Origin of the sequence: Actinomycetospora sp. NBRC 106375, from assembly GCF_030269665.1 — a bacterium.
Lineage (GTDB): Bacteria > Actinomycetota > Actinomycetes > Mycobacteriales > Pseudonocardiaceae > Actinomycetospora.
In genome coordinates, this window is the sequence record NZ_BSTS01000021.1 from 55,594 (window position 1) to 101,616 (window position 46,023).

Genomic DNA, 46,023 nt, shown 5'->3' on the forward strand with positions numbered 1-46,023 from the left:
GGCCGACGGGCCGTCGCGTGGTCCGGCCGGGGCGCCGCGACTCAGGGTGGCCCGACCGCTCGCCGCGCCGTTCACGGCACACCTCCCGAGCCAGCGGGATCCCGTCGCGACGGATCCGTCGGCGCCGAGGTTGCCGGCGCCGAGGTTGCCGGCCCCGGGTCCGTCGGCGCCGAGGTCGCCGTGCCGGAGGCCGACGCCGGGTCGGTCCCGGCCTCGGCCTCCGGCGGCGCGCCGGGGAGCGGATCGGGGCCCTCGGCCGGGGCGATCGGCGAGGGCTCGCGGGCGGCCAGCACCTCGGCACCGACCCGGAGACCGGGGAGCGCCGAGCCCAGCGGTGCCGTGCGGACGCGGGCGACCACGTCCTCGCCGCGCACGTCGACGACGACCTCGGCGCCGTCCGGCACCAGCCGCGCCGCCGCGCGGCGCGCCTCGTCGGGGTCGCCCCGGGCGGCGAAGCGGGCGGCCTCGACCGCGGCGTCGGTGCACCGCAGCTGCAGCACCACGGCGCCCATCGCGGCGAGGACCACCGCCAGGACGGCAACCAGCGTGCCGACGGCGAAGGCGGCCTCGACGGTGACCGCGCCCTCGTCACCGCCTCGGCTCAGAAGGTGCTGGTCAGCGCCCGCTGCACGATCGCGGTGAGCGCCCCGACGATCGAGTCGCCCGTGATCACCGTGTAGAGCAGCGCCCCGAAGGCGGCCGCGGCGATCGTCCCGATGGCGTACTCCGCCGTCGACATGCCCGTGTCGTCGTCGCGCAGGTGCGCCAGCCGGTCGCGCAGACCTCGGGTCTCGGGAGTCGGCGTGGTCATGGGGTTCTCCTCTCGTCCCACGCCCCGGCGGGGCGTGCGGGCTCATCGCTGCTCCAGCAGCGGACCGGCGAGCCCGACGACCACCGGCACGATGCCGAGGGCCAGGAAGGCCGGCAGGAAGCAGAGACCGAGTGGTCCGGTGACGAGCACGCCCGCCCGCTCGGCGCGGGCCTCGACGGCGTCCGCCGCCTCGGCCCGCAGGTCGACCGCGACGGCCTCGACCACGTCGGCCACCGCGGCACCGCTGCGGGCCGAGCGGCGGGCGGCACGGGCGAGCCGGGCGGTGGTGGGTTCGGCGAGGGCGGGCTCCCACGCGGTCGCGGGGTCCGCGCCCAGGGCCACGAGGTCGGCGACCCGGGCGAGGGCGGTGCCTGCCGCGTCCGGGAGCACGGGCACCACGGCCCGGGCGGCACGGTCCAGCGACAGCCCCGACCGCAGGCACGCCCCGAGCTGGTCCCACGCCCCGGCGAGCGCGAGCGGGTCGGGCACCGGGCGGGCGCGGCGGGCCCGCCAGCGCGGGAGCCCGAGTGCCACGGCGAGGCCTGCCACGACCAGCAGGCCGGCCACCGCGCCCGCACCGGCGACGACAGCGGCCGCGCCGGCCACCGCGAGCGCCACCCCCGGGACCAGGCCTTCGCTCGCCGATCGCCGGACGGGAGGCCGCGGCACCGCACGGTGGTGCGCGGTCATCGGCCCGGGTGCCGTCACGAGCGCGGCGGCGAGGCAGCAGAGCGCGGCGGGCAGCGTGGCAGGCAGCGTGGCAGGCAGCGTGGGGGGCAACGCCGCCGACAACGCCGCGGGCGCGGCGCTCACCGGGCGACCCCGGCGACGATCCGCTCGGTCCACGCCAGACCGGCGCAGACGAGCCCGACCCCGATCACCAGCATCGCCTGGCCCAGGACACCGCCGGTGAGCACGGACCACGGCCGCGCGCCGATGCCCTCTCCGAGGAGCACACCGAGCACCGGCAGACCCGCGAGGACGGCCGCGGTGGCGCGTGGTCCGGCCAGGCGCGCCCGCAGGCCGCCGGCGAGGCGGGCGCGTGCCCGGAGGTCCGCGGCGACGGCGCCGGCCGGCCCCGCGAGCGCGATGCCGTGGCGCTCGGCCAGCCCCCACGCCCCCGCGAGACGGTCGAGGTGCTCCGCCACCGCCGGCTCCCGCCCCCGCGCCGCCCGCAGGGCCGCCGGCACGTCGCCCCCGAGGTGGGCCGTGGCGCCGACGAGGGCCATCACCCGCGCGGCGACCGGGTGGGCGTCGGTGCCGGCTGAGACGGTGGCCGCGGACGGCGGGGTGCCGGCGCGGACCTCGGCAGCGAAGGACGCCAGGGCCTCGGCGAGACCGGCGGTCGCGGCCGTGCGGTCCCGGTCTGCCGCCGCGGCGCGACGGTGCCGGAGCACGGTGGCGGCCAGGACGAGGCCGGCCACGACGCCGCCCGGCCCGGCGACGACGAGCCCGAGCGCGGCGGCCACCGGCAGGAGCACCCGTCGTCGCCCGAGCGCCGAGAGCCGGAGGAACGGCAGTCGCCTCGGCCGGCAGCGGGTCGGCGCGCCCACCCGGAGCGACGGCACCGACGGGGGCCAGCACACGAGCGCGGCGGCGAGGACCGTGAGCGCGATCGCGGCGGTCACGCCGGCTCCCGCTGGAGTGCGGCGACGCCGGCCGACAGCGCCACGGGCGGGAACGCGCGGACCGACGCGCCCAGCGGCGGGTCGGCGCGGGGAGGCGGTTCCGGCTGGTCCGGCGGCCCGGGCCCGTCGCCCCAGGGCGGCGTCACGCCCCGCTCGCGGAGCATCGCCCCGAGGTCCGCGCGCCCGACCGCCCATCCGTCGGCCCGCGTCCAGGCCGGCACCACGACGACCTCGCCCGCGCCGTCCTTCCGCCGCAGGATTCCGGCGGCGTCGAGACGCCGCGACCCGTCCCGGTCGCGACGCACCTGCAGGATCACCTGGACCGCGGCGGCGAGCTGGCTGTGCAGCGCGCCCGGGCCGAGTCCGCCGAGGGCGGCGAGCGCCTCCAGACGGGCCGGCACCTCGCGGGGCGCGTTCGCGTGGACGGTGCCCGCGCCGCCGTCGTGCCCGGTGTTCAGGGCGGCGAGCAGCTCGACCACCTCGCCGCCTCGGACCTCACCGACGACCAGCCGGTCGGGGCGCATCCGCAGGGCCTGGCGGACGAGGTCGCGCAGCAGGACCTGCCCGGCTCCCTCGACGTTCGCCGGGCGCGCGACCAGGCGCACGACGTGCGGGTGCGCAGGAGCCAGCTCCTCGGCGTCCTCGACGCAGAGGATCCGCTCGGCGGGCGCGACCTCGCCGAGCAGGGCGGCGAGCAGGGTCGTCTTCCCCGAGCCGGTGCCGCCGACGACGAGGAAGGCGAGGCGGGCCGCCACGACCGCCCGCAGTAGGGCCGCGCCCGCCGCGTCGACCGTGCCGGTGGCCGCCAGCGTCGCGAGGTCGTGGCGGGCGGGGCGCAGCACCCGCAGCGAGACACAGGTGCCGTCGGCCGCGACCGGCGCGAGCACCGCGTGCAGGCGCACCCTCGAGCCCGGCAGGCGGGCGTCGACGTAGGGGCTCGCGTCGTCGAGCCGGCGACCGGCCGCGCTCGCGAGCCGCTGCGCGAGGCGACGCACGGCGTCCTCGTCCGGGAAGCTCACGGCGGCGCGTTCGAGCCCCGCGCCGCGATCGACCCACACGGCGTCCGGCGCGGTGACCAGCACGTCGGAGGTGCCGGGCTCGCGCAGCAGCGGCTCCAGCGGGCCCGCACCGACGAGCTCGCGCTGCAGACCCCGCACGGCGGTCAGCACGTCGGCGTCACCGACGACCCCGCGCGCCTCGGCGCGCACCGCGGCCGCCAGCTCCCCGACCCCGGCGTGCCCTCCCGAGCTCACGAGCCGGGTGCGCACCCGCTCGACCAGCTCGGTGGGAGCCGCGCCCGGCGCGGTGGTCATGCCGCCCGTCCCCGGTCGGCGGCGGTGTCGAGCGCGTCGAGCACGGCCGCGGCGGCGTCCTGGAGCGGTCCGCGGCGCAGGCCGGGGATCTGCCCGCGGTCGAGCAGCACCGCCAGCCCCGGCTCGGCGGCCACCGAGACCACGGTGTCGAGCCCGAGCGCGTGCTCGACGTCCTCGGCGTCGAGGCCGCCCGGCGCGGGCCCGCGGACGACGACGCGCAGCGAGGCCCCGCGCTCGACCAGCGGTTCGGCCACCCGCCCGGCGGCGGCCACCGCGCGGACCTCGGCGGGCACCACCATGACCACCAGGTCGGCGACGTCGGCCACGGCGAGCGCGGTGTCGGTGGGGTGGCGGGGCAGGTCGCAGACCACGATCTCGCCGGCCCGCCGCCCGGCCTCGACGACGGCGACCGCGGCGTCGGGTTCCGGTCCGGCACCGGCGCGGTCGCAGCTCAGGACCGTGAGCATCCCGTCGGGCGAGGGCAGCGCCTCGTGCAGCGACTCGGCGGCCACACGCCCACCGCCGCCGCCACCGAGGACGAGGCCGCCCCAGCGGAAGCCCTCCAGGTCCTCCGCGCCGGCGACGAGGTCGAGGCCGCCGCCGAGCGGGTCGCAGTCGACGAGGAGCACGCGGGTCCCGCGGGTGCGGGCCTGGCACGCGATCGCGACGGCGAGCACCGAGGCGCCCGCTCCGCCCCGGCCGCCGACCACCGCGACGACCCGCCCGTGGCCGCCGTCTCCCGCCGGCCGGGCGTCGGCGAGGGCGCGGACGAGCCAGGCCTCGCCGTCGGGCAGCGACACGACGTGCTCCGCGCCGACCGCGACCGCGCGTTCCCACAGCGAGCCCGGCGGCTCGCCGCGGCAGACCACCACGACCCCGTCGCGCCGACCCAGCCGCAGCGGGCCGATCGCGCGGGCCGCGTCCTCGTCGAGGAGCACCAGCGCCGCCGTGTGCCATCGCCGCCGGACGCCCGCGGCGTCGGGCACCCGTTCGAGCTCGGCGTCCGCCGCCGCGGCGAGCCGCACGGTCTCGTCGAGCAGCTCCTCGTCGTCGGTCATCACCACGACCCGCCGGGCGTCTGCGCCGCCCACCGCCGTCCTCGCCGCCATCGACTACAGCCCCTCCTCGTCCCGGCGCGTGTCGCCGGTGAGGAGCACGCTGCCGCGGTCGGGGGTCGCGACGTCAGCGCTCGTCGCGGGCCTGGGGACAACCGCACGGGGTGTGGACGCCGGGCGGCGACGGCGGGGCGGGAGCTGCGCCGGACGCCGCACCCGTGGCGTCCGGGCGACAGCCCGGCGAGCGAGGGCGCCTCAGCCTCCGGCGGCCTCCGCGATGCCGAGCCCCTCGCGCGCGCCGACCTGCCACGCCTGTGCCGAGTGCGCGAACCAGCGGGCGAGGCCGTCGGGCTCGCCGGTGCCGAACGCCGCCGCGGCCCCGCGGTACTCATCGGCGGCGCGGTAGTGGCCGACCTCGGGGACGGCGAGGCCGCGGGGATCCAGGCCGGTGCCGACCGCGGTCAGCCGTGCCGCGGCGCGGGCGACCACGCCGGTCGCCGTCGGGAACGGCGCGAGCGCCAGCAGCTCGCCGTGGACGACCGCGACGAGCACGGGCGCGGGTACGGAGGTGCCGCCGGTGACAAGCCCGGCGAGGGCGTCGAGGCGCTCTCCGACACCGGGGTCGCGGCGGGGGCGTCCGAGATCGTCGTCGGTCACGCCCGGCAGGTCCGCGGCGGCGAGCACGTGCAGCCGGGCGAGGGCCTGGCCGGGCGCGGAGCGCCAGGCGGACAGGAGCCCGCCGAGGGCCTCGGCGACGCGGAGGGAACCGGCCAGGACGGGGTCGGTGACGCGGCCCGAGGCCGGCAGCTCGGCGTCCCCGCCGTCGAGGCTCGCCGAGGCCCGCGCCGCGCGCACGGAGGCCTCGGCGGACGTGGCGGGCCAGCCGCGCCGGTTCGCGCGATGGTTGTGCACCCGCGTGAGCGCGTCGCGGACGGCGTCGGCGTCGTCGGCGACGCCGGGCAGGCGGGTCAGGGGCTCCAACGGGTCGGCCACGAGAGGTCATCGTCCCAGCCCCCGGGCGGAAGGCCCGCCAACGCCTCCGAACGGTCGTACGCAACCGGGCCATAGCTGGACCGATCAGGTCAATCATCCGTGCATGAACCATAGTCCGTTCCGGGAAGTGTGACCGGCACGTGATCCGCATCACGACCGGGTCCGTGCACCTCGGTGCCCGGCCCGCACCCATGGAGAGGAGCGAGCATGTCGAGCAGCACCGAAGTGCGCCGGGAGTCCGAGGAGACACGGGCCGAGGCACGTCCCGCGGAGCGCTCCGGCCCGAGCATCGCGGACCCCGGCCCCCTCGGGCTCGCGGCGTTCGCGCTCCCGACGTTCGTCCTCAGCCTGTTCAACGCGAAGATCGCCCCGGAGGCGCTGGAGTCGCTCGTCCTGCCGCTGACCCTGTTCTACGGCGGGCTCGCGCAGTTCCTCGCCGGGATGTGGGAGTTCCGCAAGGGCAACACCTTCGGCGCCACCGCCTTCGGCTCCTACGGGGCCTTCTGGTTGGCGTTCAGCGCCTACGTGCAGTTCGTCGAGCCCTCGCTCGAGGCCGGCGGCGCGAGCGAGGCGGATGTGAAGACGGCGACCGGCATCTTCCTGCTCGGCTGGGCCGTGTTCACCCTCTACATGCTCATCGCCTCGCTGCGCACGACCGGTGCGCTCGTCGGCGTCTTCGCCACGTTGTTCCTCACCTTCGCGCTCCTGGCCGTCGGCGACCTCACCGGCGCATCCGCCATCGCGACCGTCGGCGGTTTCGTCGGCATCCTGAGCGCGCTGATCGCGTGGTACACCTCCGCCGCCGGGGTCACCAACGACACCTGGGGCCGCACCGTGCTGCCGGTGGGTCCGCGCAGCTGAAACGGGCATCCTGGTCGGCGTGCAGCCGACGGTGACGACGTCGCGGGCGACCTCCTGGTCGCCCGCGACGTCGTCGTGCCCGCCGTCGATCTGCACTGGCGCTTCTCCCGGGCCGGCGGCCCCGGCGGGCAGGGCGTCAACACCACCGACTCGCGCGTCGAGCTCTCGGTGGACCTGCGCCGGGCCGCGCTGCCCGAGCACGTCCGCGCGCGGCTCCTCGAGCGGCTCGACGGCCGCCTGCACGACGGCGTGATCACCGTCGTCGCCGCCGACGACCGCTCCCAACGACGCAACCGCCGCGCCGCGCGGGAGCGTCTGTCCGTGCTGCTCCGCGACGCGCTGGCTCCGGACCCGCCCGCGCGCCGCGCCACCGGGCCGTCCCGGGGCGCGCGCCGGCGCCGCCTGGAGGCCAAGCGCCGGCAGGGCGCCGTGAAGGCGCTGCGGCGTCGCCCCGCCGCCGAGTGACGCCGGCGACGCCCCCGGACGGGGGAACGCCCGGAGTACGTCGACGGGTGACGGGGAAAGCCGGTCGCGATCAGCAGGCGACGCGCCGTGCCGCGCGGCGTACCGCCGATGACGTGGCACGATGACCGACCTCACCACCGCTCGCCCAGCCCGACCGAGCGGCCGACCTCGCCAGGAGCGCCCGTGACCCGCCCCGAGCAGCCCGCCAGCGGCTCGTCCACCCCGCCGGTCGTGCCCTCGATCCCCCTCAACGCCGAGCCGGTGCGCCAGGAGGGCGACGCCTCCGTCGGCTCGCTCGTCAAGGAGGTCACCACCCACGTCTCGACCCTGGTCCGGGCCGAGGTGGAGCTCGCGAAGACCGAGATCACCGCGGAGGTGAAGAAGGGGGTGCAGGGCAGTGTCTTCTTCGTCGTCGCCGGCGTCGTGGCGCTGTTCAGCCTGTTCTTCTTCTTCATCGCCGTGTCCGAGGCCTTCAACCTCATCTGGCCGAGCCAGCAGTGGGCGGGCTACGCGGTGACGTTCGGACTCATGATCCTCTTCGCGGGACTCATGGGGCTGCTCGGTTACCTCAAGGTCCGCAAGATCAAGGCGCCGGAGCGGACCATCGAGTCCGCCAAGGAGTCGGTGGCGGTCTTCAGCCGCGGCCGCTCCGACGCCGCCTGAGCCCCCGGCCGAGCACCACCCCGGGCGCCATGACCTCCGGGTCGCCCGTCGACATCCCGGGGCCGTGGACCCATCGCACGGTCTCGGCCAACGGCATCCAGCTGCACGTGGCCGAGGCCGGCCCGGAGTCCGGACCCCTGGTGCTGCTGCTGCACGGCTTCCCCGGGTTCTGGTGGGCCTGGCGCCACCAGCTGCCGGCCCTCGCCGCGGCCGGCTACCGCGTGGCCGCCGCCGACCTGCGCGGCTACGGCGACTCGGACCGTCCTCCCCGCGGCTACGACCTCTGGACCCTGGCGGGCGACGCCGCGGGCCTCGTGCGCTCGCTGGGGGCCCGGGAGGCGGCCGTCGTCGGCGCGGGCTGGGGCGGCGCGGTCGCCTGGACGCTCGCCACGTTGCGTCCCGGCGTGGTGTCGCGCCTCGGCGTCCTCGCGGCTCCCCATCCGCGCACGGCGCGCGACGCCGTCCGTCGCCGGCCGTGGGGTGCGGCGGTGCGTCTCGCGGCCTCGGTGCAGCCACCCCGGCTCCCGGAGCGGCGCCTCCGGCGTGACGACGGTGCCTGGGTGGCCGAGCTGCTGCGCACCGGCTCGGGCGCCGGGTGGGTCGACGCGCCCGAGTTCGCCGAGGTCGCCGATCACCACCGCGCCGCGATGCTGCTGCCGCGCGTGCCGCACACCGCGGTCGAGGGCTTCCGCTGGTGCGTGCGCTCGCAGTTCCGGCCGGACGGGGCGCGCTACGCGGCCGCGATGGCCCGGCGCGTGACCGTCCCCGTGCTCCAGGTCCACGGCGAGGCCGACCCGTGGGTGTCCGACCGCATGGCCCGCGCGTCGGCGCGCTGGTGCGACGCCGGGCACGACCACCGCACGCTCGACGGAGTCGGGCACTTCCCGCACCAGGAAGCGCCGCAGCACGTCACCGACGCCTTGCTGGACTTCCTCGACGGCTCCTGACCGGCGTGTCGCCGCGGCGAGGATGTGGCGATCCTGGCGTCACGCGCCAGGAAAGCCGCATTGCTCGTACACCCCGGACGACGCCGCTAGGCCGCGCAGGAGCCGGTGCTGACGCGGCCGGTGGCGTTCGGGGCGGCGTCGAGGGCCGGTTTGACCTGGTCGGCGGTGAGGACGAAGCCCGTGTCGCCCTGGTCGACCGCGGCACCGAAGACGACGCCGATCACGCGGCCCTGGGGGTCGACGAGCGGGCCGCCCGAGTTCCCGGACCGCACCTGCCCGCGGATCGTGTAGACGTCGCGGGTGACGGTCTCGCTCTCGTAGATGTTCGGCCCGCGCAGCTGGATGCGCTGGCGCACCTTCGCCGGCGAGGACGAGAACGGGCCGTCGAGGGGGTAGCCCAGCGCGACCGCGTTGTCGCCGGTGTCGGCGCCGCTGAAGTCGAACGGCAGCGCGTCGGTGTCGAGCCCGGGCACCGCGAGCACGGCGACGTCGACCTCGTCGTCGTAGTACACGACGCGGGCCGAGCGGGTGCGGCTGTCGCCGTCGGAGGTCGGGACCTCCACCGACACCTCGTCGGTGCCGGCCACGACGTGCGCGTTGGTCATCACCCGGTCCTCGCCGATGACGAAGCCGGTGCCCTCGAGCGCGCGCTGGCACGACGGCGCGCGACCGCGGACCTTGAGCACGCTGGCCCGCGCCTGCTGGACGACCGGGTCCTCGACGAGCGCCTGCTCCGGCGGTGGGACCTCGGCGATCGGGGTGGACGAGAACGGGCTCAGCACGTCCGGGAAGCCCGAGGCGTCGAACAGCGCCCGCAGCTCCGAGGGCAGCTGGCGCACCGGGTCGGGCATCACCGAGTCGACGCCGGCGAGCACACGGGAGTCGCGCAGTGAGGACGCCAGTGCGGTCTGCGAGGAGCCGGCCAGCGGCAGCGCGATGAGCCAGGCGACGATCAGCGCCGTGATGGCCTGCAGGATCGAGCCGAAGAAGGAGTCCACGGTGCGCACCGCGGGCAGGCGCATCCGGTCGCGCAGCGACCGCCCGAGGTAGACCCCGAGCGTCTCGCCGAGCGCGACGAGCGCGACCACGAGCAGGACGCTGACCACGATCTTCGACGTCGTGCCCTCGAAGGTGTCGACCAGCGCCGGCGCGATCTTCAGACCGAGCAGCGCTCCGCCGAGGACGCCGAGGAAGCTCAGCGCCGCCACGGCGAGGCCGTGGCGCCAGCCCGAGATGCCCGCGGCGATCGCGAGCAGCACGACGACGATGTCCACCCAGCTCACCGGACCGGACCTCCTTCGGCGGCCGCATCGGGCCGGCTCGGCGCGGGCTGCGCAGTACTCAGGTCGTGCCGCTGCGCCCACACCTCGTCGAGGTCACGCACGTCGGAACCGTCCCAGGGTCTCGCCCACCCGCCCAGGGTGAGCATCCAGTCCACCAGACCCGCCGTGAAGCCCCAGACGAGCAGTCCCCCTGCGGCGAACGCGGGACCCACGTACCCGGAGGGCCCGGCGACGCGGAACCGCGCCGCGGGGTCGGCGAGCGCGGCCAGGGGCACGCGCAGCACCGCGGCGGTCTCGCCGGGGTCGACGACGCCGACCGGCGACGGCCGTGCCCAGTGGGCGAGCACCGGCGTCACGGCGAACCCGGTGACCGGGATCGTCAGCGGCGGCAGCGTGAGGAGGGGGACGACGCCCGCGGGCTCGAGGCCGGTCTCCTCGCGGGCCTCGCGCAGCGCGGCCGCGACCGGTCCCGCGTCCCCGGGGTCGATCGAGCCGCCGGGGAACGCCGCCTGGCCCGCGTGCGCGCGCATCTCCGCGGCCCGCTCGGTGAGCAGCAGCTCCGGCCCGGTGCCGTCGCCCCGCTCGTCGGCGAAGAGCATGAGCACCGCGGCGCGGCGGCCGTTCGACGTCGTCACCCGCCGGCGGAAGGGGACGTCGTCGGGCCCGAGGTGCCGGCAGGCCTCCACGAGGGGCCCGAGCCATGCCGGCGCGGCCCCGGGGCGCAGGTCGGCGGTGTCGTCGGCGGTCACCCGGTGCCCCCGCGGGCGGCGTCGACGGCGGCGCGGACCTGGTCGGGGGTGCGCAGCACCTGCGGCGGGATGTCGACGACGCTGCCGTCGGCGCGGACCAGCACGCTGACCGGCAGCACCGGCGGCGCGCCGAGCTTCGGCGCGACGACCTGCGCCGGGTCGCTCACCGACGGGTAGCGGGCGCCGAGGCTCTGCATCAGCCCGAGGGCGGCCGTCGCGCGGTCGCCGGCGTCGACGCCCAGCACCGCCGCGGCCCCCGGCTGCGCGGCGTACGCGGCGAGCGCGGGCACCTCGTCGCGGCACGGCGCGCACCAGGAGGCCCAGAAGTTGACGACGGTGTCGCGACCGGCGAGGGCGGTGGCCAGGTCGACCGGCCCGGGGGCGCCCAGGCACTCGAGCGTCACCCCGGCCAGCGGGGCGACCGGCGCGGCGCCGGGCACGGACGCCGGGCAGGACGCGAGCCCGGCCGATTCCCGCGCGGCGGCGAGGGCGGCCGGGTCGTCGGGACCCGGGACGGGGGCGGCCGGCTGGAGGACCGCCGAGGGATCCGTGGCGGGCGCGGACCCGGTGTCTCGCGGCCAGAGGGCGATCACCCCGACGACGGCCAGCACGAGGACCACGAGGGTGGCCCGGACCTCGGCGCGCGTCACCGCTCGAGGCCGACGAGGGCGAGCAGGTGCGCCGCGTCCGGCCCCTTGATCAGCTTGGCGGCCTTGACCGGGTCCTGCTGGCCGGTACCCGACGACGGGCAGTCGCGGCGCAGGGAGCACGCGCCGCACGCGGGCGTCTTGGCGTGGCAGACGCGGCGGCCGTGGAAGATCAGCCGGTGGGAGAGCATCGTCCAGTCCTTGCGCGGGATGAGCTCGCCCACCTCCTTCTCCACCTGCACCGGGTCCTCGGACTCCGTCCACGCGAAGCGGCGCGCCAGGCGCCCGAAGTGCGTGTCGACCGTGATCCCCGGGACGCCGAAGGCGTTGCCCAGGACGACGTTGGCGGTCTTGCGCCCGACCCCCGGCAACGTCACGAGGTCCTCGAGCCGTCCGGGGACGACGCCGCCGAACCGGTCGACGAGCGCCGCGCCGAGCTTCGTGACCGACTCGGCCTTCGCGCGGTAGAAGCCGGTCGGGCGCAGGATCTCCTCGAGCTCGACACGGTCGGACCCGGCGAACGCGGCGGGGTCGGGGTAGCGGGCGAACAGGCCCGGGGTCACGCGGTTGACCGTGACGTCGGTGGTCTGCGCGGAGAGCACCGTGGCGACCAGCAACTCGAACGGGGACGTGAAGTCCAGCTCGCAGTGCGCGTCCGGGTGGGCGACCGCGAGCTCGCGGTCCATCCGTCGCGCCCGCCGCACGAGCGCGAGACGACTCTCCTCGCCGGTGGCGCGCGCAGCCCTGCTCACCCACCCAGGGTAGGACCCGACCCCGCGGGCGCCCGGCGCCCCTCGACGGGCCACCCGGACACCGAGCGTCGGGAGGTGACGACACGCCGCAGACGACCCCGATGGCGCAGCGCCCGGGGCGGTGCGCGACGATGCGTGCACCATGACCGCCTGGCTCGCCATCCTGATCCCGCTGCTGGTGATGGTCTTCGCGCTCGGCATGGAGCGCCTGGAGACCCGCCTGCGGTCCGGCACGGTGCGCGAGGACGAGGTCGAGGACTTCCTCGAGCGGGCTCGTCCGGACGAGGTGAAGGCCTTGTTCCGGCAGGGGATCGGCGGCGCGCTCCAGTTGTTCCGGCTCCGGAATCTCGGCAAGCGGGGCGGCCTGTCCGCGCGGCGGACCAAGGAACGAGCCTGACGCTCACGCACGGCAGCGACGCCTGGGGATCTCGAGGTCTATGATGGTCCGATCGGGCGATGGCTTGCCTCGAACAGGCCGGAGGCGCCCCGATGCGGTGAGTTCCGTGGGCCTGGCGTGGCGTGATCATGGGTAGAGACGTGACTATGCTGCGGCGCACGTGACTGGTGACACAGCAAGTAGCACAAGGGTGCGGACGCGGGCCGGTGGCCCGACGCCCGTGCGCGGTTGAGTGAGAGTGGGCGAGGAGCGGACGGTGGACGAGGTACTGGCGCGGGCCGGCATCTTCCAGGGGGTGGACCCCGCCGCGATCGAGGTGCTCACCGAGTCCCTCGAGCGCGTGGAGTTCCCCCGCGGGACGGTGATCTTCAACGAGGGCGAGCCCGGCGACCGGCTCTACATCGTCTCGACCGGCAAGGTGAAGATCGGTCGGCGGTCCCCGGACGGTCGCGAGAACCTGCTCTCGATCTTCGGCCCGTCCGACATGTTCGGCGAGCTCTCGATCTTCGACCCGGGCCCGCGGACCTCGACCGCCACGACGGTCACCGACGTGCGCGCCTACACGATGGACCGCAACGCGCTCCGCGAGTGGATCGCTCAGCGTCCGGAGATCGCCGAGCAGCTGCTGCGCGTCGTCGCGCGTCGGCTGCGCCGCACGAACAACCTGCTCGCGGACCTCATCTTCACCGACGTCCCCGGCCGCGTCGCGAAGGCGCTGCTGCAGCTCGCGCAGCGCTTCGGGTCCCAGGAGGCGGGCCTCCTGCGCGTCACGCACGACCTGACGCAGGAGGAGATCGCCCAGCTCGTCGGCGCCTCCCGGGAGACGGTCAACAAGGCCCTCGCCGACTTCGCCGCCCGCGGCTGGCTGCGCCTCGAGGGCAAGAGCGTCCTGATCCTCGAGCCGGACCGCCTCGCGAGGAGGGCCCGCTAGCCGTCGACGCGGCGCAGGTGCTCCAGCTGGGCGGCCACCGACTGGTCGGCCGCCGGCCAGAGCTGCTCGTCGACGTCCGCGTAGACGATCTCCACGACCTGCCGCGGTGACGGGTCGGGCCCGAGCTCGCCCAGCGCGGCCCGGACCTGGTCGAGGCGCTGCTCGCGGTGGCGCAGGTAGTACTCGGCGGTCTCGCGCGCATCCGGCAGGTCCGGCCCGTGACCGGGCAGCAGCGTCGTCCCGGCAGGCAGCTCCGCGAGCCCGCGCAGGGAGTCCAGGTAGTCGGTCAACGCCCCCGGATAGTCCCCGAGGACCGTCGTCCCGTAGCCCAGCACGGTGTCGCCGGTGAGGACGCTGCCGTCGTCGTCGACGACGAGGCAGAGCGAGTCGTCGGTGTGGCCCGGGGTGACGAGGACCCGCAGGTCGAGTCCCGCCACCCCCAGGCGCTCCCCGGCGCCGAGGCCCTCCGCCCCGAGCGTCAGCGTGGGGTCCAGGGCCCGCACGGGTGCCCCGACGCGCTCGGCAAACGTCCGGGCCGCCTCGGTGTGGTCGAGGTGCCGGTGGGTCAGCAGCACGAGCTCGACGGGACCGCACGCCGCGAGGCGGTCGAGGTGCGTGGGGTCCTCCGGGCCCGGGTCGACGACGACGCAGCCGGTCTGGCCGGGCGCGCGCAGGATCCATGTGTTCGTGCCGTCGAGCGTCATCGGCGACGGGTTCTCGGCGAGCACCACGGACGCCGCGGCGGTGACCGGACGCAGCTGCTCGTAGGCGGGGTGCGCCGGGGTGCCGTGCGGCGACGCCGGGAACACGCGCCCGCTCACCGGGCGGCGCCCAGCGCGTGCGGGGGCACCGCGAGGCGCACCCGGTCGCCCTGCGGCCGGAAGGACGGCGTCACCGGCTCGGGGCGGCGCTGCGCCGCGGCCGCCAGGAGCGTCGCCGTGTCCCCCGCGCCGCTGAGCTCGGTGAGCACCGCCCACGTGGGCGGCATGAGCGCCCGCCGGCCGTCCTCCCACTCACGCAGCGCCCGCCGCGGCGAGCACCAGGCCGCCGCCACGGCCTCGCTGGTCGCGCCGTCGGGCTCCTGCCCCGCGGGCACGGCGGCGACGAAGAACGCCGTGTCGTAGCTGCGCGGCGCGGTCTCCGGGGCGATCCAGCGTGCCCACGGACGCAGCCGCTCGGCCTCGATCCGTGCGGCCACGTCCCGCAGCGCGATCTCCCGGGACGTGAGCCGCTCCCGCGCGCCCGCGAGCGGGCGCGTCGCCGCGAGCAGGACCCCGGTCTCCTCGAAGGTCTCCCTGACCGCACAGGCGAGCAGGGCGGCCGCGTCCGCGGGCGCCGTGCCCCAGCTGCGAGCCGCGTCCGCGGCGGTCGCCTCGTCCACCAGGCCCTCGGCGAGGGCCTCGCGGTCCGTCGCGTCGAGACCCCCGCCCGGGAACACCGTCATCCCACCGGCGAAGGCCATCGCGGTGGTCCGCTCCAGGACGAACACCTCGAGACCCTCGGCGCCGTCCCGGACGAGGATCACCGACGTCGCGAGCCGCGGCTCACCGGGCGGACCGCTGCCGAGCCGGTCGAACGCGGGCCGGTCCATCCCGAACCGCGGGGGCAGGTCGACGAGATCGGTGCTCACCCGCGAGACCCTAGGCGCGACGCAGGAGCGGTGCCGGGCCGTCTCCTCGCCGCCCGGACGCCTCACGCGGAGGGCGGTGGCCCGTCCTCGTCGTCGTGATCCCGCCGCCGCGGCAGGCCGTGCCCGTTGACGGGCCCGTGGTGGCCGTTGGCGCCGGTGCCGTTGGTGCCGGCGGGCCCGGGGGGCGGACCGGCTGGGTGGCCGGGGCCCGGCGGCGGTCCGGTCGGGCGCGGACGCGGTGCCGTGGTGTCCTCGGAACCGGGCGGGGGCTGGTTCGGGGGCTGGTTCGGGGCCTGCGGCGGCCGGCCCTGCTGACCCGGGTGGCCGAGCAGCGGGTCGGGCGCGTCGGCCTCGAGACGCTCCCGCGAGGCCAGCTCCTCGTGCAGCCGCGCCAGCAGCTCGCGCTCGCGCTCGGAGAGCTGGGAGTCGAAGGTGTCCGGGCCCGAGCTCGACGCCGCGGGTCGCGGCGGCGGACCCGGCTCCGGGGTGGCCCCGGGCCGCGGCATCGGCCCGGTGGCCGGCTCGCGCGATCCGCCCGGGTCCTCCGCACCGTGGTGGTGGCCGTTGGTCCGCGGCGGGATCGGCGGGGGCGTCGGTGCCGGCCCGGGGCCGGCCCCGGGGCCCGGCTCGACCGGCATCGCGAGCTCGCCCGTCTCGTTCCGGCTGTGCCGCGAGCGCCGGCCGCCGCCGGCCGCGGGCGGCTCCTCCGCCCGGACCGCGGGCATGTCGCCGGTCGCGGCATCCGGGTCGACCGGACCCGGGGCGTCCGCCGGGGACGCGAAGGGGGCGTCCGGGACGGCCGTCGTGGCCGGCTCGTCCGCACCCGGGCCGAAGGTCGGTGCGACCGGGCCCTCGCTCCACGCCGAGATCGGGTGCTGGTCGGAGAGGATCTCGTCCGGGGGCGGGGTGCGCCACAGCGCGGCGATGCGCTCGGCGGTCTGGCCGGGGTCGAGGTCGAGGGGCGCGGGTTCCTCGGGCGCGACGGTCTCGAGCTCGTCCGGCAGCGGGTCCGACGACGTCGGGGGCGTCGGCGGGGAGGCCGGCCCGGCGGGTGACCCGGCCGCGACGTCGGCGTCGGGGACGTCGGGTTCGTCCTCACGCCGCGCCCGACGCCCGGTGGTCTCCTCGGCCGGCCCCTCCGGACCGGGCGACCCGGAACGCGGTGAGGTCGACTCGCCGCGGCCGACGGGTGACGTCGGTCCGGCCGGCGCGGACGGCGACCAGAGGGACGACCCGCCCGCGTCGCGCGGCGCGCGGTCGACGCGCTCGATGCGGTCGGCGCGTGAGGCGCGGGCCGCCCGCGCCGCCGCCTCCCCGGGGGCGGGGCGCACCGGCGCCGTGAGCTCCTCGTCGTCCTCGGCGGTCTCGACCCGCCCGGTCCGCTCCAGCGGGTCCCGCCCGGCCTCGGCCACGGTGCGGTACTGGTCGTCGCCGGCGGCCGGGTCCCGCTCGGCGGGGGCGGGCTCGTCGGCAGGTGCGTCGGCGGTCCCGGCCGCGGCGTCGAGCCCGGCGGACGGGGTCGGCACGCCGAAGGGCGGCACCTCGTCCCCGCCACGGCGGGGCCACGACGGCGCGGGCTCCGGCGCTGCGCCGGCGCGGGTGCCGGGCGCCGACGGCCCGCCGATCAGCGGCGCCGTCTCCTCGGCCGGGCTGGGCGCGGTGCCCAGCGGCCGGGCCGCCCGGACCGCGGCACGGTGGTAGGCCGGGAGCTCCGCCCCGGCCGCGAACACCTCGACCGACACGGCGCCCAGCTCCCGGGCGGCGTGCGCCACGTGGTGGGCGACGTGCTCGCAGTCGTCGGCGGAGCGGGTCTCGACCAGCACGACCCGGTGCGGCACCGGGCCGGGCGCGGACCCGGCCGGCGTGGTCCGCCAGCTCTGGCGCACGCGGTGCACGCCCGGCAGCCGGGCGGCCGCGCGGGCGACGACCTCGCCCGCCCCGCCGGACGCCGCGCCCGCGGTCGGGGGGTCGGCGGTGAAGCGGTGGTCCTCGCGGCGGTCGGCCTCCGGGTCGCGGGGCAGCACGTCGATCAGTTCCGGGTCGACGCGTGAGGCGGCGAACCAGCGGCCCAGCACCGCGTGCTCCCGGGCGGTCACGCCGGCCCCGGCCGCCAGCAGGCAGCCGCCGAGCAGCTCCGCCGCGGCCGCGTCGTCCTCGACCGCGACCAGCTCGCGCACCGACGTCAGGGCGTCGTCGTCGATCCGCCCCGCCAGCGAGAGCAGCACTTCGTGCCGCCCGCCCGCGTCGGGGCGAGGGGGCGGCGGTGTGCCGGGACGCGAGTCGTCGCCGCCGCGCGCCGCGGGGGCACCGGACCGGCGCTCCGGCGGGCGGCCGTGCGCGTCCCGCGCCGCGGGCGTCGCCGGGCCGTCGACGACGTCGCCGGCCTCGTCGTCGGCCTCGTCGTCGGGCTCCCCGTCGTCGGAGCCCGGGTCGTCGGTCGCCTCGTCCCGCGAGGACCGGTCCCACGACAGCACCGGGCGTTCCTCGTCGTCGGCGCGGGGCACCGACAGGTCCGGGTCGTCGCTCGCCGCACCACCGGGACGCAGGAGATCCGCCGGGTCCGAGTCGAGGTCGAGGTGGAGGTCGAGCCGCTCCGCGGGCGCCGCCGCGGTGCCGTCGACGTCGACGGCCTCCGGCACGGCCGGCTCCAGGGCACGCTCCACCGGAGCCGGGTCCACGGACACCGGCTGCTCGGGGTCGTCGGACGGGCTCGCGGACACCGCCGCCATCGGCGCGGCGTCGCCGCCGGTCGGCACGTCGACCGACCCGCCCGCCGCGCGCAGGCGCCGGCGCTCGGCGACCCGGCGCCAGGCGGCGAGCGCGACGGGGTCGCGGTCGGGGCGCTCACCGGCGGTGGCGCGGTCGCCGCGGACCGACCACGGCGGGAGGTTCGCGATGTCGCCGGCGCCGCCGGCGAGCCCCGCGAGGTCGGCCTCCAGGTTCTCGAACCCGACGCGTCCGAGGCGGCGGGCGAGCCCGGGCGTGACGTCCTCGGTGAGGTCCGCCAGGGCGGGCAGCTCCGGCTCGCGCGGGAGCCCGAGCGGCCCCACGGCGCCGGGCCGCTCCTCGCCGGTCATGTCCCGCTCAGCCATGGCCCACCAGCTCCCCGGTCCGGTCGCCGACCGGCGGCGGCGTCGTGCGGCCGGCGTCGGCGCGCCAGAGCACCTCGGCGGACGCCAGGGCGGCGCGGTGGTAGGCCGTCGGGGCCGCCGACGGCCCGAGGACCTCCACGCACGGGTCGCTCTCGCCACGGGCCCGCAGGGCGCGCTGCACCGCACCGGCCAGCGCCGCCTCGCCGCCCCGCGTCGACCCGTCGGCCGCGACGAGCACGACGCGGGCGGGCGCGCCCGACGTCGTCCGCCAGGCGCGGCGCACCGCCGTCACACCCCCGGCGACGGGGGCGAGGGCGCGCAGCACGAGGTCGGTGTCGTCCCACCCGGGCCCGCCGGCGCCCGCGAACGTCACGCCGGTGTCGGGCGCGGCGTCGACGTGCAGCACCGCGTCGACCAGCCGGGCCGGTCCGGCCCAGGCGAGCACCACGGTCCGCAGGCGCGCCCGCTCGTCCTCGGTGATCCCCACGCGGTGCCGCAGGAGGGCGCGCGGCAGCGCGGTGCGCAGCGCGACGTGCGCACCGCTGGACAGCCAGTCGCGCAGCCGCCAGAGCAGGCGGTCCGGCAGCCGGCCCGGCATCGCCAGCAGGACGTCGTGGCACGCCCGCTCGGCCTCGCTCGACGACGCGGTCGGAGACCCGGCCCCGGTCTTCGTTTCCACCTGCTGCGCTCCGATCACCCGCGGCATTCCCGCCGGACCGCCCGACCTGCCGGGTGGGTCCGGTTCCAGCTCACGTGAGGTCGACGACGACCTCAACCTCGACCGGGGCGCCCAGCGGCAGCGCCGCGACTCCGATCGCCGAGCGGGCGTGCTCGCCCGCCGAGCCGAACACGTCGCCCAGGAGCTCCGACGCACCGTTGACCACGCCGGGCTGACCGCCGAACCCGGGCGCGGACGCCACGTAGCCGACGACCTTGACCACCGAGGCCACCGCGTCGAGGCCCACCAGCGCGTCGATCGCGGCGAGCGCGTTGAGGGTCGCGATCCGGGCGTACGCGGCGGCGTCGTCCGGCCCGACCTCGGCGCCGACGAGCCCGGTCGCCGGCAGCTCCCCGCCGACGAGCGGCAGCTGGCCGGACGTCCAGACCTGGTTCCCGGTGCGCCGCGCCGGCACGTAGATGCCCTTGGGCGCCGCCACCGGCGGGAGCTCGAGGCCCAGGTCGGCCAGGCGCTCGCGGGGAGTCATCCGCGCGGCCGCTTGAGGTAGGCGACGTGCTGCTCACCGGTCGGGCCCGGCAGCACGGTGACCAGCTCCCAGCCGTCCTCACCCCACTGGTCGAGGATCTGCTTGGTCGCGTGGGTCAGCAACGGCACCGTCGCGTACTCCCACGTCACGGGCTGCGCACTCATGTCCGCGAGGGTAGAGAAGGCCCCGGACGGCGCTGTGACCCGGACCCCGCGCGCACCGGCCGCGGGGTCCCGCGGCGCCGCCTAGGGTGGGTGCCGTGACCGATCAGCGTTGGCCCGCCGCCCTGGCCGAGGCGCGCCTGCACGTGGTGAGCGGCAAGGGCGGCACGGGCAAGACGACGCTCGCCGCCGCGCTGGCGCTCGCCCTCGCCGCCGGCGGCCGCCGCACCCTCCTCGTGGAGGTCGAGGGGCGCCAGGGCATCGCCCAGGTCTTCGACACCCCGCCGCTGCCGTACGCCGAGCAGCGCATCGCCGTGGCTCCCGACGGCGGCGAGGTGCGCGGGCTCTCGGTCGACGCCGAGGCCGCCCTGCTCGAGTACCTCGAGATGTTCTACAACCTCGGGCTCGCCGGGCGGACGCTGCGGCGCATGGGCGCGATCGAGTTCGCGACGACGCTCGCCCCGGGCCTGCGCGACGTGCTGCTGACCGGGAAGGTCAAGGAGTGCGTCGGGCGCACCGTCGGCGACGGGCGCGGCGGACGGGGCCGCGTACCGCTCTATGACGCCGTCGTCCTGGACGCGCCGCCCACCGGCCGCGTCGTCAAGTTCCTCGACGTCACCAAGGCCATGGGCACGCTCGCCCGCACCGGACCGATCCACTCCCAGAGCGAGGGCGTCGTCGAGCTGCTGCACTCCGGGCGCACCGCGGTGCACCTCGTGACCCAGCTCGAGGACCTCCCGGTGCAGGAGACGCTCGACACCGTCGACGAGATCCACGAGGCCGGCCTGCCGACCGGGGCGGTGCTGGTCAACCGCGTACGACCTTCGCGGCTGCCCGCGACCGCGCTGACGGGCGCGGCCACCGGGGCGGGACCCGGCACCGCCGGGCTGCGCTCGGGGCTGGAGGCCGCGGGCCTGTTCCTCAAGGACGAGGAGGTGGACGGGCTGATCGCCGAGACCGTGGAGCACGCGGAGCGGGTGCAGGTCGAGGCCGCCGTGCGGTCGCGGCTCGACGCCGCCGGGCTCCCGCAGCTCGAGCTGCCCGAGCTCGCCGAGGGTGTCGACCTCGGCGGGATCTACGAGCTCGCCGAGCTGCTGCGCGAGCAGGGGGTGCGCTGATGGCGAGCCGGACGACCCGCGCCGGGCGGCCCGAGCACCTCGACCTCGACGCGCTGCTCGCCGACCGCGCGACGAAGGTGCTCGTGTGCTGCGGGTCGGGCGGCGTCGGCAAGACGACGACGGCCGCGGCGCTCGCGCTGCGCGCCGCCGAGCAGGGCCGCCGCGTCGTGGTCCTGACCATCGATCCGGCGCGCCGCCTCGCGCAGTCGCTGGGCCTCGAGGAGCTCGACAACGAGCCGCGCACCGTGCCGGGGGCGCTCGCGCGGGGCGCCGGGAGCCGGTCGGGCGGCGAGCTGCAGGCGATGATGCTCGACATGCGCCGGACCTTCGACGAGATGGTCGCGGGGCACACCACGCCCGACCGCGCGCAGGCGATCTTCGACAACCCCTTCTACCAGACGATCTCCACGTCGTTCTCCGGGACGCAGGAGTACATGGCGATGGAGAAGCTGGGGCAGCTCTCGGCCACCGGCGCCTGGGACCTGATCGTCGTCGACACGCCGCCCTCGCGCTCGGCCCTGGACTTCCTCGACGCCCCGCAGCGCCTCTCGTCGTTCCTCGACGGCCGCATGATCCGGCTGCTCTCGGCGCCCGCCCGCGCCGGCGGCAACGCGTTCCGCAAGCTGGTCGGCTCGACGTTCAACCTGTTCGCCAAGGCCGTGTCGACGATCCTCGGCGGGCAGATGCTCGCCGACGCGTCCGCCTTCGTGCAGGCCTTCGACACGCTGTTCGGCGGCTTCCAGGAGCGCGCGAACGCGACCTACCAGCTGCTCCGGGCGCCGGGGACGTCGTTCGTCGTGGTCGCCGCCCCCGAGCCCGACGCGCTGCGCGAGGCCAGCTACTTCGTCGAGCGCCTCTCGGCCGAGAACATGCCGCTCGCCGGGCTGGTGCTCAACCGGACCCACCCGGTGCACGCGACGCTGTCCGGCGCCCGGGCCCGCGAGGGCGCCGAGACGCTCGAGGCCTCGCAGAGCGATCGGCTCGAGCTCCCCTATCGGCGTGCTCCCTCTGATGCTTCGTCTCCTGGCTCCGAGCTCGCGGCCGCCGTGCTGCGCCTGCACGCCGATCGCGTCGAGTCCGCCGAGCGCGAGCGGCGCGTGCTGGGCCGCTTCACGCGCGCGCACCCGGCGGTGCCGATCATCGACGTGCCCGCCATGTCGACCGACGTGCACGACCTCGACGGCCTGCGGGAGATCGGGCGGCGGCTGGCGGCCTGACCGCCCGGCGCGTCAGCCCGCGTGGCGCCGGTCGCCCTCGGCCCGTACCTCGGCGGCGGTCGCGGGGCGGGCGGTGTCGCGACGCGCGCGGGCGGCCGGCACGTGCGGGTTGGCGGCGGGGCTCGCGGCCGCGGCCCGGCGCGCCGACTCGAGCAGCGCGGCCCACGAGATGACCTCGGGCCGGCGCTTGAGCAGGGCACGCCGCTCGCGCTCGGTCATCCCGCCCCACACCCCGAACCGGATGCGGTTGTCGAGGGCGTGGGCGAGGCACTCGGTGCGCACCGGGCAGGCCTTGCACACCTCGCGGACATCGCGCTGCTGGGCGCCCTGGACGAACAGGGTGTCCGGGTCCTCGTCCCGGCAGCGTGCGGAGTGCCGCCAGTCCGTCGACGGTGCGTCGAGCGCCGGCATCGACTCGTTGGTCACGTCGTGTCCCCACCCTCTGTTCCCCGTGCGGGCCCCGCGTCCGTGGACACACCTCCGGAGCAGGTGCGTTCCCCGTGCGCGCGCCGGATCCTTCCCCGGGCGCGCCGAGCCCGTCGTTGGGGTCTGACGCACTGTATGAGCGCTCGGTTCCCCCCACAATCGAATCGGAGGGAATCGGAAGGATCCGTCACGATGCGTGCCGGGTTCGCCCCCGGCGCGCGGGTCCGCACCGACAGGGCCCGTACGTCCGACCGCGTACCCTCGTCGCCGTGGCGAAGGGAGAGCGGACCCTCGGGACGAAGGTGCGACCGATCACCAAGCTCCTGGCGATCTGCCTCGTGGCCGGGGTGATCGTCGCCGGGATGGCCTTCCCGTTCACCGGCGGGCTGGGGCTGCTCTCCAACGACGCGAGCGACACCGTGAACGCCACGTCGTCCGACCTCGCGGCGGGCCAGCTGCCCGGCGTCACCACCGTCACCGACAACCAGGGCGCGCCCGTCGCCTACCTCTACGAGCAGAACCGCACGCCGGTCTCGCTGCAGCAGATGTCGCCCGCCATGCGCGGCGCGATCGTCGCGATCGAGGACCGCCGGTTCTACGAGCACGACGGCGTCGACTGGACCGGCACGCTGCGTGCGCTCGTCACCAACCAGACCGCGGGCTCCACCCAGCAGGGCGCCTCGACGCTGACGCAGCAGTACATCAAGAACTACCAGCTCTACGTCACCGCGCAGACCGAGTCCGAGCGCCTCCAGGCCACCGAGCCGACCTACGCGCGCAAGCTGCGGGAGGTCCGGGTGGCCCTGCAGCTCGAGCGTCAGCTCGCGGCCGGGCGCACCAAGCGCGACGCCAAGGACGAGGTCCTCGAGCGCTACCTCAACATCGTCTTCCTGGGCAACAACTCCTACGGCGTGGCCGCCGCGGCGCGGACGTACTTCAACACCACGCCCGAGCGCCTGACGATCGCCCAGTCGGCGCTGCTGGCCGGCATGGTGCAGTCGACCACCCAGTTCGACCCCACCCGGCACCCGCAGGCCGCGACCGGGCGCCGCAACGAGGTCATCAGCCAGATGCTGGGTCAGGGCATGATCACCCAGCAGCAGGCGCAGCAGGCGGCGTCGGAGCCGCTGGGTGTCGTGCAGCCGCTCGCCACCCCGCCGAACGGCTGCATCGGTGCGGGCAACGCCGCGTTCTTCTGCAAGTACGTCGTCGACTACCTCGGCGAGGCCGGCATCTCGGCCGACCAGCTCAACCGCGGCAGCTACACGATCCGCACCACGCTCGACCGCAACGTCATGAACGCCATGCAGCAGGCGCTGAACGCCGAGGTGCCAGCCGGGCAGCGCAACGTCGCCGACGTCATGGCGAACGTGCAGCCCGGGCGTGACCGGCACCGCGTGGTCGCGATGGGCGCCAGCCGCGTCTTCGGCGTGAACGGTGGCGCGCTGCAGACGAGCTACGGGCTGCCGTGGGAACCGGTGAACCTGGGCGCCGGCTCGGTGTACAAGATCTTCACCGCCGCCTCGGCCCTGGAGAAGGGCCTCGGGATCAACTACCAGATGGAGATCCCGCCGGACGGCTACGCCTCGCCGATCTACCGCGACGGGGCCGGCAACCCGTTCCCGGTGCGCAACGCCGAGGAGGGGCTCGCCCCGCAGCTGAGCATGACCGACGCCCTCGCGCAGTCCCCGAACACCGGGTTCGTCAAGCTCATGGAGTACACCGGCGTCGCGCCCGTGGTCGACATGGCCGTCCGCCTCGGCATGCGCTCGCTCGCCGATCCCGGCACCAACGGCGTGTCGATCGCCGACACCGTCCGCGAGCAGAACCAGGGCTCCTTCACCCTCGGCGTCACGCCGACCAGCCCGCTCGAGCTCGCCAACGTGGGCGCCACGCTGGGGTCCAGCGGCATGTGGTGCCCGCCGTCGCCGATCGAGTCGATCACCGACCAGTCCGGCGCCCCGGTGCCGGTGGCGGAGCAGCCCTGCGAGCAGGTCGTCGACCCCGCGCTGGCCGACACTCTCATGAACGGGCTGGGCAAGGACGACCAGCCCGGCGGCACGTCGGCCACGGCCGCCGCCGCGAACGGCTGGAACCGTCCCATGTCGGGCAAGACCGGGACCACCCAGCAGAACAAGTCGGCCGCGTTCGTCGGCTTCACCCAGCAGTACTCGGGTGCGGTCGTCACGTTCGACGACTCCTCGTCGCCGCGGACGCTGTGCGACTCCGGCGGCGACAGCCCCCCGTTCCCCTGCGGCGACGGCAACCTCTTCGGCGGCACCACACCGGCCCGCACCTGGTACAAGGCGATGACCCCGTTGTTCGCCTCGCTCCCGGTCGCGCCGCTGCCGCCGACGAGCCCGCGCTACACGCAGGGCGGCACCAACGAGCAGGTGCCCGAGGTCATCGGCGACCAGGTCGACGACGCGACCGGGGAGCTCCAGGACGCCGATCTGGAGGTCCAGCGCGTCACCGTGGGCAATCGCGCCCCCGCGGGGACGGTCGTGGGCCAGAACCCGCGCGGCTCGGTGCTACCCGACCAGGTGATCACGCTGCAGGTCTCGGACGGCACGGTGCCGGCGCCGCCGACACCCCCGGCGGGCCCGCCGCCGCTGGCCGGCGCCACGGGGGGCGGCGGATGAGCACCGCGACCACGAGGACGGGGACGGCCGCGCGGCGGCTCCTGCGCGCCGGCGCGGGCACGGCCGCGGCGGGCGCGCTGGGACTCGGCTACGCCGTGGGGGTCGAGCGGCAGTGGTTCGCGCTGCGCCGGGCCCGGCTCGATGTGCTCGACCCGGTCACCGCGGCCGGTCGCACGCTGCGGGTCCTGCACGTCTCCGACCTGCACCTGCGCCCCGGCCAGCACCTGGAGCGACGGTTCGTCGAGGGCCTGGCCGCCCTGGAGCCCGACCTCGTCGTCGACACCGGCGACAACCTCTCCCACCAGCGCGCCGTCCCCGAGGTGCTGCGCGCCCTCGGCGGCCTGCTCGACCGCCCCGGCCTCGTGATCTGGGGCAGCAACGACTACCACGGGCCGCGGCCGAAGAACCCGTCCCACTACCTGTTCCGCCCGCAGCACCGGGTGCTCGGCCCCGAGCTGCCGTGGCGCGACCTCCGGGCGGCGTTCCTGGAGCGGGGCTGGCTCGACGCGACCCACGCGCGGCACACGCTCGAGGTGAACGGCGTGCGCATCGCCGCCGCGGGCGTCGACGACCCCCACATCGGGCGCGACGACTACGACCGCATCGCCGGCCCCGCCGACGAGCCGTGCGATCTGCGTCTCGGGCTGACCCACTCCCCCGAGCCGCGCGTGCTCGACGCGTTCGCGGCCGACGGCTACGACCTCGTGCTCGCCGGCCACACCCACGGCGGCCAGCTGCGCCTGCCCGGCTACGGCGCGATCGTCACCAACTGCGGCCTCGACCGCTCCCGCGCGCGCGGTGCGTCCCGCTGGGGCGCGCACATGCGCCTGCACGTCTCGGCGGGTCTCGGCACCTCGCCGTTCGCGCCCGCGCGCTTCGCGTGCCGCCCCGAGGCCACCCTGCTCGAGCTCGTCCCCCGACCGACGTCCGCCTCCCGCGTCTCGGTACGGGCGGCCGGCGGCGAGGGGCGGCCCCCGTCCGCCCGCTCAGGGGCGGGCGGGTAGAGTCCGGACTGCGCGATCGCCTCCGGGGTGTGGCGCAGCTTGGTAGCGCGCCTCGTTCGGGACGAGGAGGCCGTGGGTTCGAATCCCGCCACCCCGACACGACGCTCGAAGGCCCCCATCCACCGTGTGGATGGGGGCCTTTCGTCTGTCCCGCCGAGTGACGCTCATTCCCTCGTTCGAGACAACGACATGGCGGTCTCTGTCTGGTAACGACACGATGTAGCCCGACGATGCCTCTGAAGGACCACCCATCCGGGGGCTCTCACACGATCGGGGACACCATGCGACACGGACGGGCACCACTGCCGCCCGCGGGCCGCCATGCCGCACCCGCGGCGACGCCCTCCGGGAGCGACGCCCGCGACGACCGCGAGAACGCGGTGTCGACCGGAGGACACCGCGCCGAGCGCCCGCGCCACGACGTGGCCGCCGACCTCTCACCCCGTCGCCTGCACGCGGTGCCGGACCTCGACGACGCACCGGCCCGCGACGGCGGGCTCGACGTCCTCGGCCTGCCCGTCGGGCCGCTCGCGAGCACACCCACGCCCGAGGCGCCCCGGCGCGCGCGCAGCCTGGCGGACCTCCTCGCCATGGAGCAGCCCGCCGGCCCCGCGATCGGTTCGCCCTCCGGCCCCGTCGTGGTGCCGCCGCCGGCCCGCAGCGAGCGCGACGTCCAGGACGCGGGCCTGCCCGCCCCCCGCCCCGCCTCGGAGCCGCGCACCGGCCACGCCACCCGGCCTCGCCCGCCGGCGCCCACCCGTGCCGTCGACGTCCCGTCGCGCCGGGTCCCCGAGCCCGGCCACGCCCCCGCGACCCGCGCCGTCCCCGCGCCCGCCGCCCCGCCGGACACCGGGCACTACCGCGTCACCGGGACGGGGCGGTCCGTCCTGCCGCCCGCCGCACCCCGCCCCGACACGACCACGGCGCACCCCGCGCCCGCCCCGGTCCGGCCGGCCGAGCAGCACGCGGCCCCGGCCGCGAGCACCCGTCACCACCCCGCTCCGTCGACGGCCGCCTTGAGGCCCGAGGCGCCACGGACGACGTCGGTCACCCCGGCAGCCCCTGCGGCGCCCGCCACCCCGGCCGCCCCGTCCGCCCCTCCCGCCTCCGGGACCCCCGCCAAGCGCCCCGCCGCGCGGCGGTCGGACCCCGAGGAGATCGCGGCGCGGGCCACGACGACGGCCATCGGCGCCGCCGAGCTCGCCGCCCGCCGCCGCGCCGCCCGCGAGGGTGCGCCGCTGCCCGCGCCGGCCCTCGTCGTCGAGAGCTCCGGCCAGCCCGTCTTCGCCGACCGGACCGGGCGCCGGGCGCGGCGGTGGAAGACCGCGGCCTTCGCCGCGACCGCGGTCTGCGCGTCCTACGTCGGCGTCGTCGCCTTCGGGGCGGTGGCCGGCCCGGTGGGCCCGACGTCCTCGCCCACGCTGCTGCCCGCCCCGGCGGCGCAGACCACCACCCCGGCCGCGCCGCCCGCCGTGGACGCCCGCAACGTCGTCGAGGTCCGCCCGACCGCGACCACCCGCTCGACGCGCGCCACGACCACCACGCGCAGCACGACGCGCTCCACCACCGCCCGCACGCCGCGGACCACGCCGCGCGCCGCGGTCGTCGCCCCGGTGGTCCCCGAGGCACCCGCCGTCCCCGAGGTCCGGCAACAGCTGGCCGACGCGCAACAGGTCTCCGCCGTGGACGACCCGGCCAACGGCGTCACCGACGCCCCGGGCACCTGAGCCGGACCCGGCGCGCGACCCCTCGGCCGTCCCTGCGCGCCCTCCTCCTCGCCACGCTGGTGGCGGTGCTGGTCACGGCGCCGGTCGTCACGGGCGAGACGCCGACCCGGCAGCCCGGCGTCACCGAGGTCGTCGCCGCCGGCGACGAGACCGCCACCGGCGACGCCCCGCGCCGGCCGGGCGTCCCGGCGCCCGAGGGCCCGCTCCCGACCGTGCGTGTCACCCCCTACGTCGACCTCACGACCCCGCCCCTGCCGCCGATCACCGACATGGCCGACGCGACCGGGCACGCCGACGTCGTCCTTGCCTTCGTGCTGGCGGGCGCCGACGAGTCCTGCCGCCCGACGTGGGGCGGCACGACGCCGCTGTCCGATCCCGCGATCGCGGCGCGCGTGGCCGGGCTGAAGGCCCACGGCGGCACGGTGACGGTGTCCTCGGGCGGGGCCCTCGGCGACTACCTGGAGTCGGCCTGTCCCGACGCGCCCTCGCTGGCGCGGGCGTACGCCACGGCGCTCGACGCGGTGGGCACCGACCACCTCGACGTCGACGTCGAGACCGACCGCGGCCGCACCGTGTCGCCGCAACGCATCGCCGACGCGCTCGCCATCCTCCAGCGCGAGCGGGGCACGCGGATCTCGCTCACCGTGCAGGTCGAGGGCGAGAGCGAGGGCCTGTCCACCGACGCCCACGACCTGGTCACCCGCGCCACGCGCGCCGGGGTCGCGGCGCGCGTCAACCTCATGGTCATGAACTTCTCGTACCAGGGGGCGTGGGCCGACGCGATGATCGGCGCCGCGCGCACGGCCGAGACCCAGCTCGAGGGGATCTGGCCGGGCAGCGACCCCGCCGAGGTGCGGCGGCGGACCGCGGTCACGTTCATGCTCGGGCGCAACGACATGGACATGACGACGACCCCCGCGGACGCGCGCGCCGTCGTGGACGACGCGCGCGCCCGCGGTTACGGCGCCGTCGGGTTCTGGGCCCTGGCCCGGGACAACGGCTCGTGCCCCGGCACCGAGGACGAGGCCGACGACTGCAGCGGGATCGCGCAGGCCCCGTGGGAGTTCACGCGGATCGCGCAGGCGTTCACCGCCCCGACCTGATCACCTGCCTGGATCTCTCATGGCCGGGTGGTGAGCACCATCCGGAACCGGGCGTCGTTCGCCATCATGCGGCCGTAGGCCTCGGCCGCCCTCTCGAGCGGCATCGTCTCGATCATCGGACGGACGTCGGTGAGCCGGGCGAAACGCAGGGTGTCCTCGGAGTCGATCGAGGTCCCGGACGCGTGGCCGGCGACGCTCGCCACCGGCGCGATGAGGCTCATCGCGTCGATCTGGATCGGGCTCTCCGCGGCACCCACGACGAGCAGCTGGCCACGGCGGTCGAGCCCGCCCACCAGCCCGGAGATCGCCTCGCCGCTGGTGGCCGTGGCCAGCACGACCGTGGCGCCGCCCATCGCGGCGAGGGCCTGGGCGGGGTCCTCGGCCTGGCTGTCGACGTACGCGTGGGCGCCGAGCGTGCGGGCGAGGTCCTCCTTGTCGCGACCGCGGGAGACCGCGACGACCTCGAAGCCCATCCGGGCGGCGAACTGGATGCCGAGGTGCCCGAGGCCGCCGACGCCCTGCACCGCGACGCGGTCACCGGGACGCGCCGGGCTCTCGCGCAGCGCTTGGCACGGTGGATGCTCCTGTGTCCTTCGACGATCACCTGTCGCGGGGTGCGTACCCGTGCATGCCCTCGCCGACGCCGTTCACCGCGGGTCGTCGCACCACACCACCGGGTAGGGTCCGGGACCAGGCACGACGGTGACCGCGACGGGTCGCCGGGCACGCGGTGTGGCGATGGCGGGAGGTCCGGCGTGAGCACGCAGGCGGACACGGGTCATCTCCCCGACTCCGGTGACCGGTCCCTCGTCGTCCTCGTCGACGCCCCGTCGAACACCGAGCGCCGCATCATCGACCGCTGGCTCGGCGAGAGCCGCAACGGATCGAGCGCGAACGGGCGGGGCGTCGAGGTGCTGCCCGCCGAGGGCCAGCAGCTCGCGAGCCGCCTGACCCGCGGCGACAACCCGCTGCTCGTGCCGGTCCGGGTGGTGTGGTCGACCGAGCGCGAGCCGGACCGCACGCTCGCGCGGCTCGCCGACGTCCTCACCCGCGGGTGGGCGCTGCGGGCACGGGCCCGCGCGGCGCGCCGCGGCCCTCCGCAGCACAAGGTGGTGGTCGGGCGCCCCGCGACGGTGCTGGAGCTGATGCGCCGCCACCGCCGCGAGCGCGAGGCCTCGGACAACGCCGACTTCGTCCAGTTCGTCGCCGGGCAGGCAGCGCTCGCCCTGGACCGGGCGGAGCGGGCCCTGACCGGCAACCGGTTCAAGGTGCCGCGTGAGGTCGCCGGACAGATCGTCGGGTCGGGCCACTTCGCCCGCGAGATCCGCCGGCTGGCGGCCGTCACGGGCCGTTCCGAGGACGACGTGGCGACCGAGGCCGCGACCGACCTCGAGAGCATCGTCGCCTCGCAGGACCCCGCCGCCGTGGATCTGTTCTCCGGCGTGCTGCGCCCCATGCACGAGAAGGCCTGGACGGTGCACGCCGACACCACGGGTCTCGAGCCACTGCGCGCGCTCAACGCGGAGCACGCGCTCGTCTTCCTCCCGTCGCACCGGTCGTACACCGACCCGTTCGTGCTCGCCGACGTGCTGCGCAGCAACGACTTCCCGCGCAACCACGTGCTCGGCGGCGACAACCTGCGGATCTTCGGCCTCGAGCAGCTCGCCCGCCGCAGCGGGATCATCTTCATCCGCCGCAGCTTCGGGGGCGACGCGGTCTACAAGGCCGTGGTGCGGGAGTACTTCTCGTGGCTGAGCGCCAAGCGCTTCAACCTCGAGTGGTACATGGAGGGCGGGCGCACCCGCACCGGCAAGCTCCGCCCGCCCAAGTACGGGCTGCTCTCCGACGTGGCCAGCGCCGTGGAGACGCGTCGCACCGAGGACGTCTTCCTCGTCCCGGTGTCGATCATCCACGACCAGCTGCAGGAGGTGCACCAGATGGCGGCCGAGCAGACCGGGGCCGCCAAGACCCCCGAGGGCCTGCGCTGGCTGGCCGGCTACGCGCGGGCGCAGCGCCGCCCGGTGGGCGGGGTGCACGTGAGCTTCGGGGAGCCGCTCTCGCTGCGCGCGGCCCTCTCCGCCGCCAACGACCCGGCGCTCGAGACCGACCCCGAGGCGCGGGACGACGTCGACCTCGCCGACGAGGACTCGGCGGCCCGCCGCCTCGCGCTGCAGAAGACCGCGTTCGAGGTCTTCGTGCGGATCAACCGGGTCACGCCGGTCACCCCGATCGCGCTCGCGGCGCTCGCCCTGCTCGGCGTGCGCGACCGCGCGCTGACGCTCTCGCAGGTCCGTCGCGTGGTCGAGCCGGTGCTCGACTACGTCGACGCGCGCGGGCTCCCCGAGACGGGCATCGCGTCGCTGCGCACCAACGGCGGGGTCGCCGAGGCGCTGCTCTCCCTGCGCCGGGAGAAGGTCGTCAGCGCCTACACCGAGGGCTCCGAGCCGGTGTTCTCGGTGGAGAGCGGGCACCACATCGTCGCCGCGTTCTACCGCAACTCGGCGATCCACCACTTCGTCAACCGCGCGATCGTCGAGCTCGCGATCCTCGAGGTCGGCGACGTCACCGGGCGCGAGGCCCTGGCCAAGGGCTTCGAGGCCGCCCTCGACCTGCGCGACCTGCTCAAGTACGAGTTCTTCTTCCCCGACAAGGAGACCTTCCGGGCCGAGCTGATCTCCGAGCTCACGCTCATCGACCCGGACTGGCGCTCCGACGACGGCGATGTCGCCCGCACCCGCAAGATGCTGCGGCAGAGCCGCTTCCTCTGCGCCCACCGCGTCCTGCGCTCGTTCGTCGACGCCCAGTGGGTGGTGGCCGAGCGCCTCGCCGAGCACGACCCCGACACCCCCGTCGACGAGGACGCGCTGCTCGAGCGCTGCGGCGCCGTCGGGCAGCAGCTGCTGCTGCAGGGCAAGCTGCACGGGCCCGAGTCGCTGTCGCGGGAGCTCTTCGCCTCGGCGGTGCGCCTGGCGTCCAACCGGGGCCTGCTCGCACCCAACACCCCACCCCGCGAGGGCGAGGCCGACCTCGCGACCCGGCGCCGCGCGTTCGCCGCCGAGGTGCGCGGGGTAGTGGAGAGGGTCGTGGCCATCGACGAGACCGACGCGACCAACCGACAGGAGTCCGCGGGTGTCCGACCCTGAGACAACGGTGCAGGGCTTGATGGAGGCCGTCGAGCGCTCCCCCGAGGGCGCCGAGGTCGGCGCGTTCTTCGACTTCGACGGCACGGTGATCGCGGGCTACTCCGTCACCGCCTTCATGCGCCACCACGTCAAGAACCTCGACCTGCACCCGCGCACGACCGTCGAGACCCTGGCGAGCGGCTGGCAGGGCCTGCACGGCGAGGAGGACTTCCGCAAGTTCCTCGGCATCACCTTGCGGACCTGGGCGGGGCGCACGCCCGCCGAGCTCGAGAAGATCGGCAAGAAGCTCTTCCGCGACGAGATCGGCCCGAGCGTCTACCCCGAGGCGTGGCGCCTCGTGCGCGCGCACCTGGAGAAGGGCCACACCGTGGTGCTGGCCAGCTCGGCGACCCGGTTCCAGGTCGAGCCGGCCGCGAAGGCCCTGGGCGTCGAGCACACGATCTACACGGCCGTCGAGGTCGGCGAGGACGGCACGCTCACCGGACGGCCGGACGGGCGCTCGCCCTACGGGGAGGGCAAGGCGGCCGCGGTCAAGGAGTTCGCGGCGGCCCACGACGTCGACCTCGACGCGAGCTTCGCGTACTCGAACGGCGGCGAGGACGTCCCCTTCCTCGCGACCGTGGCCCACCCGTGCGCGGTCAACCCCAGCGCCGGCCTGCGCCGCGCCGCGGCCGAGCGCGGCTGGCCGGCCCTCGACTTCGCCGGCCGTCCGTGGACGACGCCGGTGGAGATCGCCCGGACCGCGGCGACGTTCGCCGGCATGATGGGCGGCTTCGCCACCGGCCTCGGTCTCGGCCTGCTCGGCGGGTCGCGCCGCGCCGGGCTCAACCTCGGCATCGGCCTCGGCGGGGACCTGTCCCTGATGGCGTCCGGGGTCTCGCTCGACGTGCACGGCGCCGCGAACATCTGGGGCGCACGGCCGGCGGTCTTCCTGTTCAACCACCAGAGCCAGCTCGACGTCCTCGTGCTCGGGGCGCTGATGCGGGGCAACTTCGTCTCCGTCGCGAAGAAGGAGCTCGCCACCGACCCGCTCTTCGGCGGCCTCATGCGCCTGCTGGAGACGGCGTTCGTCGACCGCGACGACAACGCCCAGGCCCGCAAGGCCCTCGAGCCGGCCGTCGAACGCCTGCGCGAGGGCACCTCGATCGTCATCGCGCCCGAGGGCACCCGCTCGCCCACCCCGACGCCCGGGAAGTTCAAGAAGGGCGCGTTCCACCTGGCGATGCAGGCCGGGGTGCCGATCGTCCCGCTGGTCTTCCGCAACACCGGCGAGCTGATGAGCCGCAACGCGATGATCATCCACCCGGGCGTCGTCCAGGTCGCGGCGCTGCCCCCGATCTCCGTCGCCGACTGGACGCGCGAGGACCTCGACGAGCGCATCGAGGGCGTCCGGCAGCTCTACATCGACACGCTGACGCACTGGCCCGGCGACGCCGGATCCTGACCCGACGCCTCCTCGGGTGACCGTGCGGCCACCCCGGTGAACGCGGCCCACACCGCGAGCAGTACGGCGGGCCCGAGCAGGGTCGACGCGAGGTAGCCCATCGACGTGCGGCCGGTCCACACCGAGGGCCAGGAGTGCGGGACCAGCAGCAGGGCGACGAGGAACATCCCGAGCAGGCGCGTGCGGGCGGTCGCGAGCAGGACGACGACGCCGGGGTAGAGCAGCACGAGGTACCCGCGCCACGCCAGCGGCGACGCGAGCAGCGACGCGGCGACCACGGCCCACAGGCCGAGCTCGTGCCGGCCGGCCCGCACGACGGTGACGGCGAGCAGGGCGACGACCACGGCGCCGACGACCCAGCCGAGCCAGGGCGCGTCGACCAGGGGCACGACCTCGCGCCCCGGGGTGACCAGACGGATGCCGGTAGTCAGCAGCGAGGCGTTGTCGAGGTCGTGGGCGGGATAGCCACCGAGGGCCACGCGGACGTAGCGCAGCGTCTGCGCCGGCCCGACCAGCGCCACGCCGGCCACCGTGGCCGCCACGACGGTGATCAGCGACGCCCGGAGCTCGCGCCGGCGTCCCCGGAGCAGGGGCCACAGCAGGACGGGGGCCAGCACCGGCTTGCAGGCGACGACGACGCCGAGCGCGATCCCGGCGCCGGGCTCGTGACCCGCACGGTCCAGCACCCACGCGGTCGCGAGCCCGGCGGCGAGCAGCGCGTACACCTGTCCCTGCCCCAGCGTGGCGGCGAGCGCGGGTGTGGCCAGCAGCGCGACGATGCCGCCGACCACGACGGCGGGCCGGGCGTGCACGGCGCGGGCGGTCCACGCCAGGGCGCCGACCAGCACGGCCACGGACACCGCGACGAACACCCGGTAGGCGATCGTCGCCGGCGCCGCCGCGACCGGCGAGAGCAGGACGACCGCGACGGGCGGCGAGAAGTTCGGCTGCCCCGGCGGGTAGACCGCCGTCCCGTGCCAGAACGCGACGGCCGAGCGGTAGAAGATGCCGAAGTCGTAGAGGTTGCCGTTGGCCCGCGGGATCGCCGCGAGGTACTGCACCCCGCGCAGGACCGTCAGCGCGACGGCCAGGACGAGAGCCGCGACCGTGCCGGCCGCGAGCGACACGCGCCCCGGACCCCACGCGGCGACCCTCGCCATCGACGCCTCACCCCCCGGCTCCCCGAGGAGCATCGCGACGGGGCGCGCGGCGTTAGCGTCCCCGAAACACCGGCGCCCGCTTCTCCTCCCGCGCCCGCCGGCCCTCGACCAGGTCCTCGCTCGCCCAGCAGGCGTCGAACGCCGCGGCGACCTCGCCAGGCACCGGCGCGTCCTCGAGCAGCCGGGTGACCGCCAGCTTGTTGTAGGCCAGCGTCAGGGGCGCGAGCGCGGCGATCTCGCTCGCCCAGGCCAGGGCGGCGTCGCGGTCCCCGACGCGGTCGACCAGCCCCGCGGCGCTCGCGGCGTCGTGGTCGAGGCGCTCGCAGCCCAGCAGCATCCGCCGCGCCGCTCCGCCGCCGGCCACGAGGGCCAGCCGGCGCACCGTCCAGGGGTCGACGGCGAGGCCGAGGGCGGCGGTCGGCAGCCCGAAGACGCCGGGGGTGTCGACGACGCGCAGGTCGGCGGCGAGCGCCAGCTGGGTGCCCGCGCCGATCGCGGGACCGTGCACGGCGGCCACGACGGGTACCGGGATCGCGACCAGGCGGTGCAGCATGCCGTAGAGCGCGGCCAGGAAGTCCGGGTCGCCGACGGTGTCGAGGTCCGCGCCGGAGCAGAACGCCGTGCCCTCGCCGGCGAGCACCAGCACACGGGCGCCGTCGGCGACCGCCGCGTCGACCGCCGCGTGCAGGTCGCGGCAGTGCGCGGTGTCGAGGGCGTTGCGGCGTTCGGTGCGGTCGATGCGGATCTCGTGGACAGCGGCGTCGTGGCGGTGGGTGCCGATCACCGACCGATCATCCCCGGGCGGGCGCCCGCCGCGCGACCACACCCCACAGCCCGCTGGCCGCCGTGTGCGCCCCGGGGACCGCGCCGTCCGGGCGCCAGTCGGGGGCGGAGACCCAGCCGGGTTCGGGGACGTCCAGTCCGGCGAGCCAGCCCAGCATGTCGGCGGGGTCCCGCAGGCGCGGCGCGTAGCTCCAGCCGCCGTGGTTGATCGTCGCCCAGGTCTCGATGTCGGGCCGGGCGGCGCCGGTGAGGTGCGAGATCGCGAGCCGGCCGCCCGGCGCGAGCGCCTCGGCGTAGACGTGCATCGCCGCCGCCGCGTCCTCGTCGGCGAGGTAGTGGAGCACGCCGACGGCGAGCACGCCGACCGGGCGCGTCAGGTCGAGGACGTCCCCCGCCGCGGCCAGGACGGATGCCGCGTCCCGGACGTTCGCGTGCACCACCCCCACGCCCGGCTCGTCGTCGAGGAGCCGCCCCGCGTGGGCGACCGTGACCGCGTCCCAGTCGACGTAGACGGCCCGCGCGCCGGGGTGCACGCGGCGCGCCCGGGTGTGCACGTGGTCGACGCTCGGGAGGCCGGAGCCGAGCTCGAGGAACTGGTCGACGCCCTCGGCGCTCCAGGCGTCGACCACGGCCGCGGAGAACCGGCGGTGGCCACGGCACAGCGCGCCCATGCCGGGCAGCACGTGGTCGACCTCGGCGGCGAACTCGCGGTCGACGACGGTGTTCTCGGTGCCGCCCAGGTAGTGGTCGAACACGCGCGCCATGTTCGGCGGCGTCTCCTCGGGATCCATCTCGGTCACGCGTCCTCCCCCCACCCCGCATCCTGGTCCACGGACCCCTCCACCGACCGCCCCGGCGCACCGGCTCCGGCAGGATCCGGTGATGACCTCGACGACGCCGCGCCGCCCGGACCCGGTCCCGGACATCCCCGACGCCCTGTTCGGCGATCCCGCCGTCGAGTCCCGCTGGCGGGGTCGCTTCACCGCGGCGCGCGTGTCGGTGCCGGACTGGGCGCGGGACGCCCCGGAGCGCAGCGTCTACTCCTCGAACGCCACCGGTACCTGGGAGATCTACTCCTGGGACCGGGCCATCGACGTCCACCGCCGCGTCACCGACCGGCCCCAGGGCACGCGGGCCGGGGCGATGAGCACCGACGGCGCCGCCATCTGGTGGTTCGACGACCACGACGGCGACGAGTTCGGGGTCTGGGTCCGCGAGCCCTTCGAGGGCGGGGACGCGGCGCAGGCCGTCGCGGGCGCCGCGCCGGGCTATCCGGCCGGGCTCGAGCTGGGCCGGCGCACGGTCGCCGTCGGCTGGTCGACCGACGACGGGTCGACGCTCGCGGTCAGCGACGACGGGGGCGAGGCGCGGGTCGTCTACACCCACACCGAGGACGCGGGCGTCGGCGCGCTGTCCCGCGACGAGACCCTGCTCGCGATCTCGCACGCCGAGCACGGCGACTCCCGCCACCCCGCCGTGCGGGTGCTGCGCCTCGCCGACGGCGCCGCGGTCGGCGAGCGGCACGACGGCGAGGGGCAGGGTCTCGACCCGATCGAGTTCGCGCCCGTCGAGGGTGACCAGCGCCTGCTCGTGGGCCACGAGCGTCGCGGGCGCGACGAGCTGCTGATCTGGGACCTCGCCACCGACACCGAGACCGAGCTGGACATCGACCTGCCCGGCGACCTGTCGGCCGGCTTCTACCCGGACGCCTCGGCGCTGCTCGTCGCCCACACGCGGGCCGGGCGGACGACCCTGCACCGCTACGACCTCGCGACCGGCGCGCTGACCACCCTGCCGACGGCCTCGGGATCGGTGGGCGGCGCGGACGTCCGCCCGGACGGCACCGTCGAGTACGGCTGGTCGTCGGCGCAGTACCCGTCGTCGGTGCGGGCGCTGCACCCCGACGGCACCGACACCGAGCTCCTCGCCCCGCCCGGTGAGCGCCCGGCGCCGTCGGTGGCGCTGGACGACGCGTGGGTCGAGGGCCCGGCCGGCGCGGTGCACGCCCTGTGGGCGCGCCCCGAGGGCACGGAGGGCCCGGTCCCGACCGTGTTCATGATTCACGGCGGGCCCCAGGCCGCGGACGAGGACCGCTACTCGGCGGTGCGCGCCGTCTGGCTGGACGCGGGCTTCGCGGTCGTGCACGTGAACTACCGCGGCTCGTCGGGCTACGGCTCGGCGTGGCGGGACGCCATCGAGGGGCGCCCGGGCACCACGGAGCTGGAGGACGTCGCCGCGGTGCACGACTGGGCCGTGTCCACCGGCCTCGCCGACCCGGCGGCGTGCGTGCTCGAGGGCTGGTCGTGGGGCGGGTACCTGACGCTGCTCGGCCTGGGCCGTCAGCCGGAGCGCTGGGCCGTGGGGTGCGCGGGCGTCCCCGTCGCCGACTACCTCGCGGCCTACGAGGACGAGATGGAGCCGCTGCGGGCCTTCGACCGGTCGCTGTTCGGCGGGTCGCCCTCCGAGGTGCCCGACCGCTACACCGAGGCCTCGCCGCTGACCTGGGTCGACGCCGTGCGCGCCCCGGTGCTCGTGCTGGCCGGCGAGAACGACCCGCGCTGCCCGATCCGCCAGATCGACAACTACCTCGACGCCCTGGCCGCGCGCGACGTGCCCTACGCGATGGTCCGCTACGACGCCGGCCACGGCTCGCTCGTCGTCGCCGAGACGCTGAAGCACACCGTCGCGGAGATCGCCTTCGCCCGCCGGGCGCTCGGGCTGCCCGTCCCCGCCTGAGGGCCCGGGAACGAACGAACGGCGCTCCCGCTGCTTCGCAAGCAACGAGAGCGCCGTTCGTTCTGCAGGGACGGCGGCATCCGGCCGCCGGCGTCAGCCCGTTCGGACGCGGCTCAGGCGGTCTTGGCCTGCCACATCCAGTGCGCCTCCTCGATCTTGGCCGTCTGGCCGATGAGCAGGTCCTGGGTCACCGGGTCGGGCTCGTCGGTGACCGCGATGCGCTCGCGCAGGCGGGCGACGAGCGCCGCGAGGGTCTCGACGACCGCGGCGTTGACGTCCTCGACCTTGCGCCACCCCTCGTCGGTGGTGGGCAGGCCGCTGCTCTTCGCGACCGTCTCGGCGCGCCCGTCGGGCGAGACGCCGAGGGCGGCCGCGCGCTCGGCGACCTCGTCGGAGTAGGTCCGGGCGAGGTCGACCAGCTCGTCGAGGTGCAGGTGCGCCTCGCGGAAGTTGGTGCCGACGACGTTCCAGTGCCACTGCTTGGCGGTCAGGGACAGGTCGACGTAGTCGGCGAGCGAGTCCTGCAGGACCGTCCCGACGATCTGCTTCGCGTCGTCGGGCAGCGGGCTGGTGATCGGTGCGGTGGCCATGGTGGTGGTCAGCTCCTTCGCAACCGTTGTCTGGAATGGTTCCAGTTTGAGGATGCCCCGAAATCGGCCCCGGAACCACCTCGCGGCCCGCCTCAGCGTGTGAGACGGGCCGCGATAGGTGAGCCTCAGCTCTGCGAGAGGGCCTTCTGCTCCTTGCCCGTGAGCTCACGGACGCGGTCCTCGACGCGCTGTCCCATGCCCTCGTCGATCGACTTCCAGTAGTCGAACGCGCGGGCCAGGACGTCGTCGCCGACGCCGTCGGCGAGGTGGCCGGAGACGTTCTCGACGAAGCGGTCACGCGCCGCGTCGTCCCAGACCTCGAGCATCATCGTGCGGGCCTGGACCTCGTCGGTGTCCTCGGCGTGCGGCACGTACGCCGCGCGCTGGATCTGGCCGTCGGAGTACCACGTCGGCGGCTGGATCGTCTCGGTCGTCTGCGGGCCGCCCTTGGTGTTGGGGGCGTAGACCGGGTCCGGCGAGTTCACGACGCGCATGGCGCCCGCGACCGTGTACGGGTGCGCGTCCGTGCCCCGCGGCGAGTTCACCGGGATCTGCTTGTAGTTGACCCCGAGGCGGGCGCGGTGCGCGTCCGCGTAGGAGAACCCGCGGGCCAGCAGCATCTTGTCCGGAGACAGACCCAGCCCCGGGGGCTGGTTGTTCGGCTCGAACGCGGCCTGCTCGATCTCGGTGTGGAAGTCCTCGGGGTTGCGGTTCAGCGTCAGCTTCCCGACCTCGTGGAGGGGGTAGTCGCTGTGCGGCCACACCTTGGTCAGGTCGAACGGGTTGAACCGGTAGGTCTTCGCGTCCTCGAAGGGCATGATCTGCACCTTCAGGGTCCAGCTCGGGAACTCGCCCCGCTCGATGGCCTCGTAGAGGTCACGGCGGTGGTAGTCGGCGTCCGCACCCGCGAGCCGGTCGCCCTCGTCCTGGGTCAGGCACTTGATGCCCTGGTCCGAGATGAAGTGGTACTTCACCCAGAACTCCTCGCCCGCGGCATTGATCCACATGTAGGTGTGGCTGCCGTAGCCGTTCATGTGGCGCCAGGTCTCGGGCAGACCACGGTCACCCATGAGCCACGTGACCTGGTGCTTCGACTCGGGCGAGAGCGTCCAGAAGTCCCACTGCATGTCGTGGTCGCGCAGACCGTTGCGGGCCAGGCGCTTCTGCGAGCGGATGAAGTTCTGGAACTTCATGGGGTCGCGGATGAAGAAGACCGGCGTGTTGTTGCCGACCATGTCCCAGTTGCCCTCGCGGGTCCACAGCTTCAGCGAGAAGCCGCGCGGGTCGCGCCAGGTGTCGGGGCTGCCGCGCTCGCCGGCGACGGTGGAGAAGCGGATGAGGCCCTCGGTGGCCTCGCCCGGCTGGAACACCGCGGCCTTGGTGTAGGCGGTGACGTCCTGCGTGACCTCGAACTTCGCGAACGCCCCCGCGCCCTTGGCGTGCGGCTGGCGCTCCGGGATGCGCTCCCGGTTGAAGTTCGCCATCTGCTCGATCAGGTAGTGGTCCTGCAGCACCAGCGGACCGTCGGTCCCGACCGTCGCGGAGAACTCGTGGCTCGGGGCCGGGACGCCGGCGTCGTCGGTGGCGTACTGGTGGTTGGAGGTCACGAATACCTCTCCTCGTGGTGGTGGACGCTGTCGTGCATCACACCGACGGGAGCGCGCTCGTCCCGCGGGTGCGATGGGTTACCCGCTCCGGCGGCGCGACAGGCCGGGCAGGTTCCCCAGAACACGACCTCGGCCTCGTCGATGACGAAGCCCTCGGCGGAGGACGGGTGCAGGCAGGGCGCCTCCCCGACCACGCAGTCGACGTCGGCCGTGGCGCCGCACGACCGACAGACCACGTGGTGGTGGTTGTCCCCCGTCCTCGTCTCGTACCGCGCCGCCGAGCCCGCGGGCTCGATGCGGCGCACCAGGCCGGCGTCCACGCAGGCGGCGAGGACGTCGTAGACGGCCTGGGTGGACACCGACCCCAGCCGCACCCGGACCGCGGCGGCCACGGAATCGGCGGTCGAGTGCGGGTGCTCGCTGAGCACGCCGAGCACCGCCTGCCGCGGCGCCGTCACCCGCAGGCCGGCGGCACGCAGCCGCGCCCGTGGGTCGGCCACGTGGTGGTGCGTGAGCCAGGGCGTCCCGACGTCAGGAGCGACCACCGGGTCGTCCTGGTCGCCGGTCCGTGGAGTCATGACCCGACGGTGCCACCGAGATTGGAATGGGTCAAGAAAACGGGCTCGCGGCGAGTCCGCCGCAGGTCAGGCCCGAACGAGCTCCTCGGCGATCTCGTAGGTGTTCAGCGCCGCGCCCTTGCGGAGGTTGTCGCCGCACACGAAGAAGTCGAGCGTGTCGGGGAAGTCGAGGGCCTGCCGCACGCGCCCGACGTAGGTCGGGTCCTCCCCGACGACGTCGGCGGGGGTCGGGAAGCGCTGCGACTCCGGCTCGTCGACCAGCACGATCGAGGACTGCGCGGCGAACACCTGGTGCGCCGTCGCGACGTCGACGGGGTGCGCGAAGGTCGCGTGCACCGCCAGCGCGTGCGTCGTGATGACGGGGACGCGCACGCAGGTGGCCGAGACCTTGAGCTCGGGCAGGTCGAGGATCTTGCGGGACTCGTTGCGGACCTTGAGCTCCTCGGAGGTCCACCCGCCGTCCTTCCCCGAGCCCGCCCAGGGGACGACGTTGAGCGCCAGCGGGGCGGGGAACGGCGAGTCGCCGTCGAGCCCGGCCGCCGAGAGCGCCTCGCGGACGTCGCCGGCGCGGTGACCGATGCCCTTGCCCGCGACGGCCGCCATCTCCGCCTGCAGCCGATCGATGCCTTCCTGGCCGGCGCCGGACGCCGCCTGGTAGCTCGCGACGACCAGCTCGCGCAGCCCGAACGCCCGGTGCAGGGCGCCGAGCGCCGCCATCATCGAGAGCGTCGTGCAGTTCGGGTTCGAGACGATGCCCTTGGGGCGCGTGTGGGCGGCGTCGGCGTTGACCTCGGGCACCACGAGCGGCACGTCGGGGTCCATGCGGAAGGCCCCGGAGTTGTCGACCGCGATCGCGCCACGCGACACCGCGACCGGCGCCCATTCGGCGCTGACGGCGTCGGGGACGTCGAACATGGCGATGTCGACGCCGTCGAACGCCTCCGGGGAGAGCGCGACGACCTCGATCTCCTGCCCGCGCACCGTGAGCCGGCGGCCGGCCGAGCGGGGCGAGGCGATGAGCCGGATCTCGCTCCAGGGCACGCTCTCGCGCGCATCGATGATGTCGATCATGACGGAGCCGACCGCGCCGGTCGCCCCGACGATGGCGAGGGTGGTCACGGTCAGCGCCCCGTTCCTGCGTGCACCACGGCCTCCTCGTCGCCCCCGAGGTCGAAGGCGTCGTGGAGCGCCCGGACGGCGTCGTCGAGCTGGGTGTCGCGCATCAGCGCGGAGATGCGGATCTCCGAGGTGTTCATCATCTCGATGTTCACGCCGGCCTCGGCCAGCGACTCGCAGAACGTCGCCGTGACGCCCGGGTGGCTGCGCATGCCCGCGCCGACCAGCGTCACCTTGCCGACGTGCTCGTCGTAGACGACGTCCTCGTGGCCGACCTCGCCCTGCACGGCCGCGAGCGCCTCGACGGCCTTCGGGCCGTCCTTGACCGGCAGCGTGAAGGTCACGTCGGTCTTGCCCGTCTTCAGGTGCGAGACGTTCTGCAGCACCATGTCGATGTTGATCTCGACATCGGCCACGGCGCGGAAGATGCGCGCCGCGAACCCGGGCTGGTCGGGCACGCCGACCACGGTGATCTTCGCCTCGGACCGGTCGTGCGCGACGCCGGTGAGGACCGCCTGTTCCACGCTGAGCTCCTCGATGGACCCGACGATGGTCGTGCCGGGCTTGTCGTTGTAGGACGAGCGCACCCGCAGGGGCACGTTCTCGCGGCGCGCGTACTCCACGGCGCGCAGGTGCAGCACCTTGGCCCCGCACGCGGCCATCTCGAGCATCTCCTCGTAGGTGATGGTCTCGAGCAGCTTCGCGTCGGGGACGATGCGCGGGTCGGCCGAGTAGACGCCGTCGACGTCGGTGTAGATCTCGCAGACGTCGGCCTTCATCGCGGCGGCCATCGCCACCGCGGTCGTGTCCGAGCCGCCGCGCCCCAGCGTCGTGATCTCCTTGGAGTCCGCGCTGACGCCCTGGAACCCCGCGACGAGCGCGATGTGGTCCTCGGCGAGGGCGGCGTGGATCCGGCCGGGGGTGACGTCGACGATCCGCGCGTCGCCGTGCTTGCCGGTCGTGATCATCCCGGCCTGCGAGCCGGTGAACGACCGGGCCCGCCCGCCCTGGGCGTTGATCGCCATGGCCAGCAGCGCGTTGGAGATGCGCTCGCCGGAGGTCAGGAGCATGTCGAGCTCCCGCGGCGGCGGGCTGGGGTGGACCTGCGTCGCGAGGTCGGTCAGCTCGTCGGTCGTGTCGCCCATCGCGGAGGCGACGACGACGACGTCGTTGCCGTCCTTGCCGGTGCGCAGGATCCGCTCCGCCACCCGGCGGATCCGCTCCGCGTCCTGGACGGACGAGCCGCCGTACTTCTGGACGACGAGTGCCACCGCGACGGACCTCCACGAACTGGTCGGCGTATCTCTCCGACCCTATCCGAGGCGTGCCGCGTCACGGCGTGGCGCGCGTCCTACGGCGCGAGGGCGTTCAGCAGCTTCGAGACGACGATCCCGATCGCGATCCACACGAGGGCCGCGAGGCCGAAGTTGAGGATGATCCGCAGGGACTCGCTGGCCGGCAGGAACAGGTCGCCGATCCCGAGCGTGAGGTTGTTCGCGAGGTCGCTGAAGAAGATCGTGATCCCGTTCGCGGGGTTCGCGCCGGCGACCGCGAGGATCACGTGGATCACCAGGATCGCCGCGAAGATCACGGTGAGGATCCGGATGACGGAGGCGGCGACCGTCAGGACCTTCCGGGTGAGCGCGCGGAGGTCGTCCTGGGTGTGCGAACGCCGCTGTTCGGAGGTCTCCGTGCTCGCATCCTGCGCCATGCGGGTCATCATGACACGCGACTTGACTCGTCGGTAGCCAGGTGTGCGACCTGGGTCACGAGCGGTCCGTCCGGGCTGCTCAACGGCATGATCAGCACGTCATCGCGCGCCCGGACGCGCTCCCGGGGTACCGACCCGGCGGGGCGCGGGTCTACCGTGGCCGGTGATGTGCCACGCGCTCGCAGTCCTCGGGCTGCTCCTTCGCCGCCGCGGCGGGGTCTGAACAGACCGGCCCCCTGCCGCGGGTGATGCGCGCTGCCGGTCGCCATCCCTTGCAGAGCTGCAGGACCCCAGGAGCGCGACACCCATGAGCACCACCCCCGGCTCGTCGATCACCGATCAGCCGATCGCCGACATCCGCTCGACCGTCGTCCAGCCCGACGGCGAGATCCCCGCCGACCAGCCGGACTGGAACACCCAGCGGCCGAGTCGCATGCCGGTCCATCGCTACAAGCCGTTCGCCGACGTCGTCGAGAAGATCTCGCTGCCGGACCGGACGTGGCCCGACCGCGTGATCACCAAGGCGCCGCTCTGGGGTGCCGTCGACCTGCGGGACGGCAACCAGGCGCTGATCGACCCGATGTCCCCGGCCCGCAAGCGCCGGATGTTCGACCTGCTCGTACGCATGGGCTACAAGGAGATCGAGGTCGGCTTCCCGGCGGCGAGCCAGACCGACTTCGACTTCGTCCGCGAGATCATCGAGCAGGACGCGATCCCCGCCGACGTGCGCATCCAGGTGCTGACGCAGGCGCGCCCCGAGCTGATCACGCGGACCTTCGAGTCGCTGGAGGGCGTGCACTCCGCCGTCGTCCACCTCTACAACTCGACGTCGATCCTGCAGCGCCGGGTCGTCTTCCGCTCCGACCGGGCCGGGATCACGCAGATCGCGACGGACGGCACGCGGCTCGTGCGCGCCGAGGCCGAGAAGCGCCCGGACACCGACTGGCGCTTCCAGTACTCGCCGGAGTCCTACACGGGCACCGAGCTCTCCTACGCCAAGGAGATCGTCGACGCGGTCGGCGACGTGTGGGAGCCCACCCCCGAGCGTCCGATGATCGTCAACCTGCCGGCCACCGTGGAGATGGCGACCCCGAACGTCTACGCGGACTCCATCGAGTGGATGCACCGCAACCTGGCCCGCCGGGACGCGATCATCCTGTCGCTGCACCCCCACAACGACCGCGGCACCGGCGTCGCCGCCGCCGAGCTCGGCGTCCAGGCCGGCGCCGACCGCATCGAGGGCTGCCTGTTCGGCAACGGCGAGCGCACCGGCAACGTCTGCCTGGTGACGCTGGGCATGAACCTCTTCTCGCAGGGCATCGACCCGCAGATCGACTTCTCGGACATCGACGAGGTGCGCCGCACCGTCGAGTTCTGTAACCAGCTGCCCGTCGGCGAGCGCCACCCCTGGGGCGGCGACCTGGTGTTCACCGCCTTTTCGGGCTCGCACCAGGACGCGATCAACAAGGGCCTGCAGGCGATGGCGTCCGAGGCCTCGGCAGCCGGGCACGCAGTCGACGACCACCCGTGGGAGGTCCCGTACCTGCCCATCGACCCGAAGGACGTCGGCCGCACCTACGAGGCCGTCATCCGCGTGAACTCGCAGTCGGGCAAGGGCGGCGTCGCGTACCTGATGAAGGTCGAGCACCAGCTCGACATGCCCCGCCGCCTGCAGATCGAGTTCTCCCGTCGCGTGCAGGAGCAGACGGACACCGAGGGCGGCGAGGTCTCGGCCAAGGAGATGTACGACATCTTCACCGAGGAGTACCTGCAGCGGCGCGTCCCGCTGGAGCTCGTGCGCTCGCGGGTGGCCACGCACGACGACGGCAAGGCCGAGCTCGAGGCGACGCTGCGGGTCGAGGGCGACCTGCACGAGGTCACCGGCGTCGGCAACGGTCCGATCGCCGCCTTCGTCGACGCCCTGGCCTCGGTCGGCTACGACGTGCGGGTCCTGGACTACGCGGAGCACGCGATGTCGGCAGGCGACGACGCCCGCGCGGCCGCCTACGTCGAGGCCGCGGTGGGCGACGCGGAGGTCTGGGGCGTCGGGATCGACGGCTCGATCCTCACGGCGTCGCTGAAGGCCGTCGTGTCGGCGGTGAACCGGGCGATGCGCTGAGGGCTTCGGGCTGGTGGCGGGGCTCCGGGATCTTTGGGGTCCCGCCGACCGGGGTCGCGGTCATGATCGCGAACTGGGTGACGATCGGCCTCAGATGGAGCCTGTTGCCAAATCGCGCGCCTTCGCCTGTCGATCTCGGGATCGGGGGAGGATCTTGGGGTGGCGAAGAGGTATCGGCCGGTGGATCGGGATCAGCGGTTCCTGCTGGCCCCGGAC

The 46,023-nt window shown here is 75.5% G+C and carries 45 protein-coding genes and 1 tRNA gene (1 of these 46 only partly in view); 17 read left to right on the plus strand and 29 right to left on the minus strand.

What is annotated here, in order from left to right:
* The 8 genes from QSK03_RS27260 to QSK03_RS27295 all read right to left on the minus strand — a co-directional run.
* Positions 1-75: the 5' portion of an Rv3654c family TadE-like protein gene (locus tag QSK03_RS27260; RefSeq protein WP_285658624.1), read on the minus strand. The gene continues 435 nt to the left of window position 1, outside the view; the window shows 75 of its 510 coding nt (coding positions 1-75); the start codon lies at positions 73-75; its stop codon lies beyond the left edge, outside the window.
* A complete protein-coding gene (locus QSK03_RS27265) occupies positions 72-605 on the minus strand; it encodes a TadE family type IV pilus minor pilin (RefSeq protein ID WP_285658719.1) in 534 nt (177 codons plus the stop codon). Before QSK03_RS27265 ends, QSK03_RS27260 begins: the two co-directional genes overlap by 4 nt.
* A complete protein-coding gene (locus tag QSK03_RS27270; protein WP_285658628.1) occupies positions 602-811 on the minus strand; it encodes a DUF4244 domain-containing protein in 210 nt (69 codons plus the stop codon). Before QSK03_RS27270 ends, QSK03_RS27265 begins: the two co-directional genes overlap by 4 nt.
* Before the next feature lie 42 nt (positions 812-853).
* Positions 854-1,624, minus strand: a complete 771-nt coding sequence (locus QSK03_RS27275; RefSeq protein ID WP_285658630.1) for a type II secretion system F family protein — start codon at positions 1,622-1,624, stop codon at positions 854-856.
* Positions 1,621-2,439 (minus strand): type II secretion system F family protein, encoded by an 819-nt coding sequence (locus QSK03_RS27280; protein ID WP_285658636.1) that lies wholly within the window; start codon positions 2,437-2,439, stop codon positions 1,621-1,623. The genes QSK03_RS27275 and QSK03_RS27280 overlap by 4 nt, the downstream gene beginning before the upstream one ends.
* Entirely contained in the window at positions 2,436-3,752 is a 1,317-nt protein-coding gene (locus tag QSK03_RS27285; protein WP_285658637.1) for a TadA family conjugal transfer-associated ATPase, read from the minus strand. The genes QSK03_RS27280 and QSK03_RS27285 overlap by 4 nt, the downstream gene beginning before the upstream one ends.
* The gene (gene ssd, locus QSK03_RS27290) at positions 3,749-4,843 is read right to left on the minus strand and encodes a septum site-determining protein Ssd (RefSeq protein ID WP_285658639.1); all 1,095 of its coding nucleotides are present in this window, start codon (positions 4,841-4,843) and stop codon (positions 3,749-3,751) included. Before ssd ends, QSK03_RS27285 begins: the two co-directional genes overlap by 4 nt.
* A gap of 219 nt (positions 4,844-5,062) precedes the next feature.
* Positions 5,063-5,800, minus strand: coding sequence for an oxidoreductase (locus tag QSK03_RS27295; protein ID WP_285658642.1), 738 nt, complete (start codon positions 5,798-5,800; stop codon positions 5,063-5,065).
* Between the two features lie 207 nt (positions 5,801-6,007).
* Between QSK03_RS27295 and QSK03_RS27300 the strand changes: the two genes are divergently transcribed.
* From QSK03_RS27300 to QSK03_RS27315, 4 genes are all read left to right on the plus strand, one after another.
* Complete coding sequence (locus QSK03_RS27300) at positions 6,008-6,661, plus strand: acetate uptake transporter (protein WP_285658645.1); 654 nt, start codon at positions 6,008-6,010, stop codon at positions 6,659-6,661.
* 54 nt (positions 6,662-6,715) lie between these two features.
* Positions 6,716-7,126, plus strand: coding sequence for an alternative ribosome rescue aminoacyl-tRNA hydrolase ArfB (gene arfB, locus QSK03_RS27305; RefSeq protein ID WP_285658721.1), 411 nt, complete (start codon positions 6,716-6,718; stop codon positions 7,124-7,126).
* 183 nt (positions 7,127-7,309) lie between these two features.
* Positions 7,310-7,789 carry a phage holin family protein gene (locus tag QSK03_RS27310; RefSeq protein ID WP_285658648.1) on the plus strand — a complete coding sequence of 160 codons (480 nt, stop codon included), beginning with the start codon at positions 7,310-7,312 and terminating at the stop codon, positions 7,787-7,789.
* A gap of 29 nt (positions 7,790-7,818) precedes the next feature.
* The gene (locus QSK03_RS27315; protein ID WP_285658650.1) at positions 7,819-8,736 is read left to right on the plus strand and encodes an alpha/beta fold hydrolase; all 918 of its coding nucleotides are present in this window, start codon (positions 7,819-7,821) and stop codon (positions 8,734-8,736) included.
* Positions 8,737-8,822: 86 nt separating this feature from the next.
* Here the strand turns inward: QSK03_RS27315 and QSK03_RS27320 are convergent, their stop codons facing one another.
* From QSK03_RS27320 to nth, 4 genes are read right to left on the minus strand one after another with little or no spacing between them, the layout of a single operon-like run.
* Positions 8,823-10,019 carry a MarP family serine protease gene (locus QSK03_RS27320; protein ID WP_285658652.1) on the minus strand — a complete coding sequence of 399 codons (1,197 nt, stop codon included), beginning with the start codon at positions 10,017-10,019 and terminating at the stop codon, positions 8,823-8,825.
* Positions 10,016-10,768: an NUDIX hydrolase gene (locus QSK03_RS27325; protein WP_285658654.1), complete on the minus strand. Its 753-nt coding sequence runs from the start codon at positions 10,766-10,768 to the stop codon at positions 10,016-10,018. The genes QSK03_RS27320 and QSK03_RS27325 overlap by 4 nt, the downstream gene beginning before the upstream one ends.
* A complete protein-coding gene (locus QSK03_RS27330; protein ID WP_285658657.1) occupies positions 10,765-11,418 on the minus strand; it encodes a TlpA family protein disulfide reductase in 654 nt (217 codons plus the stop codon). The genes QSK03_RS27325 and QSK03_RS27330 overlap by 4 nt, the downstream gene beginning before the upstream one ends.
* On the minus strand, positions 11,415-12,167 hold the full coding sequence (gene nth / locus QSK03_RS27335; protein WP_285658659.1) for an endonuclease III: 753 nt from the start codon (positions 12,165-12,167) through the stop codon (positions 11,415-11,417). Before nth ends, QSK03_RS27330 begins: the two co-directional genes overlap by 4 nt.
* Positions 12,168-12,309: 142 nt before the next feature.
* On the opposite strand from nth, the gene QSK03_RS27340 reads away from it, so the two are divergent.
* Positions 12,310-12,564 carry a hypothetical protein gene (locus tag QSK03_RS27340; protein WP_285658661.1) on the plus strand — a complete coding sequence of 85 codons (255 nt, stop codon included), beginning with the start codon at positions 12,310-12,312 and terminating at the stop codon, positions 12,562-12,564.
* 256 nt (positions 12,565-12,820) lie between these two features.
* Positions 12,821-13,495, plus strand: a complete 675-nt coding sequence (locus tag QSK03_RS27345) for a Crp/Fnr family transcriptional regulator (RefSeq protein ID WP_116708603.1) — start codon at positions 12,821-12,823, stop codon at positions 13,493-13,495.
* Here QSK03_RS27345 and QSK03_RS27350 read toward each other — a convergent pair.
* The 6 genes from QSK03_RS27350 to sp36 form a co-directional block, all read right to left on the minus strand.
* Positions 13,492-14,316, minus strand: a complete 825-nt coding sequence (locus tag QSK03_RS27350) for an MBL fold metallo-hydrolase (RefSeq protein WP_285658666.1) — start codon at positions 14,314-14,316, stop codon at positions 13,492-13,494. The two genes, QSK03_RS27345 and QSK03_RS27350, sit on opposite strands and share 4 nt — an antisense overlap.
* Positions 14,313-15,125 carry an NUDIX hydrolase gene (locus QSK03_RS27355; protein ID WP_285658668.1) on the minus strand — a complete coding sequence of 271 codons (813 nt, stop codon included), beginning with the start codon at positions 15,123-15,125 and terminating at the stop codon, positions 14,313-14,315. The genes QSK03_RS27350 and QSK03_RS27355 overlap by 4 nt, the downstream gene beginning before the upstream one ends.
* Before the next feature lie 62 nt (positions 15,126-15,187).
* Positions 15,188-18,217 carry a hypothetical protein gene (locus tag QSK03_RS27360; protein ID WP_285658670.1) on the minus strand — a complete coding sequence of 1,010 codons (3,030 nt, stop codon included), beginning with the start codon at positions 18,215-18,217 and terminating at the stop codon, positions 15,188-15,190.
* Positions 18,210-18,896, minus strand: coding sequence for a hypothetical protein (locus tag QSK03_RS27365; RefSeq protein WP_285658672.1), 687 nt, complete (start codon positions 18,894-18,896; stop codon positions 18,210-18,212). The genes QSK03_RS27360 and QSK03_RS27365 overlap by 8 nt, the downstream gene beginning before the upstream one ends.
* Before the next feature lie 70 nt (positions 18,897-18,966).
* A complete protein-coding gene (locus tag QSK03_RS27370; protein ID WP_285658675.1) occupies positions 18,967-19,422 on the minus strand; it encodes a RidA family protein in 456 nt (151 codons plus the stop codon).
* On the minus strand, positions 19,419-19,586 hold the full coding sequence (gene sp36 / locus QSK03_RS27375) for a Sp36 family protein (RefSeq protein WP_285658677.1): 168 nt from the start codon (positions 19,584-19,586) through the stop codon (positions 19,419-19,421). The genes QSK03_RS27370 and sp36 overlap by 4 nt, the downstream gene beginning before the upstream one ends.
* A gap of 95 nt (positions 19,587-19,681) precedes the next feature.
* Here sp36 and bagA point away from each other — a divergent pair, with 95 nt between their 5' ends.
* Complete coding sequence (gene bagA / locus QSK03_RS27380; protein WP_285658678.1) at positions 19,682-20,701, plus strand: ATPase BagA; 1,020 nt, start codon at positions 19,682-19,684, stop codon at positions 20,699-20,701.
* Positions 20,701-21,918: an ATPase BagB gene (gene bagB / locus QSK03_RS27385; RefSeq protein WP_285658680.1), complete on the plus strand. Its 1,218-nt coding sequence runs from the start codon at positions 20,701-20,703 to the stop codon at positions 21,916-21,918. The genes bagA and bagB overlap by 1 nt, the downstream gene beginning before the upstream one ends.
* A gap of 12 nt (positions 21,919-21,930) precedes the next feature.
* Here bagB and QSK03_RS27390 read toward each other — a convergent pair whose 3' ends face one another.
* Positions 21,931-22,329 carry a WhiB family transcriptional regulator gene (locus tag QSK03_RS27390; RefSeq protein WP_285658723.1) on the minus strand — a complete coding sequence of 133 codons (399 nt, stop codon included), beginning with the start codon at positions 22,327-22,329 and terminating at the stop codon, positions 21,931-21,933.
* A gap of 284 nt (positions 22,330-22,613) precedes the next feature.
* Between QSK03_RS27390 and QSK03_RS27395 the strand changes: the two genes are divergently transcribed.
* The 5 genes from QSK03_RS27395 to QSK03_RS27415 all read left to right on the plus strand — a co-directional run bounded on the left by QSK03_RS27395 (position 22,614) and on the right by QSK03_RS27415 (position 28,820).
* Positions 22,614-24,986 (plus strand): transglycosylase domain-containing protein, encoded by a 2,373-nt coding sequence (locus QSK03_RS27395; RefSeq protein ID WP_285658682.1) that lies wholly within the window; start codon positions 22,614-22,616, stop codon positions 24,984-24,986.
* The gene (locus QSK03_RS27400; protein ID WP_285658684.1) at positions 24,983-25,990 is read left to right on the plus strand and encodes a metallophosphoesterase; all 1,008 of its coding nucleotides are present in this window, start codon (positions 24,983-24,985) and stop codon (positions 25,988-25,990) included. Before QSK03_RS27395 ends, QSK03_RS27400 begins: the two co-directional genes overlap by 4 nt.
* A gap of 23 nt (positions 25,991-26,013) precedes the next feature.
* Positions 26,014-26,087, plus strand: a tRNA-Pro gene (locus QSK03_RS27405).
* A 184-nt stretch (positions 26,088-26,271) separates the two neighbouring features.
* The gene (locus QSK03_RS27410) at positions 26,272-27,717 is read left to right on the plus strand and encodes a hypothetical protein (RefSeq protein ID WP_285658686.1); all 1,446 of its coding nucleotides are present in this window, start codon (positions 26,272-26,274) and stop codon (positions 27,715-27,717) included.
* A gap of 65 nt (positions 27,718-27,782) precedes the next feature.
* Positions 27,783-28,820, plus strand: coding sequence for a glycoside hydrolase family 18 protein (locus QSK03_RS27415; protein ID WP_285658687.1), 1,038 nt, complete (start codon positions 27,783-27,785; stop codon positions 28,818-28,820).
* Positions 28,821-28,837: 17 nt separating this feature from the next.
* On the opposite strand, the gene QSK03_RS27420 is transcribed toward QSK03_RS27415, so the two are convergent.
* Positions 28,838-29,344 (minus strand): zinc-binding dehydrogenase, encoded by a 507-nt coding sequence (locus tag QSK03_RS27420; RefSeq protein WP_285658689.1) that lies wholly within the window; start codon positions 29,342-29,344, stop codon positions 28,838-28,840.
* Between the two features lie 231 nt (positions 29,345-29,575).
* Between QSK03_RS27420 and QSK03_RS27425 the strand changes: the two genes are divergently transcribed.
* Complete coding sequence (locus QSK03_RS27425; RefSeq protein WP_285658691.1) at positions 29,576-31,963, plus strand: glycerol-3-phosphate 1-O-acyltransferase; 2,388 nt, start codon at positions 29,576-29,578, stop codon at positions 31,961-31,963.
* On the plus strand, positions 31,950-33,407 hold the full coding sequence (locus QSK03_RS27430) for an HAD-IB family hydrolase (protein WP_285658693.1): 1,458 nt from the start codon (positions 31,950-31,952) through the stop codon (positions 33,405-33,407). The genes QSK03_RS27425 and QSK03_RS27430 overlap by 14 nt, the downstream gene beginning before the upstream one ends.
* Here QSK03_RS27430 and QSK03_RS27435 read toward each other — a convergent pair.
* From QSK03_RS27435 to QSK03_RS27445, 3 genes are read right to left on the minus strand one after another with little or no spacing between them, the layout of a single operon-like run.
* Entirely contained in the window at positions 33,362-34,567 is a 1,206-nt protein-coding gene (locus QSK03_RS27435; RefSeq protein WP_285658694.1) for a glycosyltransferase 87 family protein, read from the minus strand. The genes QSK03_RS27430 and QSK03_RS27435 overlap by 46 nt on opposite strands.
* 52 nt (positions 34,568-34,619) lie before the next feature.
* Entirely contained in the window at positions 34,620-35,351 is a 732-nt protein-coding gene (locus tag QSK03_RS27440) for an enoyl-CoA hydratase (RefSeq protein ID WP_285658696.1), read from the minus strand.
* A 7-nt stretch (positions 35,352-35,358) separates the two neighbouring features.
* Positions 35,359-36,141, minus strand: coding sequence for an SAM-dependent methyltransferase (locus QSK03_RS27445; RefSeq protein WP_285658724.1), 783 nt, complete (start codon positions 36,139-36,141; stop codon positions 35,359-35,361).
* Positions 36,142-36,232: 91 nt separating this feature from the next.
* On the opposite strand from QSK03_RS27445, the gene QSK03_RS27450 reads away from it, so the two are divergent.
* The gene (locus QSK03_RS27450; RefSeq protein ID WP_285658698.1) at positions 36,233-38,086 is read left to right on the plus strand and encodes a S9 family peptidase; all 1,854 of its coding nucleotides are present in this window, start codon (positions 36,233-36,235) and stop codon (positions 38,084-38,086) included.
* A gap of 113 nt (positions 38,087-38,199) precedes the next feature.
* Here QSK03_RS27450 and QSK03_RS27455 read toward each other — a convergent pair whose 3' ends face one another.
* The 6 genes from QSK03_RS27455 to QSK03_RS27480 form a co-directional block, all read right to left on the minus strand.
* Positions 38,200-38,676 carry a Dps family protein gene (locus QSK03_RS27455; RefSeq protein ID WP_285658700.1) on the minus strand — a complete coding sequence of 159 codons (477 nt, stop codon included), beginning with the start codon at positions 38,674-38,676 and terminating at the stop codon, positions 38,200-38,202.
* A gap of 125 nt (positions 38,677-38,801) precedes the next feature.
* Entirely contained in the window at positions 38,802-40,283 is a 1,482-nt protein-coding gene (locus tag QSK03_RS27460) for a catalase (protein ID WP_285658702.1), read from the minus strand.
* A complete protein-coding gene (locus QSK03_RS27465) occupies positions 40,280-40,783 on the minus strand; it encodes a Fur family transcriptional regulator (protein ID WP_285658726.1) in 504 nt (167 codons plus the stop codon). Before QSK03_RS27465 ends, QSK03_RS27460 begins: the two co-directional genes overlap by 4 nt.
* A 144-nt stretch (positions 40,784-40,927) precedes the next feature.
* Positions 40,928-41,980, minus strand: coding sequence for an aspartate-semialdehyde dehydrogenase (locus QSK03_RS27470; protein WP_285658705.1), 1,053 nt, complete (start codon positions 41,978-41,980; stop codon positions 40,928-40,930).
* 2 nt (positions 41,981-41,982) lie between these two features.
* The gene (locus QSK03_RS27475) at positions 41,983-43,248 is read right to left on the minus strand and encodes an aspartate kinase (protein ID WP_285658707.1); all 1,266 of its coding nucleotides are present in this window, start codon (positions 43,246-43,248) and stop codon (positions 41,983-41,985) included.
* Between the two features lie 80 nt (positions 43,249-43,328).
* On the minus strand, positions 43,329-43,688 hold the full coding sequence (locus tag QSK03_RS27480) for a hypothetical protein (protein WP_285658708.1): 360 nt from the start codon (positions 43,686-43,688) through the stop codon (positions 43,329-43,331).
* 307 nt (positions 43,689-43,995) lie between these two features.
* Between QSK03_RS27480 and leuA the strand changes: the two genes are divergently transcribed.
* Entirely contained in the window at positions 43,996-45,807 is a 1,812-nt protein-coding gene (gene leuA / locus QSK03_RS27485) for a 2-isopropylmalate synthase (RefSeq protein ID WP_285658711.1), read from the plus strand.
* Positions 45,808-46,023 lie beyond the last annotated feature (216 nt).

Excerpts from the sequence above, each read along its gene's own strand:
- QSK03_RS27315 (WP_285658650.1), top strand. The coding sequence starts at position 7,819 with ATGACCTCCGGGTCGCCCGTCGACATCCCGGGGCCGTGGACCCATCGC.
- QSK03_RS27410 (WP_285658686.1), top strand. The coding sequence starts at position 26,272 with ATGCGACACGGACGGGCACCACTGCCGCCCGCGGGCCGCCATGCCGCA.
- QSK03_RS27340 (WP_285658661.1), top strand. The coding sequence starts at position 12,310 with ATGACCGCCTGGCTCGCCATCCTGATCCCGCTGCTGGTGATGGTCTTC.
- QSK03_RS27435 (WP_285658694.1), bottom strand. The coding sequence starts at position 34,567 with ATGGCGAGGGTCGCCGCGTGGGGTCCGGGGCGCGTGTCGCTCGCGGCC.
- sp36 (WP_285658677.1), bottom strand. The coding sequence starts at position 19,586 with ATGAGTGCGCAGCCCGTGACGTGGGAGTACGCGACGGTGCCGTTGCTG.
- leuA (WP_285658711.1), top strand. The coding sequence starts at position 43,996 with ATGAGCACCACCCCCGGCTCGTCGATCACCGATCAGCCGATCGCCGAC.
- QSK03_RS27370 (WP_285658675.1), bottom strand. The coding sequence starts at position 19,422 with ATGACTCCCCGCGAGCGCCTGGCCGACCTGGGCCTCGAGCTCCCGCCG.
- QSK03_RS27390 (WP_285658723.1), bottom strand. The coding sequence starts at position 22,329 with ATGCCGGCGCTCGACGCACCGTCGACGGACTGGCGGCACTCCGCACGC.
- QSK03_RS27450 (WP_285658698.1), top strand. The coding sequence starts at position 36,233 with ATGACCTCGACGACGCCGCGCCGCCCGGACCCGGTCCCGGACATCCCC.
- QSK03_RS27300 (WP_285658645.1), top strand. The coding sequence starts at position 6,008 with ATGTCGAGCAGCACCGAAGTGCGCCGGGAGTCCGAGGAGACACGGGCC.
- QSK03_RS27445 (WP_285658724.1), bottom strand. The coding sequence starts at position 36,141 with ATGGATCCCGAGGAGACGCCGCCGAACATGGCGCGCGTGTTCGACCAC.
- QSK03_RS27270 (WP_285658628.1), bottom strand. The coding sequence starts at position 811 with ATGACCACGCCGACTCCCGAGACCCGAGGTCTGCGCGACCGGCTGGCG.
- QSK03_RS27285 (WP_285658637.1), bottom strand. The coding sequence starts at position 3,752 with ATGACCACCGCGCCGGGCGCGGCTCCCACCGAGCTGGTCGAGCGGGTG.
- QSK03_RS27455 (WP_285658700.1), bottom strand. The coding sequence starts at position 38,676 with ATGGCCACCGCACCGATCACCAGCCCGCTGCCCGACGACGCGAAGCAG.
- QSK03_RS27480 (WP_285658708.1), bottom strand. The coding sequence starts at position 43,688 with ATGGCGCAGGATGCGAGCACGGAGACCTCCGAACAGCGGCGTTCGCAC.
- QSK03_RS27360 (WP_285658670.1), bottom strand. The coding sequence starts at position 18,217 with ATGGCTGAGCGGGACATGACCGGCGAGGAGCGGCCCGGCGCCGTGGGG.
- QSK03_RS27400 (WP_285658684.1), top strand. The coding sequence starts at position 24,983 with ATGAGCACCGCGACCACGAGGACGGGGACGGCCGCGCGGCGGCTCCTG.
- bagB (WP_285658680.1), top strand. The coding sequence starts at position 20,701 with ATGGCGAGCCGGACGACCCGCGCCGGGCGGCCCGAGCACCTCGACCTC.